Annotated in this window: 34 protein-coding genes, 21 tRNA genes, 1 rRNA gene, 1 pseudogene and 3 riboswitches (1 of these 60 running past the window's edge); of the genes and pseudogenes, 40 read left to right on the top strand and 17 right to left on the bottom strand. The window is 37.5% G+C overall.

The annotated features are described in order from the left end of the window. From rrf to ACQKNX_RS17765, 23 genes are all read left to right on the top strand, one after another. Window positions 1-105, top strand: a 5S ribosomal RNA gene (gene rrf, locus ACQKNX_RS17875); the annotation flags it as partial. 14 nt (window positions 106-119) lie between these two features. After that, a tRNA-Val gene (locus tag ACQKNX_RS17870) sits at window positions 120-195 on the top strand. 25 nt (window positions 196-220) lie between these two features. Next, window positions 221-295 (top strand) — tRNA-Met (locus ACQKNX_RS17865). Between the two features lie 6 nt (window positions 296-301). After that, window positions 302-374: transfer RNA gene (locus ACQKNX_RS17860), tRNA-Asp, on the top strand. A gap of 12 nt (window positions 375-386) precedes the next feature. After that, window positions 387-462: transfer RNA gene (locus ACQKNX_RS17855), tRNA-Thr, on the top strand. 6 nt (window positions 463-468) lie between these two features. Next, a tRNA-Tyr gene (locus tag ACQKNX_RS17850) sits at window positions 469-552 on the top strand. A 12-nt stretch (window positions 553-564) separates the two neighbouring features. Next, window positions 565-638, top strand: a tRNA-Trp gene (locus tag ACQKNX_RS17845). A gap of 36 nt (window positions 639-674) precedes the next feature. Then, window positions 675-750 (top strand) — tRNA-His (locus ACQKNX_RS17840). Between the two features lie 11 nt (window positions 751-761). Then, window positions 762-836 (top strand) — tRNA-Gln (locus ACQKNX_RS17835). A gap of 17 nt (window positions 837-853) precedes the next feature. Continuing rightward, window positions 854-926: transfer RNA gene (locus ACQKNX_RS17830), tRNA-Lys, on the top strand. Between the two features lie 8 nt (window positions 927-934). Next, window positions 935-1,019: transfer RNA gene (locus ACQKNX_RS17825), tRNA-Leu, on the top strand. 46 nt (window positions 1,020-1,065) lie between these two features. Further along, window positions 1,066-1,140: transfer RNA gene (locus tag ACQKNX_RS17820), tRNA-Gly, on the top strand. A 5-nt stretch (window positions 1,141-1,145) separates the two neighbouring features. Next, window positions 1,146-1,234 (top strand) — tRNA-Leu (locus ACQKNX_RS17815). 16 nt (window positions 1,235-1,250) lie between these two features. After that, window positions 1,251-1,327: transfer RNA gene (locus tag ACQKNX_RS17810), tRNA-Arg, on the top strand. 23 nt (window positions 1,328-1,350) lie between these two features. Then, window positions 1,351-1,427 (top strand) — tRNA-Pro (locus ACQKNX_RS17805). Between the two features lie 12 nt (window positions 1,428-1,439). After that, window positions 1,440-1,515: transfer RNA gene (locus tag ACQKNX_RS17800), tRNA-Ala, on the top strand. 15 nt (window positions 1,516-1,530) lie between these two features. Then, window positions 1,531-1,623, top strand: a tRNA-Ser gene (locus tag ACQKNX_RS17795). Between the two features lie 12 nt (window positions 1,624-1,635). Further along, a tRNA-Phe gene (locus ACQKNX_RS17790) sits at window positions 1,636-1,708 on the top strand. 9 nt (window positions 1,709-1,717) lie between these two features. Beyond that, window positions 1,718-1,791: transfer RNA gene (locus ACQKNX_RS17785), tRNA-Gly, on the top strand. Window positions 1,792-1,795: 4 nt separating this feature from the next. Continuing rightward, window positions 1,796-1,869 (top strand) — tRNA-Ile (locus ACQKNX_RS17780). Window positions 1,870-1,881: 12 nt separating this feature from the next. Then, a tRNA-Asn gene (locus tag ACQKNX_RS17775) sits at window positions 1,882-1,958 on the top strand. A 1-nt stretch (window position 1,959) separates the two neighbouring features. Further along, window positions 1,960-2,031 (top strand) — tRNA-Glu (locus ACQKNX_RS17770). Between the two features lie 220 nt (window positions 2,032-2,251). Beyond that, complete coding sequence (locus ACQKNX_RS17765; RefSeq protein WP_427430027.1) at window positions 2,252-3,298, top strand: nitric oxide synthase oxygenase; 1,047 nt, start codon at window positions 2,252-2,254, stop codon at window positions 3,296-3,298. 647 nt (window positions 3,299-3,945) lie between these two features. Here ACQKNX_RS17765 and ACQKNX_RS17760 read toward each other — a convergent pair. Then, window positions 3,946-5,151 (bottom strand): CynX/NimT family MFS transporter, encoded by a 1,206-nt coding sequence (locus ACQKNX_RS17760; RefSeq protein WP_427430026.1) that lies wholly within the window; start codon window positions 5,149-5,151, stop codon window positions 3,946-3,948. Between the two features lie 178 nt (window positions 5,152-5,329). Continuing rightward, window positions 5,330-5,505: riboswitch (Lysine riboswitch) on the top strand. 83 nt (window positions 5,506-5,588) lie between these two features. Here ACQKNX_RS17760 and ACQKNX_RS17755 point away from each other — a divergent pair. The 5 genes from ACQKNX_RS17755 to ACQKNX_RS17735 all read left to right on the top strand — a co-directional run bounded on the left by ACQKNX_RS17755 (window position 5,589) and on the right by ACQKNX_RS17735 (window position 10,663). Continuing rightward, a complete protein-coding gene (locus tag ACQKNX_RS17755; RefSeq protein WP_427430025.1) occupies window positions 5,589-7,052 on the top strand; it encodes an amino acid permease in 1,464 nt (487 codons plus the stop codon). Between the two features lie 234 nt (window positions 7,053-7,286). Further along, on the top strand, window positions 7,287-7,979 hold the full coding sequence (locus ACQKNX_RS17750) for a response regulator transcription factor (RefSeq protein ID WP_427430024.1): 693 nt from the start codon (window positions 7,287-7,289) through the stop codon (window positions 7,977-7,979). A 4-nt stretch (window positions 7,980-7,983) separates the two neighbouring features. Further along, window positions 7,984-8,919 carry a sensor histidine kinase gene (locus ACQKNX_RS17745; RefSeq protein WP_427430023.1) on the top strand — a complete coding sequence of 312 codons (936 nt, stop codon included), beginning with the start codon at window positions 7,984-7,986 and terminating at the stop codon, window positions 8,917-8,919. Window positions 8,920-9,057: 138 nt separating this feature from the next. Beyond that, complete coding sequence (locus ACQKNX_RS17740; protein WP_427430022.1) at window positions 9,058-9,981, top strand: ABC transporter ATP-binding protein; 924 nt, start codon at window positions 9,058-9,060, stop codon at window positions 9,979-9,981. Beyond that, window positions 9,974-10,663, top strand: coding sequence for an ABC transporter permease (locus tag ACQKNX_RS17735; RefSeq protein ID WP_427430021.1), 690 nt, complete (start codon window positions 9,974-9,976; stop codon window positions 10,661-10,663). Before ACQKNX_RS17740 ends, ACQKNX_RS17735 begins: the two co-directional genes overlap by 8 nt. Window positions 10,664-10,743: 80 nt before the next feature. On the opposite strand, the gene ACQKNX_RS17730 is transcribed toward ACQKNX_RS17735, so the two are convergent. Together ACQKNX_RS17730 and ACQKNX_RS17725 are read right to left on the bottom strand one after the other, a co-directional pair. After that, window positions 10,744-12,123, bottom strand: coding sequence for a purine-cytosine permease family protein (locus tag ACQKNX_RS17730; protein ID WP_427430020.1), 1,380 nt, complete (start codon window positions 12,121-12,123; stop codon window positions 10,744-10,746). Window positions 12,124-12,175: 52 nt separating this feature from the next. Next, window positions 12,176-13,294 carry a class II histone deacetylase gene (locus ACQKNX_RS17725; RefSeq protein ID WP_427430019.1) on the bottom strand — a complete coding sequence of 373 codons (1,119 nt, stop codon included), beginning with the start codon at window positions 13,292-13,294 and terminating at the stop codon, window positions 12,176-12,178. A 322-nt stretch (window positions 13,295-13,616) separates the two neighbouring features. Between ACQKNX_RS17725 and ACQKNX_RS17720 the strand changes: the two genes are divergently transcribed. The 3 genes from ACQKNX_RS17720 (at window position 13,617) to ACQKNX_RS17710 (ending at window position 15,079) form a co-directional block, all read left to right on the top strand. Continuing rightward, a complete protein-coding gene (locus ACQKNX_RS17720; RefSeq protein WP_427430018.1) occupies window positions 13,617-14,204 on the top strand; it encodes a TetR family transcriptional regulator in 588 nt (195 codons plus the stop codon). A 211-nt stretch (window positions 14,205-14,415) separates the two neighbouring features. Further along, the gene (locus tag ACQKNX_RS17715; RefSeq protein ID WP_427430017.1) at window positions 14,416-14,763 is read left to right on the top strand and encodes a DMT family transporter; all 348 of its coding nucleotides are present in this window, start codon (window positions 14,416-14,418) and stop codon (window positions 14,761-14,763) included. A gap of 1 nt (window position 14,764) precedes the next feature. Beyond that, complete coding sequence (locus ACQKNX_RS17710) at window positions 14,765-15,079, top strand: DMT family transporter (protein ID WP_401011234.1); 315 nt, start codon at window positions 14,765-14,767, stop codon at window positions 15,077-15,079. 246 nt (window positions 15,080-15,325) lie between these two features. Here the strand turns inward: ACQKNX_RS17710 and ACQKNX_RS17705 are convergent, their stop codons facing one another. Both ACQKNX_RS17705 and ACQKNX_RS17700 read right to left on the bottom strand, forming a co-directional pair. After that, window positions 15,326-16,591, bottom strand: coding sequence for an Nramp family divalent metal transporter (locus ACQKNX_RS17705; protein WP_427430016.1), 1,266 nt, complete (start codon window positions 16,589-16,591; stop codon window positions 15,326-15,328). Between the two features lie 67 nt (window positions 16,592-16,658). Beyond that, window positions 16,659-16,859 carry a hypothetical protein gene (locus tag ACQKNX_RS17700; RefSeq protein WP_427430015.1) on the bottom strand — a complete coding sequence of 67 codons (201 nt, stop codon included), beginning with the start codon at window positions 16,857-16,859 and terminating at the stop codon, window positions 16,659-16,661. Window positions 16,860-17,126: 267 nt separating this feature from the next. Continuing rightward, a riboswitch (cyclic di-AMP (ydaO/yuaA leader) is annotated at window positions 17,127-17,273 on the top strand. 179 nt (window positions 17,274-17,452) lie between these two features. Between ACQKNX_RS17700 and ACQKNX_RS17695 the strand changes: the two genes are divergently transcribed. The 3 genes from ACQKNX_RS17695 to ACQKNX_RS17685 all read left to right on the top strand — a co-directional run bounded on the left by ACQKNX_RS17695 (window position 17,453) and on the right by ACQKNX_RS17685 (window position 21,605). After that, a complete protein-coding gene (locus tag ACQKNX_RS17695; RefSeq protein WP_427430014.1) occupies window positions 17,453-19,276 on the top strand; it encodes an APC family permease in 1,824 nt (607 codons plus the stop codon). A 217-nt stretch (window positions 19,277-19,493) separates the two neighbouring features. Then, a riboswitch (purine riboswitch) is annotated at window positions 19,494-19,595 on the top strand. Between the two features lie 133 nt (window positions 19,596-19,728). Next, window positions 19,729-20,313: a xanthine phosphoribosyltransferase gene (locus ACQKNX_RS17690; protein ID WP_340821307.1), complete on the top strand. Its 585-nt coding sequence runs from the start codon at window positions 19,729-19,731 to the stop codon at window positions 20,311-20,313. Then, window positions 20,313-21,605, top strand: a complete 1,293-nt coding sequence (locus tag ACQKNX_RS17685) for a nucleobase:cation symporter-2 family protein (protein WP_427430013.1) — start codon at window positions 20,313-20,315, stop codon at window positions 21,603-21,605. Before ACQKNX_RS17690 ends, ACQKNX_RS17685 begins: the two co-directional genes overlap by 1 nt. Window positions 21,606-21,950: 345 nt before the next feature. Here ACQKNX_RS17685 and ACQKNX_RS17680 read toward each other — a convergent pair whose 3' ends face one another. The 5 genes from ACQKNX_RS17680 to ACQKNX_RS17660 all read right to left on the bottom strand — a co-directional run bounded on the left by ACQKNX_RS17680 (window position 21,951) and on the right by ACQKNX_RS17660 (window position 27,125). Then, window positions 21,951-22,928: a DUF2268 domain-containing putative Zn-dependent protease gene (locus tag ACQKNX_RS17680; protein ID WP_427430012.1), complete on the bottom strand. Its 978-nt coding sequence runs from the start codon at window positions 22,926-22,928 to the stop codon at window positions 21,951-21,953. A 248-nt stretch (window positions 22,929-23,176) separates the two neighbouring features. Continuing rightward, window positions 23,177-23,995, bottom strand: a complete 819-nt coding sequence (locus ACQKNX_RS17675; RefSeq protein WP_427430011.1) for an ABC transporter ATP-binding protein — start codon at window positions 23,993-23,995, stop codon at window positions 23,177-23,179. A 1-nt stretch (window position 23,996) separates the two neighbouring features. After that, the gene (locus tag ACQKNX_RS17670) at window positions 23,997-25,028 is read right to left on the bottom strand and encodes a FecCD family ABC transporter permease (protein WP_427430010.1); all 1,032 of its coding nucleotides are present in this window, start codon (window positions 25,026-25,028) and stop codon (window positions 23,997-23,999) included. After that, on the bottom strand, window positions 25,025-26,059 hold the full coding sequence (locus tag ACQKNX_RS17665; RefSeq protein ID WP_427430009.1) for a FecCD family ABC transporter permease: 1,035 nt from the start codon (window positions 26,057-26,059) through the stop codon (window positions 25,025-25,027). Before ACQKNX_RS17665 ends, ACQKNX_RS17670 begins: the two co-directional genes overlap by 4 nt. 1 nt (window position 26,060) lies before the next feature. Next, window positions 26,061-27,125: an iron-siderophore ABC transporter substrate-binding protein gene (locus tag ACQKNX_RS17660; RefSeq protein WP_427430008.1), complete on the bottom strand. Its 1,065-nt coding sequence runs from the start codon at window positions 27,123-27,125 to the stop codon at window positions 26,061-26,063. Between the two features lie 299 nt (window positions 27,126-27,424). Here ACQKNX_RS17660 and ACQKNX_RS17655 point away from each other — a divergent pair, with 299 nt between their 5' ends. Then, complete coding sequence (locus ACQKNX_RS17655; RefSeq protein WP_427430007.1) at window positions 27,425-27,607, top strand: DUF6366 family protein; 183 nt, start codon at window positions 27,425-27,427, stop codon at window positions 27,605-27,607. Window positions 27,608-27,665: 58 nt separating this feature from the next. Here ACQKNX_RS17655 and ACQKNX_RS17650 read toward each other — a convergent pair whose 3' ends face one another. After that, window positions 27,666-29,048, bottom strand: coding sequence for a PLP-dependent aminotransferase family protein (locus tag ACQKNX_RS17650; RefSeq protein ID WP_427430006.1), 1,383 nt, complete (start codon window positions 29,046-29,048; stop codon window positions 27,666-27,668). A 145-nt stretch (window positions 29,049-29,193) separates the two neighbouring features. On the opposite strand from ACQKNX_RS17650, the pseudogene ACQKNX_RS17645 reads away from it, so the two are divergent. Together ACQKNX_RS17645 and ACQKNX_RS17640 are read left to right on the top strand one after the other, a co-directional pair. Next, window positions 29,194-30,072: pseudogene (locus tag ACQKNX_RS17645) on the top strand (DMT family transporter). Window positions 30,073-30,519: 447 nt separating this feature from the next. Then, window positions 30,520-31,092, top strand: coding sequence for a YitT family protein (locus ACQKNX_RS17640; protein ID WP_427430005.1), 573 nt, complete (start codon window positions 30,520-30,522; stop codon window positions 31,090-31,092). 48 nt (window positions 31,093-31,140) lie between these two features. On the opposite strand, the gene ACQKNX_RS17635 is transcribed toward ACQKNX_RS17640, so the two are convergent. The 4 genes from ACQKNX_RS17635 to ACQKNX_RS17620 form a co-directional block, all read right to left on the bottom strand. Beyond that, window positions 31,141-32,016, bottom strand: a complete 876-nt coding sequence (locus ACQKNX_RS17635; RefSeq protein ID WP_427430004.1) for a DMT family transporter — start codon at window positions 32,014-32,016, stop codon at window positions 31,141-31,143. Between the two features lie 106 nt (window positions 32,017-32,122). Next, window positions 32,123-33,280, bottom strand: a complete 1,158-nt coding sequence (locus ACQKNX_RS17630) for a PucR family transcriptional regulator (protein ID WP_427430003.1) — start codon at window positions 33,278-33,280, stop codon at window positions 32,123-32,125. A gap of 135 nt (window positions 33,281-33,415) precedes the next feature. Next, the gene (locus ACQKNX_RS17625) at window positions 33,416-34,834 is read right to left on the bottom strand and encodes an amidase (RefSeq protein WP_427430002.1); all 1,419 of its coding nucleotides are present in this window, start codon (window positions 34,832-34,834) and stop codon (window positions 33,416-33,418) included. Continuing rightward, complete coding sequence (locus tag ACQKNX_RS17620) at window positions 34,824-35,009, bottom strand: hypothetical protein (RefSeq protein ID WP_139860532.1); 186 nt, start codon at window positions 35,007-35,009, stop codon at window positions 34,824-34,826. Before ACQKNX_RS17620 ends, ACQKNX_RS17625 begins: the two co-directional genes overlap by 11 nt. A gap of 339 nt (window positions 35,010-35,348) precedes the next feature. Between ACQKNX_RS17620 and ACQKNX_RS17615 the strand changes: the two genes are divergently transcribed. Both ACQKNX_RS17615 and ACQKNX_RS17610 read left to right on the top strand, forming a co-directional pair. Continuing rightward, window positions 35,349-36,242, top strand: a complete 894-nt coding sequence (locus ACQKNX_RS17615; protein ID WP_427430001.1) for an EAL domain-containing protein — start codon at window positions 35,349-35,351, stop codon at window positions 36,240-36,242. Further along, window positions 36,208-37,158 (top strand): GGDEF domain-containing protein, encoded by a 951-nt coding sequence (locus tag ACQKNX_RS17610; RefSeq protein ID WP_427430000.1) that lies wholly within the window; start codon window positions 36,208-36,210, stop codon window positions 37,156-37,158. The genes ACQKNX_RS17615 and ACQKNX_RS17610 overlap by 35 nt, the downstream gene beginning before the upstream one ends. A 43-nt stretch (window positions 37,159-37,201) precedes the next feature. Here the strand turns inward: ACQKNX_RS17610 and ACQKNX_RS17605 are convergent, their stop codons facing one another. Beyond that, window positions 37,202-37,963, bottom strand: coding sequence for a glucose 1-dehydrogenase (locus ACQKNX_RS17605; protein ID WP_427429999.1), 762 nt, complete (start codon window positions 37,961-37,963; stop codon window positions 37,202-37,204). A gap of 193 nt (window positions 37,964-38,156) precedes the next feature. Here ACQKNX_RS17605 and ACQKNX_RS17600 point away from each other — a divergent pair, with 193 nt between their 5' ends. Then, window positions 38,157-39,551: an L-cystine transporter gene (locus ACQKNX_RS17600; protein ID WP_427429998.1), complete on the top strand. Its 1,395-nt coding sequence runs from the start codon at window positions 38,157-38,159 to the stop codon at window positions 39,549-39,551. A gap of 718 nt (window positions 39,552-40,269) precedes the next feature. Here the strand turns inward: ACQKNX_RS17600 and ACQKNX_RS17595 are convergent. Continuing rightward, on the bottom strand, window positions 40,270-41,617 hold the 3' portion of the coding sequence (locus ACQKNX_RS17595; RefSeq protein WP_427429997.1) for a methyl-accepting chemotaxis protein. It continues 122 nt past the right edge of the window; 1,348 of the gene's 1,470 nt are visible here — the last part of the coding sequence; its start codon lies beyond the right edge, outside the window; it ends in the stop codon at window positions 40,270-40,272.

The raw sequence follows: 41,617 nt of genomic DNA, 5'->3' as shown, positions 1-41,617 counted from the left end.
TGGCAAAGAGGTCACACCCGTTCCCATACCGAACACGGAAGTTAAGCTCTTTAGCGCCGATGGTAGTTGGGGGCTTCCCCCTGTGAGAGTAGGACGTCGCTTCGCTTGTTTTTTTACGTGGAGGATTAGCTCAGCTGGGAGAGCATCTGCCTTACAAGCAGAGGGTCGGCGGTTCGAGCCCGTCATCCTCCACCATTTTAAAAACTTAAAGTAATATTGTCGCGGGGTGGAGCAGTGGTAGCTCGTCGGGCTCATAACCCGAAGGTCACAGGTTCAAATCCTGTCTCCGCAACCAAATTATGGTCCCGTGGTGTAGCGGTTAACATGCCTGCCTGTCACGCAGGAGATCGCCGGTTCGATCCCGGTCGGGACCGTCTTTTTTTTATGCCGGTGTAGCTCAGTTGGTAGAGCAACTGACTTGTAATCAGTAGGTCGTGGGTTCGACTCCTATCGCCGGCACCAGCCCTTGGAGGGGTAGCGAAGTGGCTAAACGCGGCGGACTGTAAATCCGCTCCTTAGGGTTCGGCGGTTCGAATCCGTCCCCCTCCACCAGTTTTATTTAATAGGGGCATAGTTCAACGGTAGAATAGAGGTCTCCAAAACCTTTGGTGTGGGTTCGATTCCTACTGCCCCTGCCAATTTTTTTAGATTAAACTACTGTTATAGTTCATATGGCGGTTGTGGCGAAGTGGTTAACGCATCGGATTGTGGTTCCGACATTCGTGGGTTCGATTCCCATCAGTCGCCCCATATAATAATATTGGGGTATAGCCAAGCGGTAAGGCAACGGATTTTGATTCCGTCATGCCCTGGTTCGAATCCAGGTACCCCAGCCATTTTTTATTCATAATATGAGCCATTAGCTCAGTTGGTAGAGCATCTGACTTTTAATCAGAGGGTCGAAGGTTCGAGTCCTTCATGGCTCATCATATTTGCGGGTGTGGCGGAATTGGCAGACGCACTAGACTTAGGATCTAGCGCCGCGAGGCGTGGGGGTTCGACTCCCTTCACCCGCACCATTTATTTAAATTTCATAATTGCCAGGATAAATAATCTTATGCACATGCGGAAGTAGTTCAGTGGTAGAACACCACCTTGCCAAGGTGGGGGTCGCGAGTTCGAACCTCGTCTTCCGCTCCAAATGTGCCGGGGTGGCGGAACTGGCAGACGCACAGGACTTAAAATCCTGCGGTAGGTGACTACCGTGCCGGTTCGATTCCGGCCCTCGGCACCATTTTTAATAAAATTAAGCGCCCGTAGCTCAATTGGATAGAGCGTCTGACTACGGATCAGAAGGTTGTGGGTTCGACTCCTGCCGGGCGCGCCATAAAAAGATAAGATAGACAGTAACGGAATGTAGCTCAGCTTGGTAGAGCACTTGGTTTGGGACCAAGGGGTCGTAGGTTCGAATCCTGTCATTCCGACCATCTTTTAAAATTGGGGCCTTAGCTCAGCTGGGAGAGCGCCTGCCTTGCACGCAGGAGGTCAGCGGTTCGATCCCGCTAGGCTCCACCATATTTATTTATTTCCGGAGGTATACCCAAGTCTGGCTGAAGGGATCGGTCTTGAAAACCGACAGGCGGGTAACACCGCGCGGGGGTTCGAATCCCTCTACCTCCTCCATTTTCTTTTTCCGGGTCAGTAGCTCAGTTGGTAGAGCATTAGATTGAAGCTCTAAGTGTCGGCGGTTCGATTCCGTCCTGACCCATCTTTTTTTGCGGGTGTAGTTTAATGGTAAAACCTCAGCCTTCCAAGCTGATGTCGTGAGTTCGATTCTCATCACCCGCTCCAAAGAGGGCCTATAGCTCAGCTGGTTAGAGCGCACGCCTGATAAGCGTGAGGTCGATGGTTCGAGTCCATTTAGGCCCATTATAAAATTTTTCCGAAGTAGCTCAGTTGGTAGTAGCACCTGACTGTTAATCAGGTTGTCGCAGGTTCGAGTCCTGCCTTCGGAGCCATGGCCCCTTGGTCAAGCGGTTAAGACACCGCCCTTTCACGGCGGTAACACGGGTTCGAATCCCGTAGGGGTCATCTAGTAAAGCATGTAGCACATTGTTGCTACGTGCTTTTTCTTTGTAATTTTTCAAGTTATTTACTTAGTTCTTATAAAATTTTGATGAAGAATTTTCGACTGTCGGTTTAAATTTGAACAAAGTATTTCATATATAAAAGATGTATGTTTTCTGATGGATTTTTTCGTGGTGAATTTATTTCTATTCATCTAATATGAGGTTAGATGGAGGAAAACGACATGAAACTACAAGAGATACAACGTTTTTTAACACTTTATCAAATGGAGCAAAATGAGTCTGCCCAATGGCTAACAAATAGATTACAGCAAGTTGAAAAAGAGGGAGTATATATTCCTTCAACAGAGGAGCTTACTTTTGGCGCTCGGGTAGCCTGGCGTAATAGTAATAAATGTATCGGAAGATTGTTTTGGCATTCACTGCATGTTGAGGATGCACGCGATGTTTTACATGAGCAAGGAATATTTGAGAAGCTGCTGCATCATATTCGGTATGCGACAAATGGTGGTAAAATTCGCCCAACAATAACGGTATTTGCATCTGGAAGAGTAAAGATTTGGAATCATCAGCTTATACGTTATGCTGGCTATGAGACAGAAGCTGGCATCGTTGGTGACCCACATTCTGTGCCATTTACAAAAGTATGCGAATCATTAGGTTGGCAGGGTGAAGGAACAGCATTTGATGTACTACCACTCGTTATACAGGTGGATAATCGTCAACCTCAATTATTTACAATTCCACGTGAAGATGTATTGGAAGTTGCAATTCGCCATCCTGAGCATCCGCAGGTGGAGAAACTAGCGTTGAAATGGTATGCGGTGCCGATTATTTCAAGCATGCGCTTTCAAATGGCAGGTATTGATTTTCAGGCCGCTCCTTTTAATGGTTGGTATATGGGAACAGAAATTGGGGCACGCAATTTAGCTGATCATGATCGTTATAATATGTTACCGAAGATTGCTGAAATTTTTGGTCTCGATACAACAAAGCAGGCATCGCTTTGGCGTGATCGTGCATTAGTTGAATTAAATATTGCTGTTCTGCATTCCTTTAAAGAAGATGGTGTAAGTATAGTCGATCATCATACTGCTGCACAGCAATTTAAGCTATTTGAAGAGGCTGAGCAGAAGGCAGGCCGTGACTTAACAGGCAACTGGACTTGGTTGATTCCGCCGTTATCTCCTGCAACGACACATATTTTTCATAAGCCTTATGTCAATGTTTATAATACACCAAATTATTTTTATCAGAAACCGCATTACTAAACGTAAAGAGGCAACTCATAGATGATGAGCTGCCCAGACTGTAGACAAACTCGAAGTTTTTCGAATTTGTCTATAGTCCTTTTTTATTTAAAACTAATATAGGGATGACTACTGCCGTTGATTTCCGCTACGGGCGGGCGCTTTCCGCGGGCACAACGTAAGCCGCAACCCTCGCTAACGCGCGGTTTGTTGCGTCTTACGTACTGTGCTGTTCCAGCAGGAGTCGCCCGTCCTCCGCTCCAATTAACTAGTGTCAACACGCTCTTTCAAAGGAAAAAATGAAAATACAGTACGATTATCGCACTTATGATTATATATGATAGTCGTCTGCTTTAATCATTAAACAAATTTAGAGGTCTACTGCCGTTGATTTCCGCGGGCACAACGTAAGCCGCAACCCTCGCTAACGCGCGATCTGTTGCGTCTTACGTACTGTGCGTTCTGAGCCGGAGTCGCCCGCCCTCCACTCCAATCAACTTCAAACAGCTTCAAACAGCTTCATAGAGAGGGGATGCTCGAAAAGTATGGCAAGACGAAAGTAAGAACCCATTTTTCACAATAAAAATAACAAAAGGGATTAAGATTTCTATTCTTAATCCCTTTTGTCGACAAGCTCGGCAGCTCATAGTATGATGAGCTACCTTTTTTTAATTTATATATTCATTTCTAGAAGCTCTAAACGAACAGAAGAATAGTAATGCCGCAACGACAACAAACAGCCATCCAGCTGTATCCCAGCCGCCAAATAAATCATGTAAGTAACCAAATAAAATAGGACCTACTGCGGCTAATAAATAGCCTAATGATTGCGCAAAGCCAGATAAATCTGCTGCCTCAAATGCCGTACGTGTACGAAGTGTAAAGAACATCATTGCAAGTGAAAATGAAGCACCACCTGCTAAGCCTAGCAATATCATCCACAATACAGCAAGACTAGTCCATTCCATGACAAGGCCAGTAAAGCCGATGAAATAAAAGGCAGTAAACATTAAAACGAGGGGTCGCTGTGATGTCATTTTACTAGCGATAATCGGTACAGCTAAAGCCATAGGTACTTGTGAAATTTGCATGATGGAAAACATCCAACCTGCACGATCTGCGGCTATACCTTGTGCAATATAGATTTCAGGAATCCAAGCAGCGGTTGTATAAAATAATAATGATTGAAAACCCATCGCGCCAGTGACTGCCCAAGTAACTGGTGATTTCCACAATGGTATACGTTCTTTCGTAGCGGCTACAGTTGGTTCAGGCTTATTAAATTTTAATTGTGGAATCCAAATAAAAATCGTCACTACGACAAGGGCTAGAGCGATTGCAAGTGCACCTTGCCAGCCAAGAGATGCATTGGCTATGGGATAACTAATACCAGCACCAATTCCAGCTGTTAAATTCATGGACATTGTGAAAAATGCCATCAGTAATCCAACATGATAAGGGAATTTCATTTTAAGTAGCCCTGGAATTAGGACGTTGCCAAATGAAATAGCTACACCTATTATCATTGTACCAAATACGAGTAATCCAGTAGTTCCAAGTGAGCGCAGTACAATTCCTAGCGCTAATAAAATCGTTGATATAAATAGTGTTAATTCAAGACCCAGTTTTCTTGCAACTAATGGGGCAATAGGTGACACTAGCGCGAATGCAAGCAATGGAATTGTTGTTAGAAAGCCTGCAAGTACGTTAGATATACCGAGATCCTCACGAATGAAGGAAATAATTGGTCCTACAACCGTTAATGGCATACGTAAAGTCGAAGCAAGAAAAATTACACCGATGACTAATAAGAGCGTTGTGCCCTTCCAGTTAATCTTTCTGCTAGGAAAAGTAGATTCCTCGTTAGTTGTCAAAATAAGTACCTCCCTGATAGAACAATTATAATTCGAACCACTATAACACTTTATCACATCAATAAAAATAGTAGAATATTCATAAAATACAGAACATTAATCGTTTTATTGAAATGTCTTAGGTCGTATGTTAAACTAAGACACATCATAAATTTAATAATTATATGCCTCATGTTTGTATTGAGGTAGAGGTCGCGGTATTTATAAGTAAGCTAATGGAAATGACAAGCATTGAAGATGTTAGCCGAAAGGAAATATTGCCGAAGTGTGAGGGGACTTGAAAACCTCATGCTGGGGCTGTCTCCGAAAGGAACAGAACTGTCACGTTGGACAACGTGTTGTGCTATCATTTTTAAGAAACAGAGGATTTACTTAGCCATCACAACGTTCATGTGATGGCATTTTTTTGCCTCTTAGAAAAGGAAGGAAGCTTTAACGTGAGTGAGATAAAAACTAATCAGCTCGGTCATAAAGCACCAGAGTTGAAAAAAGAATTAAAAAGCCGCCATATAACAATGATTTCGTTAGGCGGTACGATCGGAACTGGGCTATTTCTTGCAAGTGGTGGTGCTATAGCGCAGGCTGGACCAGGTGGTGCACTTCTTGCTTACGCATTAATCGGCATTATGGTGTACTTCTTAATGACAAGCTTAGGTGAAATGGCTGCTTATATGCCTTCATCAGGTTCATTTAGTACGTATGCAACAAAATTTGTAGATCCAGCGCTTGGCTTTGCGCTTGGCTGGAACTACTGGTATAACTGGGCGATTACAATTGCCGCTGAAATTGCAGCAGTTTCTCTTATAATGAAGTACTGGTTCCCAGACAGCTCTTCGGCACTATGGACAGTCATATTTATTGCGATTGTACTAACATTTAATTTACTATCTGTAAAAAGCTATGGTGAAAGTGAATATTGGTTCGCAATGATAAAAGTTGTGACTGTTATTGTTTTCATTATCGTCAGCCTATTGATGATTTTTGGTATTTTAGGTGGGCAAGCTCCTGTAGGCTTTACGAATTTCTTTATAAGTGATGGACCATTCCACGGTGGCTTCCTTGCTACATTCGGAATATTTCTAGCAGCAGGCTTCTCGTTCCAAGGAACAGAGCTGTTAGGGATAACTGCTGGGGAAACTGATGATCCTGGTAAAAATATTCCGAAGGCTGTTAAGTCTGTCTTTTGGCGTATTATTTTATTTTACATTTTAGCCATTGCAGCAATTGGGATGTTAATTCCATTTACAGATGCTCGTTTACTGTCTGAAGATATTGCTGTTTCACCATTCACATTAGTGTTTGACCGCTTAGGAATTGCCTTTGCTGCTTCATTAATGAATGGCATTATTTTAACGGCGATGTTGTCTGCAGGTAATTCTGGATTATATGCATCATCACGTATGTTATGGCAATTAGCAGTAGATGGACATGCACCTAAGATTTTCGCTAAGCTAAGCCGTCGCGGAATTCCAATTTACGCATTACTGTTGACATTAGCAGTAGGTTGCTTGGCATTTTTAGCATCATTCTTTGGTGATGGCGTTGTCTATATGTGGCTTTTAAACGCATCTGGGATGTCAGGCTTTATTGCATGGCTTGGTATTGCCTTTAGTCATTACCGCTTCCGTAGAGCTTTTGAAGCACAAGGCATAGATCCCAAATTACTACCTTATAAAGCAAAGCTATATCCATTCGGGCCACTCTTTGCATTTACAGTGTGTATGATTGTTGTAATTGGTCAAAACTACACAGCTTTCACAGGCGATTCAATTGACTGGTACGGCGTCCTTGTTTCATATATTGGTATACCGCTGTTTATCGTCTTGTGGTTGGGCTATAAAATAAAACATAAAACGAAAATGATTCCACTGCAAAAGTGTGATTTAAAAGTAGAAAAATAGAAATAAAAGCTGTCCTATTAATTATAGGGCAGCTTTTATTTATTTGCCGTTGATTTCCGTTGTGTGCGGCGCAGGAGACTGATTTTAGCTTGGTAAATTGTTTGAGAATTGTTTGAGTGCCTGGCACTTTTAAAAAAACATATGGTAAGCTATATAAAGACAGGATAAAAATGTAAAACTGTGCAAGCAGATGGGAATTAAAGATAATGCTTTATTGAAAAGAGGTGCCTAAACATGCAAAAACATATATTACTTGTTGAAGACGATGAGACCATAAGAGAAATGGTTGACAAGTTTTTAACAATGGAGGGCTTTGCCGTTACATCCGTTACAAATGGTGAAGAAGCAGTGCAAATTTGTTTAAGTAAAACGTTTGATTTAGTTATTTTGGATATTATGATGCCTAAACTAGATGGCTTAGAAGTGTTAAAAATAATTCGAGAAAAAGAAGCGCTACCTATTATTATGATGTCGGCAAAAGACAGTGATGTAGATAAAGCATTAGGTCTTGGATTAGGAGCGGATGATTATATTGCAAAGCCATTTTCCATGTTGGAATTTTCAGCGCGTGTGAAAGCTGCAATAAGAAGGGCCACACAATATTCAAGCCCGATGGAGGAAATGAAGGGGACATTGACTATCGGTAACTTGGTGATTGATGTCGTTAATTTCTCAGTTGAAAAGGACCAACAACAGGTGAAGCTAACTTCAAAGGAATTCGCTATTTTAAAGCTATTTATTACAAATCGTAATCGTGTATTTACTAAACAACAAATCTATCAACTCATTTGGAATGATGAATATTATGGTGATGAAAATATTATTAATGTGCATATAAGAAGATTGCGAGAAAAAATTGAAGATGACCCTTCCAACCCAAAGCATATTAAAACACTTTGGGGAATTGGCTATAAATTAGAGGGCTAGGCGTATGATATTATTTCTATCTACCATTATTCTTTTTCTCTTAGCAATCATTCTTTTGCAGTTGAAAAGAAAACGTGAGCAAAACGTTACACTCAGATACATGCACACCAAACTACAAGCCATTATGAACGAACAATCAAACGAGAAAATTTTAGTTGCTACTTCGAATCAAGAACTACAGCAACTGCTTACTACTATAAATACATTACTGAATGATACGCACAAAATATTAGCCAAACATCGAAAAACGGAAAGTTCAATGAAAAAGATGCTTGCCAATATTTCGCATGATTTAAAAACGCCATTAACAGTTGTGCTAGGCTATACAGAAATGTTGCAGCTACAACATTCGGCAAGCGATGCAGAACGCAATCGTTTACTTTCAGGTATCCATGTAAAAACGGAAGAAGTACTCCAGCTTATCTATACTTTTTTTGATTTGGCAAAAATTGAAGCGGGCGATACAGACTACCCAATAACAAAAGTAAACGTAAGTGAAATTTGCCGAAAAAATATTTTGTCATTTTACGATATGGTGATGTCAGTGGGCCTTCATATAGACATTAACATACCAGAAACTCCGATTTATGCTCTAGGCAACGAGGATGCGTTAGATAGAGTATTGAACAATTTAATCGCCAATGCGATTGCTTACGGGGCTGAAGGTCGTGTAATTGGGCTAACAGTAAGAAATGACGCTACCGATGTTTATATTAATGTCTGGGATTGTGGGAAAGGTATTGATGAATATCATATAGACAGCGTATTTGAAAGGATGTATACGCTTGAAGACTCAAGAAATAAATCATTTCAAGGTAGTGGGCTAGGTCTAACGATAACAAAGCGACTTGTAGAAATAATGAATGGTACAATCCAACTGAAAAGTATTCCTTATGAAAAGACAGTTTTTACGGTTTCATTAAAAAGAATGATGTACTAATCTCTAGCCCTGCCTGTAGAGCTAAAAATGCTCTAGAGGCTTTTCTTCTACTCTTAAGGAATTTGTAAGAATCAAGTAATAAAATAGAGAGTTTTACTTCTTATAATAAAGGAAGCCACATATGAGGGAGAGGTTTAAATGGCGTATATTGTGAAAACAAATCAGCTTACAAAGGTTTATGATGGAAACGAAGTGGTTTCCGCAGTCAATATGCATGTTAAGAGAGGAGAGATATATGGTTTTTTGGGTCCAAATGGAGCGGGGAAAACAACAATTATGAAAATGTTAACTAATCTGGCCAAATCGACAAGTGGGGATATTGAAATCTTCGGTGAAAAATTAACGGATCGATCGTACGAAATGCTAAAAAGAATGGGTACAATCATTGAATATCCCATTTTCTATGAAAAGTTAACAGCACAAGAAAACCTCGAATTACATTGCGAATATATGGGCTATTACGATAAAAACGAAATCGGCCATGTTCTTGATTTAGTAAAGCTAACAAATGTGGATCGCAAAAGAGTAAGGGATTTTTCGTTAGGAATGAAACAACGTTTAGGTATTGCACGTGCGATAATGACTAAACCAGAGTTACTAATTTTAGATGAACCTATTAATGGACTTGACCCAATTGGTATAAGAGAGCTAAGAGAATTATTCAAAATGTTAAGTAAAGAATATGGCATTACGATTATTGTTTCCAGTCATATTTTAGCTGAAATTGAGCAAATGGCTGATACAATTGGGGTCATTAATAATGGCAGGTTAATTGCTGAAGTTTCGATGGAACATGTAAGGCATAGTCAAACAGATTTTATTGAACTAATTGTCAGTGACGGAAAAAAGGCTGCCTTTATTTTAGATAGTCAATTACACATCACCAATTTTAAATGCATTGATGAGCGCTGTATTCGAATATACGATATGTCCATGTCACAAAAAATACTATCTAAAACGTTAATAGAACATGATATTGAAATTGAAGAGATTAGTAGGAAAACAAGTTCTTTAGAGGATTATTTCTTGAAATTAATTAATGGAGGTGGCATCCATGCTTAATTTAATGCGTTTAGAGATGAAAAAAAACCATTTAGGCTCGTATGTGACAGCTGCTATTATTGCCAATGTCGCTATATTAGGTTTTATGTTTATGATTTTAGTTATTTCAAAAATTGAAGGTGACGCTGGTTTAGAAAACTATCCTATCGCTTTGACAGTCATTGATTCTTTTGTAAGATGTGTATTTATTATTTTTGCAGCTACATTAATTGCAAAACTTATTATTGGCGAATATAAAAATAAAACAATAATAACTGCATTTATGTATCCTATAAATAGAAAAAAACTAATCGCGGCAAAGCTTGCCATTGTTATTTTATTTACATTCAGCGCTATTATCTTTTCAAATATATTTATTACAGTAATTTTTCTTATGATTAGCGAGAACTTTCAATTAATCCCAGATACTTTGACAAATGCAATGATTATGCAGCGCATTCCTTCAGTAGTAATGAATGCTGTAGCGGCATCCGGTATGGCCCTTATTCCATTGTATTTTGGTATGAAAAAATACTCCGTGCCAACAACAATACTGTCATCTCTTTTAATCGTGATGGTTGTTTCTTCAAATACAGGCACATTTTCTTTGAATGATATTATCGTAATCCCCATAACATTAGCAATTCTAGGTATAGTTATTGCCTATTTAGCAATTCGCAACATCGAAAAGGTAGATGTTTAATAACATAAGTAAAGCCCCTGTATGAAAATACCATACAGGGGCTTCAAAAAGGCCTGGGGAAGCCTGACGAACCTTATTTATTAATTATTCTCAGGTACATTAGACGTTGCATAGACTTCTACAGAAAGCTTGGCAGGTGCCGTTAATTTAGCAAAGCTAATATACAATAGGAAAGAAACCGCACCGCCAACAATCCATGCAATATCCAATCCATCTAGCATTTTTGCGATAGGCCCCACATATAACTCCGTATTAATAAATGGAATTTGAATAAAGATGGTTAACAAGTAAATAATCATTGTTGGTATATTAATTTTCCCGAAAATGCCATCCTTTTTGTTGAACTCATCTGGAGGATAATGTACTCTCTTTAAAATATAAAAATCAGTTAATGTAATCATACTCCACGGAATGATAAAGAATAATATAAATCCTAAGTATAATTGGAAATTAGCCATAAAATTGCTAGAGCTCCAAGTGGCAATAAGGGCAATAATGACACCAATTGCTATGGAAGTAATTGTGCGCAATCTAGCAGATGTTTTAAACGTTAGAAAGTTACTCGCAATCGATAAAATAATAATACCTGCTCCATAAATATTTAAGGAGTTAATAACGAGGACACCAAGAGATAACAGTAATGCAATGATGAAACCTAATGAGCCCATATCTTTAATTTGTGCCATAACATTACCATTCACAACCATAGTGGCAATGGCAGCTCCTAAAACCATCAACCAAACTGAACTTGCAAAGCTTCCAAGATAACTATAAGTAAATACCTTCTTAGATTGTGATGGATGGATAAATCTTGAATGGTCAGATACATACGGACCATACGTAATTTGCCATGTTACACAAATGGAAGTCATTAATAAAAACTGGCTGAAAGAAAAATTACCTGCATTTAAAAGATCCATTGAAACATTCGCTAAAATCATAATAGATAAAATAATAAATACCACTGTAAAGCCAATTGTATAGATTTTCATCGACTTTTGAAGTAAGCCTTGTCCAAAAATAGCTAGAAGCACCATTGGAATAAGACTTACGATAACCGTTACATTCATATTAAGGCCTAGTGTTTCCTGCATGCCTTGTCCGACTAACACGGTATTTGTTGCGCCGTAGCCTAAATACATGATGAGAATGATTAACATAGGCAAGATAGCCCCGAAGTATCCGAATTGTGCTCTACTTTGTACTACTTGTGGCAAACCTGCTTTCGGACCAGTAGCAGAATGGAGTGCCATAATTGCAGCTCCAATGCCATGTCCTAATAGGATAGCAACGAGTGACCACCAAAAATTTAACCCTAATACGATAGCTAGAGATCCTGTTACAAGTGTTGTAGAAACTGTACTTGCGGCAAACCATGTGAAAAATAGCTCTTTAGCAGTGCCATTACGCTGTTCTAAAGGAATATGTTCATAACTAATTTCCTCGATAGAATTGCTCATAGATACCCTCCCTCTTATTAATTATTTTCAATATAATAATAGTGTTTTAAATTTAAACAGTTACTTTTAATGATGGCCAGTAAGCAGATTGAATTGAAATAACTTCATTAATTGCTTTCTTTTCTACTTCGTTTACAAAATCCGGATACCCTTGGGAATCTTGGAACGGATCTTCTACATCACTTTTCACACCACATAATTCTTCAATAATGCGCAATGTACAAAATGGAACATAAGCATTACTGTAACCACCTTCATGACAAAAGACGATTTTTCCATCTGTATGCTTGTTTGCTAAGGTCATCATGATTTTCGTTAAATCTGCAAAGCCTTCAGCAGTCATGTTCATACGTCCAAGTGGATCGAACATACCCGGATCTTGTCCAGCAGAAATAATGATTAGCTCTGGTTTATAATCGCTCACTATTGGCTCCACAATAGACTTAAATGCTTCAATATAGCCTGCATTTCCTGTACCTGGTGGAAGCGGAATGTTCACGTTAAATCCTTTTCCGTCAGCCTCACCTACGTTCTCTGCATAACCTGTATTATTAGGGAAACTTAAATGCTGATGAACTGAGAAGAATAAAACACCATCAGTGTCATAGAATGCACTTTCTGTTCCGTTGCCATGGTGAACGTCCCAATCTAACACCATAACTCTTTCTAAATTGTATTTTTGCTTTGCGTATTTGGCAGAAATGGCAACGTTATTGAAAATACAGAAGCCGATGCCTTTTGCAGCCTCTGCATGATGGCCAGGTGGGCGAGTTAATGCATAAACATTATCGACTTCACCATTCATCACAACATCAACAGCTTTTAAAGCGCCACCAGTTGAAAGTAGAGCAATTTCATAAGACCCTCTACCAACAATGGCATGATCTCCAGCATCGCCACCAGTTGTATCGCTTAAATGCTTCACTTTATCTACATAGTCCTTTGTATGGAACATTTCAATTTCCTCACGTGTTGCAGAACGTGGCTCAATTTGTTCTAATTCTTTCATTAGGCCACAACGATTAAGTAAATTATTAATTCGTCTCTTTGTTGAAGGATGTTCGACAAACACATCTGTTTCTAAGTAACCACCCGAAGGTAAATATAATGTACCGCTTCCGTTGTCGTGCCAGAAATAACTTTCGTCAAAAATATAACCTGTTTTCATCATCAATTCCGCCCCTTTGTTTAAAAAATAATACCGATTTGCACCTTGTAACACCCCTTATCAAGGTGGGAAATGGTACTTACAGTTATGAAAATACTAGTTGAGGGAGATTTTTTCTTAAAATGAATATCAGTCATCTTCCTTGGGATAAAATTAAATGAATCTCGTTCATTTGTCAAACTAATTTTTAAAAATTATCAAAATTAAATAAATTTTTCAGTTTCATTATAGGAAATAATAATTTTTGGATAAAAGAAAGAGGTTGAATTCTATTTTTGTTTGGATTACAATTTGTAAAAATTCATGATTTTTTAGGGGGCGCATAATGGATAAGGAAAAACGTATCGTAACCTCTGCTATTCAATTGTTTAAAGAACAAGGTATCGACAAAATAAAAATAGCTGATATTGTAAAAAGGGCAGGTATTGCACAAGGTACTTTTTATTTGTACTTCCCTTCAAAAATGTCACTTATGCCCGCTATTGCGAAAGTAATGGTCGACAATATGTTTGAAGCAATACAAAAAAATGTGGATGATCAAGCGCCACTAATTGAAAAATTTACTCAATTAGTAGATACAATATTTATGATGACGAGAGAGCATAAGGAACTTGTAGCAATTATTTATGCTGGATTGTCGGCCTCTGATTATTTAAAAGACTGGGTAAATGCGTATACACCTTACTATAATTGGCTAAGAAATGAGCTGGACAGCGCAAAGTCAAAGGGGGAAATTTTAATAGCAGTTGATTCTTATGCAACGTCAAAGATGGTGTTTGGATTAATCGAGTCTGCTGCTGAACGTGCATACTTATTTGATTCCAAAGATGAAGAGCTTATTAATGAGGATAAAAAAGATTTATTAGAATTTATTTGTAATGCGTTAGTTTTAAACAAGGCTGTTACAAAATAAGCGAACAGAGATAAAATATATTACAGTGAATTTTTGATATATAGTTGGAAATCTATAAACTGTCTTGTTTATAGTAATACGTTGCTATAAACAAGAAAAGTATGTGTTCGAAATCCGAATTTAAAAGCGGATTTTTACTAAATTTTCTTGTAGGTTCTTTTTTGTAGTAAAAATGAATGAAGTTCAGTCATTATTAACGGAGGGTTTTTTTATGGGAAAAGCTTGGTTGTATGTAGGGTTAACTAGTTTTTTTGAATTAATATGGATTTATGGTTTCAATGTGGCTTCTCATTGGTGGGAATGGCTATTGATCATTATATTTATAGGGCTCGATTTGCACTTTTTATCAAAGGCATGCGAGAAATTACCAACTGGAACAGTGTACGCAATATTTGCAGCAATTGGCACAATGGGCACGACCTTAATGGATATTTTAATTTTTAATCAAGTAGTCAGTATCGGTAAGCTTTTCTTTATTTTTATATTGATTATAGGTGTTATTGGCTTAAAAGTTTCTGATACCATCGAAGAGAATAAACGTACAAAAGAGGTGATATAGTATGGGATGGCTTTTTGTTTTTTTAGCTGCATCGAGTGAACTTGTGTCTGTCATTGGTCTGAAAAAATATAGCACGAAAAAGGGATTTATCAGCATGCTGCTCTATGTAGGGGGATTTGCTGCGTCACTTAGCTTTTTATATAAATCATTTGAATTTTTACAAACGAGTACGGCTTATGCAGTATGGATAGGCATTGGTACGGCAGGGGCAGTTTTAATCAATATGATGTTTTTTGGTGAGTCAAAAAGTAAAGGCCGCTTAGCAAGTGTATGCTGTATCATCATCGGAGTCGTAGGGTTAAAGGCACTTTCTTAAAATTCAGAAGGCATGGTGTCCCTCTCATAAAAGCAGTCCGAGCAGGAAATGCTTTTATGTGACAATAGTGAAAATTTAGCAGAGAGCACAAGTTGAGGGTTGCGGAGGCGGTGACTCCTGCGGGAACAGCACAATACGTAAGACGCAACAAACCGTGCCATAGCGGACATCAATGGCATAGTAAAAAAGTGTTAGATTGATCGCAATCAATCTAACACTTTTTCTCATTTATCCTAGTATCATTATTTAAGCAAATAGCGTTTCCCATAATAAGTAGAGATTTAACGCAACTACTATTACAACGACAAACCAACCGAGAATTGTTGTAATACGGTGATTGACCAAGCTTCCCATAATGTCCTTTTTACTTGTAAACATCACAAGTGGGACAAGAGCAAAAGCAATACCGAATGATAAGATTACTTGACTTAACACAAGTGCATAGGTTGCATTGACACCTGCTGCAATAATAGCCAAAGGTGGAATCATTGTAATCGCTCTACGTAAATATAGAGGGATTTTTCGCTGGATGAAGCCTTGCATAACAACGTCACCTGCTAATGTCCCAACAGAAGAGCTTGCAAGCCCTGCAATGAGTAATCCAAGTCCGAAAGACACAGCGGCCATAGGTCCAAGAGCTTCTCGTAAGCCATTATAGGCGATATCTAAATCCTCGACTACTAAGCCTTGCGTATGGAACACTGCTGCTGCAATGATTAGCATGCTCATGTTAATCGCACCAGCAATAATCATTGCAATCACAATATCGATAAACTCAAACCGGAAAATACGTCGTTTTTCATTGTCATTACGACCAACCACACGATTTTGTGTTAAGGAAGAGTGTAGATAGATTGCGTGTGGCATAACAGTAGCTCCTAATATACCCGTTGCAAGTATTAGTGAATCGACACCATCAAATTGTGGTGTCAGCATTCCTAAGGTAACTTCGCCCCAATTCGGTTGGGCTAAAAATGTTTGGAACGCAAATGCTAGCACAACAATTAGCACCATACCCGAAATGCCCGCTTCAAAAGCTCTAAAGCCTCTACGTTGTAGCTCTAAAATTGCAAAAGAACCAATTGCAGTAATAAGTGCGGCGGGTAGCATCGGAATATCAAATAATAAATATAGACCGAGGGCAGCACCGATAAATTCAGCGAGGTCGGTTGCAATGATTACAAGTTCAGCCTGTATCCATAAAAATATAGAAGTTTTTTTAGAAAAATTCTCCCTTGCTACTTCTGGCAAGTTTTTTCCGGTAGCAATACCGAGTTTTGCAGATAAAGATTGAATCAGTACAGCCATTAAATTAGAAAAGGCAATAACCCAAAGTAATAAATAACCATACTGCGAGCCAGCGGTAATATTTGTGGCAAAGTTGCCGGGATCTATATAGGCAACCGCTGCAATAAATGCCGGACCTAGAAAGGGTAAAATCCGTCGCCAGCCTTTTATGTCTCCATCTAAAACAGCTTGGGCTGCCGGTTTTGTAATTTGTTTATAGGCCATCTTGTTCCCTCGTTTCACAAAGTATCGTAAATGAAATAAAGTTTCCTATGGGAAAATAATAATACTACTATTCTATAGCTAGAACTAAAAAATGTGAAGAAGTTTGCTCATATTTTTTTTTGTAAATTTTGAAAATCGCCGATAAAATGAGCTGAATCGCTGTTGAAACGGTGGAAATCGCCACTAAAGCCAGCCAAATCGCCAGTAAACCAGTGGAAATCGCCACTAAAGCCAGCCGAATCGCCAGTAAACTAGTGGAAATCGCCACTAAAGGCCAGCCAAATCGCCAGTAAACTAGTGGAAATCGCCACTAAAGCCAGCCAAATCGCCAGTAAACCAGTGGAAATCGCCACTAAAGCCAGTCAAATCGCCAGTAAACTGGTAAGAATCGCCGATAATCCACGCCGAATCGCCGATAAACAGCTGATAAAAGCTTGTCTCTGAGAATAAGAAAAAAATTTACGAAAAACCGGGCAATATCTTCTTTACTTTTTTTATTTACAGGCGTAATATGACATCATTATAAAAGTTTCAAATTTCTAAATCGCTGAAGCAATTAAACGCGGGGGACCCAATTTTAGTGGATTGTGTAAACAATTCTTGGGGTGAATCTCTTTTTGAAGAGTAGGGCTACTCAGGCCCGAATCCGACAGCTAACCTCGTAAGCGTTAAGAGCAGAAAAGTTGGAGCTTGTCAGACGTTAGAGCGTCTACAAGTCGTATTTAGTGATGACTTGTAGACGTTTTTTTGATGGCATTCTATACGAAAAAGCCCCAGTAGATATAAAGAGACCGATTATGCGAAAGGTGTAATCGATTTAGAAATGCGAAACACACTCTATGAATCTAGAAGGTGTTAAGGATGAAATCCTCATTCAAACGGTATGTTATCGGTAAACCATTGAAATCCGATGCATTAGGGGAACAAAAGCTTAGTAAAACAAAGGCACTGGCCATATTATCTTCTGATGCATTGTCATCAGTTGCATACGGTCCAGAGCAAATTTTAATTGTACTCATGACTGTCAGTACGGTTGCCTTTTGGTATTCGTTACCGATTGCGGCAGGGGTAGTGGTGCTGCTTGTGGCACTAACTTTATCGTATCGACAAGTTATTTTCGCATATCCACATGGTGGTGGGGCATATGTAGTGTCCCGCGAAAATTTAGGTGTGAATGCAGGTCTTGTAGCGGGTGGGTCATTACTCGTTGATTATATTTTAACTGTCGCAGTAAGCGTATCGGCAGGGACAGATGCTATTACTTCAGCATTCCCAAGTTTGCATGCTTATAACGTTCCGATTGCTGTGTTTTTTGTTATTTGTTTAACGATTTTAAATTTACGTGGGGTTACGGAATCAGCGTCTATTTTAGCGTACCCTGTTTATTTATTCGTCGTTGTGATGTTAATGCTCATTGGCATAGGAATCTATAACGTAGCAACAGGGCAAGTGCCTGCTGATTTACATCCTAAAATTGGAACGCCAGTTGCGGGCATTAGTTTGTTTTTATTATTAAAGGCATTTGCCTCAGGAAGCTCGGCATTAACTGGTGTAGAGGCAATATCTAATGCAATTCCAAATTTCAAAAGTCCTGCACCGGTTAACGCAGCAAAAACGCTATTAGCGATGGGGAGTATTTTAGCAGTATTATTTATTGGCATTGTAAGCCTAGCTTATTTCTACGGAGTCGCTCCAAATGCACAAGCAACGGTTGTTTCGCAAATTGCCGAAGCGAGTGTGGGACGCAATGTATTTTATTATATTGTGCAAGGAACAACAGCAATGATTTTAGTGCTTGCTGCGAATACAGGCTATTCAGCATTTCCTTTACTGGCAGTCAATTTATCGAAAGACGGCTTTATTCCAAGAATATTTCAAATCCGTGGCGATCGACTTGGCTATTCAAATGGGATCATGATGCTTGGGCTTGCAGCTATTGTGCTTATTATTTTGTTTGATGGCACAACTGAGCATTTAATTCCACTCTATGCAGTAGGTGTATTTATTCCATTTACATTAGCGCAGTCTGGGATGATGCGTAAATGGTGGCGTGAAAAGCCTAATGGCTGGGTTATGAAATTTGTTATCAATACAATAGGGGCAGTCATTTCTTTTGTAGTGGCGATGATGTTTTTTGTCACAAAACTACCTCAAGTATGGCCAGTATTTATCTTTTTACCGCTTATTATTTGGATGTTTCATCGCATTAAGCATCACTACAATGCAGTCGGGGAACAACTACGACTAAATGGAGAAGCATTACCAAAAGTAGAGGGTAATGTCTTTGTCGTACCAGTCGCGGGTATTACGAAAGTGGTGGAAAATTCACTGCATTATGCGCAATCTTTGAATGTTGATAAAATAATAGCCTTTTATGTAGCATTCGATCAAGCGGATGCAAAAGCCTTTGAAGAAAAGTGGAAAGCGTGGCAACCAGATGTGCGACTTGTCACTTACTATTCGCCATATCGTAGCATTACACAGCCTTTGAGAAAGTTTATCGATAAAGTGGAACACCAATATGCGAAATCGGACTACCAAGTAACAGTCGTTATACCGCAGTTTTTACCGAAGAAAGGGTGGCAGCATATGCTACACAATCAATCTAGTCTATTAATTCGAACATCGCTGTTATTTCACAAAAATGTCGTCATTATGACTGTACCTTTCCATTTATCGAAATAATGACTAGCAAGGTCGAAAATAGTCTGATATAATCAGAGCATTGATTGAAAACACGAACGTTTACGCCAAAAAAATGCGTAAATACCATTAAATTCCGAAAATTTAAACTTTGTTTGGTTGTAGATATAAGCCTCTGCCGAATGAAGTAAAGTATCAGCTTATTATGCATATTCATATTGAAATTATAAAAATGGATATTTATAATAAGGAAGTTCATACAGCTTAATACTATTTCACTCATATAATAGCGAGAATATGGCTCGTAAGTTTCTACCGATTTACCGTAAATGAATCGACTATGGGTAGCATTGTTTTAGAAAATTCATACTAGAGATGATGTTTTCTATTTATTTCGACGTTTATGCGCTGAATGCCTTGCTCCACTCGTAGATGAATGGAATCAAAGTATTTAGCGCTTTTTTTTATTATTATAAGAAAGAAGGAAAACAGCAATGAAGTTATTACATGACAAAATTAAGCAGGAAGGTAAAGTTTTATCTTCGTCTGTATTAAAAGTTGACTCTTTTTTAAACCACCAAATCGATCCACTACTTATGAAAGAGATTGGGCATGAGTTTGCAAATCGATTCTCTGATGACATCATTACCAAAGTATTAACAATCGAGTCTTCAGGTATTGCACCTTCTGTAATGCTAGGACTTGAAATCGGTGCTCCAGTAGTATTTGCACGTAAACGTAAATCTTTAACATTATCAGACAATCTTTATTCTTCAAAAGTACATTCTTTCACAAAAAACGAAACAAATGAAATTTCAGTATCTTGTAATTTCTTAAATAAAGATGACAATATTTTAATTGTCGACGATTTCTTAGCAAATGGTGAAGCGGTAAAAGGCTTACTTGATATTGCAGCTCAAGCAGGTGCAACTGTCGTTGGTGTCGGTATTGTCATTGAAAAAGGCTTCCAAGACGGCGGTAAATTATTACGTGAACAAGGTGTACGTGTAGAATCATTAGCAATTGTGGATTCTTTAGAAGATGGTAAAGTAACGTTTGCCACGGAGGATCGTGCATAATGAATGCCTTTAAGTCAACTACGCTAGCTATTCAACATTTACTTGCGATGTATGCAGGTGCTATTTTAGTACCGCTTATTATCGGTGGGGCTTTAGGTTTTGATTCAAAGCAAATGACTTATTTAGTAGCAATTGACATAATGATGTGTGGTATCGCAACATTACTTCAAGTGTATTCAGGCAAGTTTATCGGTATTGGTTTACCAGTAGTTCTAGGTTGTACTTTTACAGCGGTTAGTCCAATTATTGCAATTGGGACAAACCCTGAACAAGGTATTACAGACATCTATGGTTCTATCATTGCATCAGGTTTAATTGTAATGGTAATCGCAGGCTTCTTCGGTAAGCTTGTGAAATTTTTCCCTCCAGTTGTAACAGGTTCGGTCGTATCAATTATCGGTATTTCTCTATTACCTGTTGCATTAAACAATATGGCGGGTGGACAAGGCGCAGCAGATTTCGCATCGGGTTCGAATGTTGCTTTAGCATTTATTACTTTAGTTATTATTCTAGTCGTTTATCGCTTTACAACAGGCTTTGCTCGTGCAATTTCAATTTTAATTGGATTAGTTGCAGGGACGGTGTTAGGCGCATTTATGGATAAAGTGGATTTTACGCCTGTTTCAGATGCTGGTGTATTCCACATGGTGCAGCCATTCTATTTTGGAATGCCAACATTTGATGCGACAGCAATCCTTACAATGACGCTTGTAGCAATGGTTTCTTTAGTAGAATCTTCAGGTGTTTATTTTGCACTTAGCGATATTTGCAATAAAAAACTAGATTCAAAAGATTTAGCACGTGGTTATCGTTCAGAAGGGCTTGCTTCTGTTATCGGCGGTATTTTCAATGCCTTCCCATATACAACATTCTCTCAAAACGTAGGACTTACTCGTATGTCAGGCGTAAAAGATCGCAAAGTCATTTACCTAACAGGTGCCTTCCTTGTAGCACTTGGCTTCCTACCAAAGATCGCAGCGTTAACAACGATTATTCCAACATCTGTACTAGGTGCGGCAATGTTGGCGATGTTCGGTATGGTAATTACTCAAGGTATGGGTATGCTTGTCCCTGTTATGAATGAATCAGCAGAAAACGCGATGATTGCAGCGATTGCTGTAGGTCTTGGTGTAGGTGTATCAGTTGTTCCAGATATTTTCGCATCATTACCACCAGCAGTAGCTATTTTAACGTCTAACGGTATCGTCTGTGGTTCTGTAACAGCGATTATCTTAAACATCTTATTCAACATGATTGGGCCAAAACATAAAAATGACCCAATGCATGGGTAGAATTAAATAAACGTTCATTGAAATTTGATGCGCTAAATATTGTCACCTTCTTTATCTATTAATATAGATTGAGGAGGTGGCATTTTTTTATGCTAAATGAGTATAGGCTGTTCAATAAATCAACTATTAGGGTAAGGGAAACTCAGTAAAAACTATGTATATTAAAGGCATAATGCAACCAAGTTCTTTTGGACATTAACCTGAATGTGAAGGTTAAAACTAAAAACGCTCAGTGTTACAATCTGAGCGTTTTTGCTTGCTGTTTACATAATTTATTTGTTGAATTCATTGCACTTCATCGTTTACTCTTCAAAAATGGAGTCCATTAAACTCGTATACTCGAAGTTATTTGTAGTGTTCCAGGTATTTCCCCTTTTCAAAAATTTCTTGCGCGCTTAATGCTGTCCAATCTTCTGGGGTTTTATCAGGATTCAAGTCAAGATAGGATTTAACCATCTTGTAGCCTTCACTGTAACCGTAAGCATACGGTAACCCTTTTCCGCCATATAATATTTCTAATGTGCGATTAAAATCGTATTTATTTAAATCAGGTTCAACTTTAGACCATAATTTCTTGTCGTAAGTCAAAGTCGTTGATGTATAACCGTAGTCTGGGTAAACGGACTTTTTAAACATTTCAGCTTTTCCTTCAAAGACTACATTATCCAAAATAGAAGCCCAGTCATCCTTCCTAAAATATTTTTCTGCCCAAACGCTGTGATGGTATTCATGGGCAACAGTTAACTTTATACTATCATCCATTTCACTTGGATAAGGGAGGATAATTTTCCCTGCACCAACTGTGAACGGGTCCATATAATTTTTAGAGTAAGGGAAGACGCAAACTGCTACATCACTTTGAGAGGGTAGGAGGTCTGCTGATTTTAATAGAGATTCTTGAATGATTTGATTGATTTCCATTTTACGAGTGTCCATTTTATCACTTATCACTTGTAAATCTGTTAATCCAGTAGGAGCCGTATTAAGAATGGTTTCTGCCATATGAAAGTATTCTCCATTTTCAAAGCAATCCTTGTAGATGGGTTGAATGATTTCTTTATTATAAAGTTCCAAGGTTTCCGAGGTTGAAAGATTCGGATTATCTTTGACCTTTTCAATATACGGAGAAAACAGTTGATTAACATGAATGATTTTGTACTTTTGTTTGGTCTGCGGGTGTTCAAATGCGAACACAATCTCTTTGTAATCTATTTTTTGCTCTTTCTCGGGAATATTCCTACCTTTTTCAGTTTGTATGCAGGAAGTAAGTATCAATAGTAATAGACATAGAATAAATACGTTCCCTATTATAAATTTCAACATTCTCCTCCTCTGAAAAAAAGTTAATAATTATTTATAATTCCAATTATAACATATAATACCATATTAAATGATGATTGAAGATAAGCTTTTTATGTACTTTTAGTGCAAATTTTCTTTTCCGCCTATAAAAACAAGACAAGGGAAATTGAACAAGAGTCTAACTCTCGTTTAATTTCCCTTGTCTTGAAGAAATGATGGCGTACAAAGTCGCTCAAATCAATTATTCTGTTCAGTCAGCTTGACCTAATTTAAAGAGCAATTTTATCAATCTGGTTGTGGTGTCGTCCAATTGGCACGACTGATGGAGAATTTGAAACTGGGTCTTCGATAACCATACAGTCGAGTGCGAATATATCTTTAATTAAACAATTTGTAATAATGTCAGATGGCTCGCCTTCCGCTACTAGCTTGCCTTCATGTAGGGCGAAAATATAATCTGCATAACGTGCTGATAAATTAATATCATGTAACACCATGACAATGGTCGTACCATACTTACGATTTAAATCTGTCAGTAAATCTAAAATTTCTACTTGGTACGTAATGTCTAAATATGTTGTAGGCTCATCCAAAAATAAAATATCGGTCTGTTGCGCTAATGCCATTGCAATCCATACACGCTGTCTTTGACCACCTGATAATTCATCAATATGGCGATCAGCAAATTCCGTAATGTTCATCATTTCCATCGCTTCTGCTACAGCCTCATAATCCTTTTTTGACCAACCTTTTAAAAAGCTATGATGAGGAAATCTCCCTCTACCAACTAAATCCGCAACCGTAATTCCCTCTGGAACAATAGGTGATTGTGGTAATAAACCTAGCACTTTAGCAAGTTGCTTCGGAGGCATTTTTTGAATTGGTTGCCCATCTAACGTCACTTGTCCGGAAGTCGGCTTAATTAACCTCGCCATCGTTTTCAAAAGTGTGGATTTCCCGCAGCCGTTTGCACCAATTATAATACTAATTTTATTGCTAGGAATCGTTACACTCACATCTTGTAAAATCGTTTTATTTTCGTAACCGGCAGTTATTTGTTCCGCTCGAAATGTATGTGTTGGCTTCATATTATAAATCTCCTTTTCGATTGATACGAATTAATAAATAAATTAAATACGGTGCACCGATAATCCCTGTAATTACGCCAACAGGATATCTGGTCTCAAATGCGAACTGACCTATTAAATCTGCAGCTAATACTAAAATAACCCCAACCAAGCCAGCAGGGACGATATTTGAAAAGCCTACGCCCACAATTTTTTTGGCAATTGGACCTGCTAAAAATGCAACAAATGCAATTGGACCGGCAGCAGCTGTAGCCAACGCAATCATTAAAACCGAGCTAAGCAAGAGCACCAATCTCGTTTTGTTCGTATCAACCCCAAGTGATGTCGCTGCTTGCTCACCGAGCTCTAATATTTCTAATCTACTAGCAAAATAAATAACAATTGGTGTACAAATACAAACTGTTATGATTAATGGATAAAGGTTCTCCATTTTTGCGCCGTTCAAACTGCCACTTAACCAACGCATAGCTGAAGGGAGGTCATGTGTATTACCAATGATCATTAAGTAAGAAATAAAAGCATTTAACATCGCTTGAATACCAATACCTATTAAAATTAATCGACCGATTGAGAACGAGCTACTTTTTGATAATAAAAAGATAACGATAGCAGTTAAAAGTCCGCCAATTACAGATGCAATCGAGACGAATGCATTACTTGCATGCAGGACAATAATACAAAAGACAGCAGCAGCGCTAGATCCAGCAGTAATCCCAATGACGTTAGGATTAGCCAATGGATTCCGTAGCATCGTTTGGAAAACGTAGCCACCAACACCGAATGCAAAGCCTGAAAATAGTCCAACTAACATCCGTGGTAATCTGATTGTACCTACAGCAAAGGACGCACCTTTGACATCCTCACCTAAAAGTACGCCTACAACATCCTTGACTGGATAAATTGTATTGCCAAGCATGAGCATTAAACTCATAAGTACAATAGAAATAACTGTTAGCAAGCACGTCATGAGTAGGAAACGACGTTTTCGTTTCATTCTTGAGCTATAAATAGAATTCATTGTTTCATTCATCATAATGCACGCATTTTCGCTTTCATTGTAATAAAAATTAATAGAGGAGCTCCAATGAAGGCCGTAACAATACCTACTTCAAGCTCACTTGGACTCCCTAATAGTCTTCCGCACACATCCGCAATCGTTAAAATAATAGCCCCAGCTAATGCAGAAAGCGGAATAACATAACGCACATCTGGACCGATAATTAATCGAATTAAATGAGTCGCCAACAATCCGATAAATCCGATTGGTCCAGCTAATGCCGTTGCCACACCGCATAATAAAACGCCACCAAATGAAGCGAGAAGTCGGATTGTCCCAGTTTTTACACCTAAGCCAGTCGCCACTTCATCTCCTAGTGCTAGAGCATTTAATGCAGGTGCAGAGAAGATAGCTATACAAAGACCAATTATTAAAAACGGAATAAACAGTGTGATATTATCCCAGCTACCTGAACCTACACTACCAACTTGCCAAAATCTAAATTGATCCATAACATTTGTACGTGGAATCATAACGGCCACTACTAGTGATGATAATATGGCACTCGTAGCAGCTCCTGCTAAGACGAGCTTTATCGGTGTTGCTCCTCCACTACCAATTGAACCAACAGTAAATACAAAAATAGCGGTAATCATTGCACCCACTATTGCCAGCCAAATATATTGATTTGCAGAACTAATATTAAAAAAGGCAATCCCGCAAACAACGAATAAAGATGCCCCTGTATTTACTCCTAATATACTTGGATCCGCAATAGGATTACGCGTTACTGACTGCATTAAGGCACCTGAAACACCTAAAGCAGCACCACACATAAAGCAAAAAATCGTTCGAACAATTCTTTGTCGAACAACATTTGCCTCATGAGAAGCAACTTCTGAATGAAATAAACCATCCAGAAGTTGAGTCCAAGTAATCATCCGAGAACCAAATACAAGCGATGCGATTACACTAAGGCAAAGTAATATTGCAAGCAAAATGATAAGCTTACCAAAGTTACGTGGCATCAATACATGCTTATTTTCTGAAACGGATGTATTCAGCATATTATTTCAGCTTTTTCGCAACATCAGAGATTAATGTTAAGTACTCGTCAATTGTATATTGAATTGATAGCGGGTTTGGGTTACCTGCTGCAGCTAATGGCGTATTATCAGTTATCACGACTACTGAACCATTTTGGATTGCTGGCACTTTTCCTAAAATTGGATCAGCTTGTAATGCAGCTAATGTTTTATCGTCACCATAAGTGATAAAAATTTCAGCATCCTTTAAAGCATCTGCATTTTCAGCACTTAATTCAATATAGAAGCTAGATTTATCTGTAATTTGATCTTTAATACTTTGTGGATACTCCATACCTAATTCCTCTAAAAATTCCCCACGAGGATCTTCTGGCGTATAAATATAAAACTTAGATAGATCTGTTGCATTGAACATAGCAAAAGCAGCTTTTTTACCTTTTAATTCTGGTTTTTCACTTGCCTTTGTAGCAATTAACTTTTCAGTATCAGCAATTAATTGCTTACCTTCTTTTTCCATACCCATACCTTTTGAATTGTATAGGATTTGGTCACGCCATGAAATCACCCATGGAATTTCTGGGTATGCCACAACTGGCGCAATTTGACTTAATGTATCGTAGTCCTCTTGTGTAATTCCTGAATAAGCAGCTAAAATTACATCTGGATTTGAGTCAGAAATTGCCTCGAAATCTAAACCATCAGTATCTTGGTATATATTTGGATTTGTTTCTCCTAACGCTTTTAACTTTTCAGCTGTCCATGGTAGCATGCCGCTTTCATCTTGTACGCCATAGTTTGCAGCTGAGAAGCCCACTGGAACAACATCGAGCGCTAATGCGACATCATGGTTTGCCCATGCAATAGTTGCAACACGCTCTGGTTTCTTTTCAATCACAGTTTCCCCAAAAGCGTGCTTAATTACGATTGGATACTGTGTATCAGTAGCCTCTGAATCTGACTTTTCCGTTGAACCTTTTGAATCTGTAGACTCAGTGCCAGATTCTTTATCAGCGCATCCCGCTAAAGCAAAAGAAAAAACAGCTATTAATAACATTGCAAATAATGAATAAAAACGCTTTGAATTCATGTTAGAATTACACTCCTAGTAAAAAATAATTGATAATGATTATCACTGTCGATTGTAGTATATAATCATTACAACTATATTTCAATAGATTATTTTTTATATTAAAAATTGCGAATACTAAGCATTTTTTCTTTTGCTCTTATATATATAGTAGATTCTTTTCGTGCTATTGCTATAAAAACATAATTGGTTTGCATAATAGTTGAATGGTTACGCTGATTTAAAACTTCGATAGATTGTTTGAAGTGATAATATGAAGAAGTAAGAAGTGGTTCTAATTCGAAAAATGGGGGGCTTCCATGTCAGAAAAAGAACGAGAAAGTTTAAAAGCAAAAGAACAGCAAAAAAATCCTGGTGGTGCGTTGAACAGTGCAGCAGCTCAAGCTCATACAGGTGCACCTAGCAGCGGCTGTTTAATTAATATTGGTTCGATAGTCATTATAATAGTTATTATTTTGTTGGTAAGGGCATGTGCAAATTAAGGTTAAGATTCTAACCTCTCTGTATTTTTTTAAAAGGGAGGTTAGTTTTTGGGGGATATTATACGTTTTGATGTAAAAAGGTTTTTGGTGCTTGGTGATGCTTTCTACTGTTAATTAAAGTAATACAGTGAGCCAATCGTTCAATACCGAATTTGATTTGGCTTTCATTCACTTGAGAAATACATAATCGCACAATATTTTCCCTTTTATATTCTTGCAAAAACATTCTAGAGGCATCGTCTACATAGATTTGTTGCTCGTTCAACATATGAACAATTTGCTTGGCAGTCACATTTTCCGGTAAAAAGATGGATAGATAAAAGCCTGAAGTCGGCTTAGAGAAATAAGTATTAGCAGGTAGTAATAATTCACATGCTTCTTGCAGCGTTTGCATTTTCCTACGGTAGAGTTCTTTAATTTTTTTGAGATGACTATGAAACATGCCATTTTTTAAATAGATTTCTAATGCGCCTTGAGATAAGGCAGAACTATTAAAATCTGAACTAAATTTATAGCGTAAAAAACTGGCAACCATTCGTTCAGGCAGCACGACTGTTGCAATTCTTAACCCTGGAAGGAAAACCTTTGAAAAGCTTTTTATATAAATTACCCTTCCTGAAGGGGCAAACGAAAACATAGGATCGGCCTTCGTGTTTGGATCAAGGTCGCCTAAAAAATCATCTTCCACGATATAGACATCGTATTTTTCTGCTAATTCCACAATTTTTTTCTTCTCATTATTCGTATAACTATGACCAAGCGGATTATGAAATCTTGGTATAACATAAAAAAACTTTATGTCATGATTGCGAAACATATATTCCAATCGATCAAGGTCGATGCCATCCATCGTTAAGTCAATACCGAAAGTAGTAACTTGATGCAAATCAATGGATTCAATTATTCCAAAATAGCTAGGTTGTTCGATTAGAATGTTGCTTCTGCCATTTGGAAAGGGCATAGCAACAAATAAATTTAATGCTTGCTGTGAGCCTGAAACGACGACTAATCTTTCTGGTTGAGTGAATACCTGTAAACTTTGCAAATATGTCGCTAGCTGTACGCGTAATGAATACAGACCTTGCTGATCTGAGTAGGTAAACAGTTCTTCTTTATATTGCTCGATAGCTTGATTCAAGCAATGTTGAAAGTCTACGTAGGGCAGTGCATTTATATCTGGACCAGCAGAATAGAAATCAATAATTTCTTGCTCATGCTCGTTGAACTGAAATTCATTGACTACATAGTAACCACTTTTAGGGATTGCATAAATAACATGTTCTTGCTCTAATTCTGCATATGCCCTAATAACCGTATTTTTACTACAAGAAAATTGCTCAGATAATTGTCTAACAGAAGGAAGCTTACAGCCTGCATAGAGTTTCCCTGTTGCTAATTGCTCTTTCACTTCCTCTATAATTTGCATGTATTTTGAATTCATCGTTTAATCCTCCTTTATCTGTACCATGACAGATGGGTAAAAAAGCTATTTATTTCTTATATGTGTACCTATTAATATTTGATTATACCAGAACAGCCTTTCAAAGCTTAAGAGCTGGTACAGATTAAGGAAGGGGAGTGGCTGCATGCAAGTTGAGAATAGAGGGAAGCTCGGTTTGCTCTTAGGGTTAGTAGGTGTAATTTGCTTTAGCTTAACACTTCCTTCTACAAGCATAGCTGTTGCTTATTTTGGAACGACTGTCGTAGGGCTAGGAAGAACTGTTGTTGCGGCTATTTTAGTAGCTGTTGTTTTTATGATTAAAAAACAACAGCTTCCTACTTTTCGCTAATTTAAAAGTCTACTAATTGTTGCTGTAGGTGTCGTTTTCGCTTTTCCGCTGCTCACATCTTGGGCAATGGAATCTTTGCCGGTATCTCATGGGGCTGTGGAATTAGCGTTATTACCATTATCAACAGCTGGATTCGCAATGTTTAGAGCAGGTGAAAAGCCATCTTTAAAATTTTGGATGTCGAGTTTAATTGGCTCATTAGCTGTTATTGTATACGCCATTCATCTCGGACTCGGTCAATTACAATTTGCTGATCTAGCTTTGCTAGCAGCAGTAATTATACTCGGCCTTAGTTACGCAGAAGGAGGTTTATTGGCAAAAGAATTAGGTAGCTGGCAAGTAATTGCATGGGCAATTATGATAGGCGCGCCATTTTTCGTTATACCAGTTGCGCTACATCTAAAAACCGAAATGCTTCATGCACCGATACATGCTTGGATTAGCTTTATGTATCTCGCGGTAGTTAGTCAGTTTCTTGCATATGTAGCTTGGTATAGCGGAATGGCAATTGGCGGAATAGCAAGGGTAAGTCAAATCCAATATTTACAGCCATTTTTAATGATATTATTTGCCACTGTATTTCTAGATGAAGCCATCACTTGGTTTACCCTTACGATAGCAGTTATCGTTGTTATTGCTGTTTTAGTAGGAAAAAATGCGCCAATTAAACAATGACAAGAAAGAGACGGTATCTTTATATGTTGGATACAGTCTCTTTTTATTTATATTATTTTTCAAGTTTAATATAAGGGACGATTTGTGCAGTGGCACCAATGGAGACTCCGCGAATAATATCTTGCTGTTCTAACGCTTTAAAATGTGCATTTGCCCGCTAACCATTACCCTGAAACACTTCCTCTTCTAAATTGATAATATAGGAAGTTAATACATTTTCATTTTCCATTTTTTTCCTCCCTACACTTTAACAACGAATGAACATTTAAATATGTATACACTTCATTTATTTTAAATAAGATATTTTGGTATATGTGTAAATGCAAAGAAATTTAAACGGGGTGTTTTGTGAAAATACTTTTATTTTCACATATAGTAAAGTCCAAAACATGTTCAATTCAATTTTTTCATACTATAAGTACATGCTTAGTTTCGGAGGGGGGTTATATGTTTTTTCTGAAGAAGGGCTTGGTCATCATAATAGGTAGTATCTGTATTTCCGTAGGCATTAATCTATTCTTAACACCCTATCAAATACTAGATGGAGGCGTTGTAGGGGTAGCGCTCATTTTGTACTATTTGTATAAACTGAAAATCGGGCTAATGATTATTATTTTAAGCATCCCGATATTCATCATTGCTTGGTTTAAATACAGAACCTATTTTTACAATAGTGTGCATGGGTTAATTGGCTCGTCTTTTATCATTGACCTTTTGAAGCCTTTAAGAAATCTAGTTCAAATCGATGCCATTTATAGCGCGATATTAGGAGGGATTTTAGTTGGTTTTGGCATTGGTTTAATGCTTCGATTTCAGACAAGCACTGGTGGGACAGATCTTGTTGCACAGTTTTTATGTGATAAAACAGGCATAAATGTAGGGGTTCTTATTTTTTTTATTGATTCAATTGTTATTGTTTTAGGAGGGCTGCTTTTGTCTTCGAATACATTAATCCTTTCGATCATTACCGTATTAGTAGTCGGCATTACTACAAGTATGATAACCAGTCACGCAAAATAAAAAATAGCTTCAGCATAAACTGAAACTATTTATAGGGGAGCATGATTGTCAGTTATTCATTATCCGTTTCTTTGGATAGGCGGGCTTCACTTCAGCAATTAAAATAGCTAGTAAAATTAACACTGCTCCTATAACCATTTGGCTTGTTAGTACTTCATGTAAAAATATTACCGATAACACCATTCCGAAAAAGGATTCTGTTGACAGGATAATGGCTGCCTTTGTAGCAGACGTATATTGATTCGCCACGTTTTGAAAAAGGTAAGCTATAGTAGTTGAAAAAATACCTAAATAAATGAGTGAATAGATAGCTTCTTTTTCAAGAGAAGCGGGAATATCACCTTGACTGACAACGACCAAAATACCGATAGCGGAGGCCGTAATAAATTGAATAATTGTTAGAGCTATTGCATCTTCTTTTTGAACAAAAAGGTTTGTACAAAAGATATCAAAGGCAAAGGCAACAGCACAGGCTAAAGAAAGTGCATCGCCTATATTCATCGTTAAGGAACCTTGTAATGATAAACAGCCGATTCCGACAATGGCAATGATGGAGCCGATGATTTCGTATCCATCGATACGGCGTTTATAAACAGCATAGGCAATGAGTGGAACGACAATCACATTAACAGCGGTTAAAAATGCATTTTTAGAAGGAGTTGTATATTGTAAACCAACCGTTTGGAGTGCGAAGGCAATATACAATATCGTTCCTAGTAAAACACCTTTCCAAACAACTGATTTTGTTGCTTTTTTTAATTTGTATCCAAATATTACAGTTAGTATAATCGACGCTAATAAAAACCTTCCTGCCATTACTTGATAAGCAGTTAAATATTCTAGTGCAATGGCCGTTATAACAAATCCGCTGCCCCACACGATAGCGGTTGTCAGAAGCATGCCATCAGCTATGTATTGTTTCATCTTTCTTCCTCCTTACTCCAATAAGAATAGCATGAGAAGAAAGAAAATAATTTGACTTTAATTCTAAAATTTCAGGCGTTTTTTTGTACTTATTCCAAAGCTCTATTTAATCTGCTATTTTGCTATGTAATAAGTACAATTTAACGGCTGCCGATAAGCGTTCATAAAATACATAATCATTATCTAACGGTGCTACTAATTGGCGTATTTTTGTCATGCGATATCGTATAGTATTTGGATGGCAAAAGTGTGCTACTGCTACTTCTTTAATATTACCCTTTTTCGAGATATAAGTGATTGCAGTGTTGATTAAATCTACATCTGATTTTTCATCAAGTAATGGTCCTAGATAGTCATTTACATAGTTCATAACGAAATGTGGGTCTTTCCGATGTAATTCAATAAGTAGAATATCTGATCCAAGATGAGTGTAGTGACAATTAGGGGTCATATCCATGTCAGCCATAATGCGGGCAATAAAAGCTTCTCGCACTGCAAGGTGAAGCTCAGTTTGTGTGACATGTACTTGACTATAACCAACAATCAGCTCATCGGTTGATATATCATACATTGTGAGCCATTCATTAAGAAATTTCTCGAATTGAAAATGCTGTGATTGATTTGTCACTAAAATGAAGATGCTGTTTTTATATTTACAAATTACGCCTGATTTTAATAGTAGCTCTAATTGTAAAAATGGTTGCATCCATTCATCATTTGTTAATGACTTCATCTGAAGATTCGCTACGAACATATATTTTTCAAATGGCTTGTTCAATTGTTGTAAAAAAGATGTAATTTGTTCATCAGTAACTTCTTCATTAATAAGGCGTTTCATAATTGTTTCTAAAAAGAATGCATAGTCTTGTGTTTTTGCGTATGCCATTGTTTCTAAAATGATTTTTTCGAAAAATTCATCTCCACCGAATCGCAATATCGGGAAATGATGTGCGTTTGCTAAAGCGAGTACCTCTTCTGGTAAATCATTATAAATAACGGGCTTATAAGCTAATGCACTAGCTTCTAACTGAATAAGGCTTTTTACAGCATTTAATAAATAATCGGGTTGTTGTTTTGCAAATAATAAACTGCTGAGTATTACACTATTTGGTGTAAATATCGTTTCTCGAACAGTTTGAATATCAGGCGAAAATTCAAAATCTAGAATTTCAACATTTTGGACAGGTTTATGTAAACCGTTGCTACCTGCAACTACTGTAAAATCCTTTGTAATAGGCAATTGCAAAAAGTTTTTTACGTTCATTAGGGAATCTAGCAACCTTTCCAGTAATTTATTATTAAGTATCGTACCATCATTTTAAGATAAATGAATATAGTTGTTGGCTTTTATTTGCAATGAATAAAAATAACCGCCCACGAATGGACGGTTACATATTTTTTAAATGTTAGCAAAAAGGTTAGGCTTTCGATTTTTTAATGGATTTGTTTGCTCAATTGCATAGCCTACGTTTAGGATACGACCTTCGTTAAATGCGGGTCCAATAATTTGTAAACCAATTGGTAAATTACCTTTGAATCCACACGGAACAGAAAGTGCTGGTAATCCAGTTAAGTTACTTGGCCCAGTGAAACGAATAATATTGTCGATTAAGTCGACCTTTTCGCCGTTTAGCTCTGCAAAGTCATCGCCAATCGTATTCGCAACAATTGGTAATGTCGGTGAAATTAAGACATCCACTTGATTGAATATTTGCGTAAACTCTTGTTTAATTTGTCTACGTACTTGTTGAGCTTGTAAATAATCAACAGCTGACGGTAATTCACCTAGCTCAAATAACAGACGAATATCATCACCGAAATCTTGTGGTCTCTTTTGTAAATCTGAGTGATGGATTGCAGACGCCTCAGATAGAGAAGTAACGAGCTCTGCCCATTCGGCATATTGCAAGGATGGGATTTTAACAACTTCCACCTTCGCTCCTTGGTCTACTAGATTTTGAATACTTGCGCGAACCGCACGTTCAACGTCTGAGTCAACGCGGTTAAAGAAATAATCCTCATTAACACCAATGACTAAATCTTTTACATTACCAGAAAGCTGATTTAAATAACTATCTACTGGTACATCTACACATGTAGGGTCTCGATGATCGAAGCCTGAAATAATCTCCAGCATAGCTGCAGCATCTTTTACCGTCTTTGTCATAGGTCCAATATGATCTAAACTCCAAGCAAGCGGGTAACATCCATATTTACTTACACGACCATGAGTAGGTTTTAAGCCAACAATACCACACGCTGAAGAAGGGATGCGGATAGAACCTGCTGTATCTGTTCCCAATGAGGCTACACTTGCACCTGCCGCTACTGCTGCTCCTGAACCACCACTTGAGCCGCCAGGAATTTTATCAAGATCCCATGGGTTACGTACAGGTCCATAATGAGGATTATTATTTGTAATGCCCCAAGCGTATTCATGCATACTTAATTTCCCTGTGAAAATAACACCTGCATCCCGAAGCTTTTCAACAACGGTCGCATCATAATTTGAGACGAAATCTTTATGGATTTTTGAAGACATCGTCGTTATTTTATCTTTAAAGTATAAATTATCTTTTAGAGCCATCGGAATTCCATGGTACATTCCTCGGTAATTTCCATTTAAAATTTCTTGCTCTGCCAATTTAGCATTCTCTATAGCCTCTTCGTGGTAAAAGGCCATGTAAGAATTAATTTTTGGCTGGCTTTCTTCAGCAAAGTTTAAAATTTCTTTCGTCAATTCGACAGGAGAAAGTGTTTTGTTTTCGATTAATGGCGCCAGTTCTTCTACAGATTTTAAATGTAAATCAGTTTTCAATGTGGTCACCTCCAGGTATATTGCGAATAGCAATATCCGCATCATCAATTGCAATGCCTTCTAAATTGCTACGAAGTGATTGCATACTTTCCCACCGTGTTTTTAGTAGTTCAAGGTGTTCAGATTTTGCTGTAATTCCTTTGTTCTCCAATAGTTGTTGAATAGACAAGCTCATTAACATGATCCTCCCTTGAAAAATAATTTATCTCAATAGGTTGTCCTATAAAGACCTAAGAAAAAAATTTACTAGCAAACTATAATTTTCAGAAAAGAAAGAAAAATGCCACTACTTTAATCATAAGTTAACAAAAATATTTGTCAAGGTGCCTGTCACTCAAACAATTCTGAATTTTGACAGTGCGAAAGTGCCAGTCACTCAAACAATTTGCCTGCGGAAAGCGAAGTCCATTTTTACGATGTCTAGAAATCAACTTTGTTCTTTTTACAACTACTTCACAGCACATTTACAAAGAAAGCTTACAATAAAACTAATAACCAATTTAAGAGGTGTGAAATGGAGTCTGCTGTGAGACAAAACGTAAAAACAAACAGTTTCTTTTTATATTTAAATCATTTATATGAACAGCATCAAAACAATACTTTATATATAAAACGTTTAAAGACATTGAAAAAAATTATAGAGACTAAAGATTTACATACTTTTTTTCAACCAATTATGAACTTACAAACGAAAGAAACAATGGGATTTGAGGCGCTGAATCGACCGACGCCTTCCGATTTATTTAGTAGTGTCGACCAATTTTATGAATTTGTAGGGCAAACGGACTGCGTATTTTTATTTGAATGCTTTTGTCGTAACCTTTCATTGCAACGTTTCAAAGAGCGTCTTCATGGAGAAATGCTAAATAAAAATTTTATGCTCTTTCTCAATATCCATCCGAACGTCTTACTAGATAAGAAATATAATAGTGGTGAGACATTACAATTGTTAAAAGAGCTAGGCATTAAGCCGCAGCAAGTAGTGTTTGAGTTAACAGAGCGCAGTGCTGTGTTAGATTTTGTGGAGTTTGAACGAGTATTATCACATTATCGTTCACAGGGCTATCGTATTGCGGTGGATGATATGGGATCGGGCTACAATAGCTTAAAAACACTTATTTATTTAAAGCCCGAATTTATTAAGTTGGATCGCTCATTAATTCAATTTATCGATAAAAACAGTGAGCAGCAGCAGCTTGTGACCTTACTTATGACGTACGCAGAGCAAGCAGAAACGAAAATTATTGCAGAAGGTATTGAACGGCAAGAGGAGCTCGATTATTTACAAGACATTGGCATCCATTATGCACAGGGATATGCAATAGGGAAGCCATCAAAAGACATACATTTTGGGGAAATAAGGGTGGATGACTATGCAGATAGGGGAAGTCATAGAAAACGTTCTTAGTATTGATGAATTTGTAAAAAACAAAGAAGTAGATTTACTTTTTACGAGCAATCCATCATTGCGCAGTGTTGTTGTTGTAAGAGATGGCAAACCAATTGGACATATTACACGCACACATTTCTATCAAAAAATTGGTACACGTTATGGTTATAATTTATTTATGGGGCGGCAAAATCAACTTATTATGAAAGAAAACCCTCTAATTGTAGATTGTAGTACACCTATTATTGAAGTGAGTACGGATGCGATGGACCGACGAGCAGAGGACCTATATGATGATGTCATTGTCATTAAAAAAGATTTATATTTTGGTGTAGTTAGTATTAGAGAACTGCTGTTAAAGCTGGTAGAGACACAAGTAGCTATTGCAAGCTTTTTAAATCCTCTTACAAGCTTACCTGGCAATAAGTTAATTGAAGAAAAACTAGAAAAGGCACTACTGCTTGAAAAATATAGCCTAATTTATTTTGATTTAGATCATTTTAAAACCTATAATGACACCTATGGTTTTAATAGAGGAGATAAGATTTTGCTCTATTTAACAGATATCCTTAATAGAAACATTACAGGAATAGAAGATTTTTTAGGACATATAGGTGGCGATGATTTTGTTGCTATTCTCCCGCATTATGAAGTAGCTAGCATTTGCCAAACGATTATTGAAGAGTTTGATGCCCAAATAATTGATTTTTATGAGCTTGAAGATTTGGTGCAATTACAAGTCCCAAATAGAGTTGGGAAATTAGAGCATTTTACATGTACATCGTTGTCCGTTGCTGTTATTACAAATGAGTATCAGCAATTTACTACAGTTAATCAGTTGTCAGATGCAGTAACACGTTTAAAAAAAGAATGTAAAAAAATTTTTGGAAGCTGTTATTTAATTAATGACAAAAAAACCTACCTCGTGCACTAAACGAAGTAGGTTTTTATTATGCAATACTATTTTAATAGAAATCTTAATAAGCGCTCCAACCAGCATCAGCAGCTAAGGCTACACCATTAATAAGAGCAGAATCTTCAGAAGCTAAAAATAGGGCAATATTTGCAATGTCTGAAACCTGACCTGCTTTTGGCATAAGTTGAACGCCACGCACAGATTGTTGCATACCAAATGGGTCTACATTAGTCATCGTTGCTGCAAAACCTGTTTCTACATGTGCTGGTGCAATCGCGTTGCAACGGATGTTTTGCGTTCCATAGTGAGAAGCAATATTTTTCGTCATACCAACAACTGCATGTTTAGCAGTTGTATATGCTAGTCCACCGCGACCACCCGTTAATCCAGCGATAGAAGCCATATTAACAATCGTTCCTCCGCCATTTTCGATAAATATTGGTAATACATGTCGAATTGCACGCATTACACCGCTTACATTAATGTCCATAACACGTTGCCATACAGCATCTTCAACATTTGCCGCTGCCTGCATATTGTCACCAACTCCAGCATTATTGACTAAAATATCTATACGACCAAAATGAGCTACGGTATTAGCAATCATTTTTTGGATATCCTCTTCTATAGCGACATTTACTTTGACGCCAAATGCCTCAAAGCCAGCATGATTAAATTCAGTAACGGTTGCATTTAAAGCGTCCTCATTGAAGTCGGCAATGACAACCTTTGCACCTTCTTGTGCATATTTACGTGCTATTTCTTTACCGATTCCTGCCCCACTACCTGTAATAATCGCCACTTTATCTTGTAATTTTCCCATAAACATTTGCCTCCTTAAAATCGGTTTACTTTTAAACTAATTTGATTGTATTCCTTTTCAGCCGTTTAATCAAAATAAATAAACCGCTTACATTTATAAAATTATTAATCTTAATAAAACATACTTGAATAATAGGGATTATAAGTATATAATTCGGTTTACATTATTATAAAACATCTTAGGAGGCCTTCTATTGTCAACTTTACAAGTTATTCTTAACGTAGCGCTGTTACTTGTGTGCGTTGGGATTTTAGTTATTATGAACAAAAAACACGTGAAATTTTCAAATCGTGTTTTTGCTGGTCTAGGTTTAGGTATAGCACTTGGTCTAGGACTTCAATTATTTTATGGTATTGATTCGGAAGTTTTAGCCGTAACAACGCCATGGTACAACATCATCGGTACTGGTTATGTAAAACTGCTACAAATGGTGGCAATGCCATTAGTGTTTATTTCTATTTTGATTGCCTTTACGAAAATGACAATTGGCAAAAATTTTGGGAAAATGGCTGCGTTAATTTTAGCCATTTTAATCGGTACTACAGCTGTATCTGCAGCAGTCGGGATTCTTTCAGCAACAATATTTGATTTAGATGCTACTCAAATTATGCAAGGCGATGCGGAAACAGAGCGTGGAGCATACCTAGAAGAAAAAACAACAGGAATGGCTGCACCAGATTTACCAACGCAAATTATTGAGTTATTCCCAGCGAATCCATTCCTTGATTTAACGGGTGCTCGCTCAACATCTACAATTGCAGTAGTAATTTTCGCAGCATTTTTAGGTTTTGCCTATTTACGTGTCGCTCGAAAAGATGGAGACATGGCAGCTACCATTAAAAAAGGTATAGATGCTATACACGCGTTAATAATGGGTGTAGTAACAATTGTTTTACGTTTAACACCTTATGGTATTTTAGCAATTATGGCACGTACAGTAGCAACATCTGATTTTGGGGCAATTTACAACTTAGGTAAATTTGTTATTGCTTCTTATGTTGCATTAATTATTATGTTCCTTGTTCATTTACTAATTCTTTCATTAAGTGGTTTAAATCCATTTACGTATGTGAAAAAATCGCTTGAAACATTATTATTTGCCTTCACTTCACGTTCAAGTGCAGGAACGTTACCGATGAATATTAAAACGCAAACAGGCAGACTTGGTGTACCAGAAGGTATAGCGAACTTCGCAGGCTCATTCGGTTTATCAATTGGTCAAAATGGCTGTGCAGGTGTTTATCCAGCAATGTTAGCAATAATGATTGCACCAACGGTTGGTATTAATCCACTAGATCCTGTTTTCATCATTACTGTTATTGCAGTAGTAGCGATTAGCTCGTTCGGTGTAGCAGGTGTTGGTGGTGGTGCGACATTTGCAGCGATTCTTGTGCTATCAGCGCTTCACTTACCGGTTGCACTTGCAGGTATTTTAATTTCAGTTGAGCCATTAATCGATATGGGTCGTACTGCACTAAATGTAAGTGGTTCAATGACGGCAGGTGTTACAACTGCTCGAGTAACGAAAGAATTAGATACAGAAGTGTATAATAATAAAGCAGTTAGTGCACAAGTAGCTGATTTATAGTTTTTTTAAAAAGTGATAAAAAGTATGCTAAGTTGATTTTTAGCATACTTTTTTTGCGTTGAATTGGGTTTTAGATTGCTAGGGATGTAGGGAGGGGGGAACGTTACGGGAGCATTTCCTCAAGGAGAATTGTGTGAGTGCCTGGCACTTGTTTCTGTGGCATGCTCCATGTCAGCCGATAAGAAGTGCCATTTTCGCCCTATAAAGCGTCCCTGGACTTGAAATTAACAGCTAGGAATGCAAAGAGAGTACGGTAACGTATTAACGTTCTCATACTCTCAGCTTGTCGACAAAAGGGATTAAGAATAGAAATCTTAATCCCTTTTATTATTTTTATTGTAAAAAATGGGTTCTTACTTTCGTCTTGCCATACGCTTCAAGCATCCCCTCTCTATGAAGCTGTTTGCCATGTCCAAGTAGCCATTATAGTAGACTGCTAGCAATACACATAAAGTTGATTGGAGTGGAGGGGGGCGACTCCAATCAGAACGCACAGTACGTAAGACGCAACAGACCGCGCGTTAGCGAGGGTTGCGGCTTACGATGTGACCGCGGAAAGCGCCCGCCCGTAGCGGAAATCAACGGCAGTAGTCATCCCCTTTATTAGTTTTAAATAAAAAAAGACTATAGACAAGTTCGAAAAACTTCGAGTTTGTCTACAGTCTGAGAGTACGGTAACGTATTAACGTTCTCGTTCTCTCTATTTTTTCAAAATACCTTAATAAGTATTTTTTATATTTTCGGTGCTCTTAGCTGTATCATTAATGTATTTTGCGATGCTGTGGTTGTCAGCTGTGATGTTTTCAATCGATGCATTCATTTGTTGTAATGTTGCAGTTGCTTCCTCGATAATCGCAGCAAAGTCATTTGTCGATGTGTCGACATTTTGGCTGTTAACAGCTACTTCGTTTGATAGATGCTCAAACTCATTAAATTTAGTTTTTAATGAATGTAAAATTTCGCTTAATTGTATAAAGTTTGTGTTTACTAGCTTTGTAGACTCTACACTTTGATGTAATGTATCACTACTCTTGTTCATGTTTATTTGTGCCAATTTATTCGTTGTATTGACATCCGTTAAATTCTCTGTGATTTTGACAGTAATATTATTCGTTAAATCTGCTAAATTTCTTATTTCTTGAGCTACAACAGAGAATCCTTTACCAGCATCCCCAGCACGAGCCGCCTCAATAGAAGCATTCAAGGCTAATAAATTTGTTTGTTCAGTTATTTGTTGAATATCATTGGCAAACTGATTTGTTTCTTCTATTTTCCCAGTTAAAGTTTTGAAGTTATCACTTAAGTTCGAAATAACATTTTGAAGACTATTCATTTCAGTTGTAAGATGATGGATTTTATTTTGGCCTTCATCTGCTAGGTTGCTAGATTGAACAGAGTCATCTATTAAGCGGGCTGTTATTTCATTCATTGAATGGATTGCCGTTAAGTTATTTTGCGCACTGTCTGCTATTTTAGAAATTTGTTCACTTTGTATCATACTACCTGTTGAAACTTCATTCATAGCTATTTGAATTTCTTCTTGTGATCTTAAACTTAACTGAACTTTATCGTTAATTTTACTAATACTTTCAGCAATAACGCCAATTTCACGTTCCAAATGAATTTTATGCTCTTCTTTTGTTTTAGCATCTGCTTCTGCAATTTCACTGTACTCTTGTAGCTTTTTAAATTGGTTTTGATTCATACGAATTAATATTGTTAACAGGAAACCAGTGAATAGATAAATGATAACAAATGAACTTATATTTCCAGAATAATACTCAAAGGAAGGAGAAGGGAAAAGATAAACTAAAATAAGTGTTACTAACCCTAAACTATATCCAATACTAAAAATTTTGTTATTAAATTGAACAGCAGAAAATACTGCAAAGAAAAATATAGAAAGAGCAGTGGATAGGTCCCCACCATAAATCATTACTAAACATATGTTGAAGATATTCATAATGATAACTATTAAATATGGGAAAACAATTTCTTTCTTATAACGGTTACTAACTATGTATATCAATGGGTAAAAAATGATTTGCATGCTATAAAAAAGGATA

Source organism: Lysinibacillus sp. NPDC093712, from assembly GCF_050280025.1.
Taxonomy (GTDB): domain Bacteria; phylum Bacillota; class Bacilli; order Bacillales_A; family Planococcaceae; genus Lysinibacillus.
Note: the sequence above shows the minus strand (reverse complement) of the source record. Positions and strands in the feature narration are given on the sequence as shown.

Excerpts from the sequence above, each read along its gene's own strand:
- ACQKNX_RS17765 (WP_427430027.1), top strand. The coding sequence starts at position 2,252 with ATGAAACTACAAGAGATACAACGTTTTTTAACACTTTATCAAATGGAG.
- ACQKNX_RS17750 (WP_427430024.1), top strand. The coding sequence starts at position 7,287 with ATGCAAAAACATATATTACTTGTTGAAGACGATGAGACCATAAGAGAA.
- ACQKNX_RS17745 (WP_427430023.1), top strand. The coding sequence starts at position 7,984 with ATGATATTATTTCTATCTACCATTATTCTTTTTCTCTTAGCAATCATT.
- ACQKNX_RS17740 (WP_427430022.1), top strand. The coding sequence starts at position 9,058 with ATGGCGTATATTGTGAAAACAAATCAGCTTACAAAGGTTTATGATGGA.
- ACQKNX_RS17735 (WP_427430021.1), top strand. The coding sequence starts at position 9,974 with ATGCTTAATTTAATGCGTTTAGAGATGAAAAAAAACCATTTAGGCTCG.
- ACQKNX_RS17730 (WP_427430020.1), bottom strand. The coding sequence starts at position 12,123 with ATGAGCAATTCTATCGAGGAAATTAGTTATGAACATATTCCTTTAGAA.
- ACQKNX_RS17725 (WP_427430019.1), bottom strand. The coding sequence starts at position 13,294 with ATGATGAAAACAGGTTATATTTTTGACGAAAGTTATTTCTGGCACGAC.
- ACQKNX_RS17720 (WP_427430018.1), top strand. The coding sequence starts at position 13,617 with ATGGATAAGGAAAAACGTATCGTAACCTCTGCTATTCAATTGTTTAAA.
- ACQKNX_RS17715 (WP_427430017.1), top strand. The coding sequence starts at position 14,416 with ATGGGAAAAGCTTGGTTGTATGTAGGGTTAACTAGTTTTTTTGAATTA.
- ACQKNX_RS17710 (WP_401011234.1), top strand. The coding sequence starts at position 14,765 with ATGGGATGGCTTTTTGTTTTTTTAGCTGCATCGAGTGAACTTGTGTCT.
- ACQKNX_RS17705 (WP_427430016.1), bottom strand. The coding sequence starts at position 16,591 with ATGGCCTATAAACAAATTACAAAACCGGCAGCCCAAGCTGTTTTAGAT.
- ACQKNX_RS17695 (WP_427430014.1), top strand. The coding sequence starts at position 17,453 with ATGAAATCCTCATTCAAACGGTATGTTATCGGTAAACCATTGAAATCC.
- ACQKNX_RS17690 (WP_340821307.1), top strand. The coding sequence starts at position 19,729 with ATGAAGTTATTACATGACAAAATTAAGCAGGAAGGTAAAGTTTTATCT.
- ACQKNX_RS17685 (WP_427430013.1), top strand. The coding sequence starts at position 20,313 with ATGAATGCCTTTAAGTCAACTACGCTAGCTATTCAACATTTACTTGCG.
- ACQKNX_RS17680 (WP_427430012.1), bottom strand. The coding sequence starts at position 22,928 with ATGTTGAAATTTATAATAGGGAACGTATTTATTCTATGTCTATTACTA.
- ACQKNX_RS17675 (WP_427430011.1), bottom strand. The coding sequence starts at position 23,995 with ATGAAGCCAACACATACATTTCGAGCGGAACAAATAACTGCCGGTTAC.
- ACQKNX_RS17670 (WP_427430010.1), bottom strand. The coding sequence starts at position 25,028 with ATGATGAATGAAACAATGAATTCTATTTATAGCTCAAGAATGAAACGA.
- ACQKNX_RS17665 (WP_427430009.1), bottom strand. The coding sequence starts at position 26,059 with ATGCTGAATACATCCGTTTCAGAAAATAAGCATGTATTGATGCCACGT.
- ACQKNX_RS17660 (WP_427430008.1), bottom strand. The coding sequence starts at position 27,125 with ATGAATTCAAAGCGTTTTTATTCATTATTTGCAATGTTATTAATAGCT.
- ACQKNX_RS17655 (WP_427430007.1), top strand. The coding sequence starts at position 27,425 with ATGTCAGAAAAAGAACGAGAAAGTTTAAAAGCAAAAGAACAGCAAAAA.
- ACQKNX_RS17650 (WP_427430006.1), bottom strand. The coding sequence starts at position 29,048 with ATGAATTCAAAATACATGCAAATTATAGAGGAAGTGAAAGAGCAATTA.
- ACQKNX_RS17640 (WP_427430005.1), top strand. The coding sequence starts at position 30,520 with ATGTTTTTTCTGAAGAAGGGCTTGGTCATCATAATAGGTAGTATCTGT.
- ACQKNX_RS17635 (WP_427430004.1), bottom strand. The coding sequence starts at position 32,016 with ATGAAACAATACATAGCTGATGGCATGCTTCTGACAACCGCTATCGTG.
- ACQKNX_RS17630 (WP_427430003.1), bottom strand. The coding sequence starts at position 33,280 with ATGAACGTAAAAAACTTTTTGCAATTGCCTATTACAAAGGATTTTACA.
- ACQKNX_RS17620 (WP_139860532.1), bottom strand. The coding sequence starts at position 35,009 with ATGAGCTTGTCTATTCAACAACTATTGGAGAACAAAGGAATTACAGCA.
- ACQKNX_RS17615 (WP_427430001.1), top strand. The coding sequence starts at position 35,349 with ATGGAGTCTGCTGTGAGACAAAACGTAAAAACAAACAGTTTCTTTTTA.
- ACQKNX_RS17610 (WP_427430000.1), top strand. The coding sequence starts at position 36,208 with ATGCAGATAGGGGAAGTCATAGAAAACGTTCTTAGTATTGATGAATTT.
- ACQKNX_RS17605 (WP_427429999.1), bottom strand. The coding sequence starts at position 37,963 with ATGGGAAAATTACAAGATAAAGTGGCGATTATTACAGGTAGTGGGGCA.